Below are 56,735 nucleotides of genomic sequence, written 5' to 3'. Positions count from 1 at the left end.
AATTCTTTCAGCAGGGCTTTGGCATCCCTGCCGTAAGTTTTCAAATCTGACGGCAGAATGTCTATATCATAACCGGAACGGATTGCTTTTTTCTGCTCCTCAATGGTACTGCGATCCAGTTCCGTGATGGTGCGCTTGACCGTCTTGATGGCCTTGTTCTGGTCAACGGACTGGATGTGCATGGTGACGATCTGGCTGGAATCCATATCGAGGAAGTCTTTCAGCAGCTGGTCGCTGATGTCGGATGCCGTGATGCTCAGAAAGCTGGCAGCGCAAAAAATGCCGCCCATCTGGAACGTCCGGGAGTTTTTGAAGGCAAAGGCGGTGGGTGCAATGGCATCCTTCACCGAAAGCCCACTTTTTACGAGGTCTTTCCAGTCAAAGTGAAACTTGGATGCGCCGTCCATGTTGAACATATCGTGCATGAGCTTCAGCCGCTGGGCACCGTTCAAGGGCTTTGACTGCACCCCCAGCCGGTGGAAGTTGTTCAGCAGGTCATTCTGGATGTGGTCAAGCCGGGGCTTGACCTGTGCCATGCTTTCGCCCTCCACACCAAAGGTGATGAATTTGGTCTTGGTCAGACCATTATTGCCCTTGGCAAGCTGCTGGCGCAGCATCTGGGAATACTCCGCACGAACATCATCGAAACCATCTCGCTGGTACGGGATACGGATGCTTTTCTCAAACTCGGTGCTGTCGGTTGCCATGTTCACGAAGGACAGCTCAAATTTGATGGAGCTGTCGAAGAAGTTCAGAAAACTGCACCATTCCTCAAAAATGGCGGTCTTGTCCTCCTGCTGTGCCAACTGATAGTTGATGTCCTGATACTGGATGGTGCGGGTGTAGTAGTTGGGCTTCACCCGGCAGGTGCCATCTTCAAACATCCGCTGCATGGGGATGGACTGCTGGGCAGTCCGGGGCACAGCAGGCTTTGCGTTCTGCCTGCGCTTCTGCGCAGACTGCGGCTTACTGTGCTTACCGGTCTTTTTCCAAAACGGAATCATGGGTCACGCCTCCCTTCATAAGCAGTGCATAGTAGTTGTTGGTCTTGTAGGGGCGAATCTTCGGGCGGAGAAACCGGGACTGCACATAGTACGACAGCAGCTTTTCCATGGGCTGACCATTTTTCTCGTACATACCCAGAAAAAATGCAGGCAGCATAACGGCCATCATGCCAAGGGTGGCGGCAGTGTTGCCGCCGGAATCCCGGAGAACAAAAAACAGCGGCACTCCAATGAGAGCCGCTGTGCCGAAACAAAGCAGTTGCCGTTTGGTCAGGTTGAACGCCACTTTGGATTTGACCTTGGTCAAATCACGGGGAACGGAAATATACGCAGCCAAGTAAGCACCTCCTTTAATGCGCTCCGAGAACGGATTTTGTCACGGAGCTGGTCTTGAACAGGCTGAAACAGAGCAGAACGGTATAGCCTACGATGCTCCAGATGGAATTAATGGCATTCCCGGAAATTGCCACGCTCTGGATCAGCACCGCATAAATCGCCACGCAGATGAGGATGAGAAAGCCTTGAAAGCCCAATGCGAACAGGCATTTCAGGTAGTTCTGCCCCATGTGCGACTGCTCATGGTTGCCGAAGGTCGCCATGGGGATGGGCGCAAGGCTCACCATGCAATAGATCTCGATCATGCGTCCGTACACGATCACAAAAATGATGATACTCAAGATCCGCATGGTGATGCCGATGAAGAAACTTTGCAAAAACAGCCCGAACAGGGGGCCTACATCCATCTGCATCAGGCTGGCTTCCAGCATAGACAAACCAATGTCGTTGACACGGGTGTTTCCGGCGATGATGCCGCTGGAATCGGACACTACCTTCTGGGTGATGTCGAACACCGCCATCACAAGATCAAAAGTATTGCTGATGAGCCAGACCGACACCGCCGTTTTGAAGATCCAGCGCATGATGAGGGCAGGCTCGAACTGCGCCATATTGTTATGCTGAGTGATCATTTCAATCAACTCATAACAGGCGATGAAGGTCAGGATGATGCCTGCAATGGGCAGCACCACATTCCGGGAGAGGGCTTCGATCATTGCAAACACCCGTGGCTCAAAGCTGGAGGGCTTGGTGCCCACCTGCTGTGCGATGTTGCCAACCTGCGTGTTCACATCGTCGAACAGGCCGCTGAGATTTGACATGATGCCTGCCGTCAGGATGCCTTTGATCCAGTCGGCAATGGCTTTGAGAACGGTTTCCATTCAGCAGTCACCGTCCTTAGCTGAAGTGGTTGATAAGGGTCTTGAGAAGGTTCAGGAGGAAAATAATGTGGGTCAAAAACTGCATAAAAGAACACTTCCTTTCGTTGATGGGTGGATAAAAACACGGCTTGGGGCACGGACATTCAATAAAACTGCAAACCGCAGAGGGCTCCTTTGCTGCTCAAGCCGCCGTATGGAATAATCGACTCAGAAGCCGATGAAAACAAAAATGCCGACTGCTTTTCGGCAATCGGCATAGGACAATGATTCAGTTATGCAAGCATCTTGCCCTCCAGATAGGAGCAGCGGAGATAATCAGGATTGGTGTAGTACACGTTGGAATTGAAATCGGAGATCTCATCCGTGATAAACGACGAAAAAACATCCAGAATTGCCTGTGCAGCATCCTCATCCTTCATGGTGGACAGCACCAGCCCCTGATACAGCATTCCGATGGAGGTTGCAGCAGGGACCGTATAGCGGCACTCTGCGGCGGTATCAAAATCCCCATCCGGGATGTTGAGATCTTCGATCAGCTCATCCGAAACCTGCTCAAAGGACAGGCAATGGTTTACTTCTGCCAGCCGGAGCTGCCGTTCGATGTCGGCTTTTGTAAAGTGATGGATCACATCCTGCCGATGATTTTGGGTCTTGCGGGCAATGGTCTCGATCAGGCTGCAAACATAGAGAACATCATTTTTCTGCTTTTCGGTCATGGATGGGCTCACTCCTCTCAAAGGTCAGGCAGTGCAAAGCGTTTACGGTATGAAAGCTGATTTGATGCGTTGGATGCTTGAATTTCGCCAATGCCCAAAATGCTTCACGGCTGATCTGCCCGGACGTAAATCCGTTGACGTAATCCCAAATGGTGTCGTCTGCCATGGGTCCCTCAACAATATCGTAGGGATGGGTTTCACCTGCACGACATTTTGCAATAAAATCCAGCCATTCGTCCGACATTTCAGGGAAACGCAGGATCTTCAGGTCGGGATTTTCTACATAGCGATAGACGTTCACAAGGCCATCGGCAGAACGGCGGTCTGCCCAGCGGTAGGCTTGCTGATAGTTGTTCGTGCAGTAGAATCCCCAAGAAAAGTCCTTTGTATACCGTGTGATGCGGATTTCGGGATAGACAACTTCTTCTTTACTGCCATGATACAATAAAATCTCGCTCATCTGCTTCACCTTCTGTATGTGAGATCGTTACTATGGCTTTCCTTATTATAATATGTACCGGGCGGCAACCGCCGCCCGCCGTTCTTAACCGAACAGGCCGCTCAGCAGGGGAATCAGGGTAATGCCGACCAGAGCGACACCGCCGCCAGCCATGAGCTGCTTCATGCCCTGAGACTTGGAGCCGGGGTTGTCGTTACCATAACCTTCCAGCAGGTTGATGGCACCCCAAACGCCGAGACCGGCACCCAGAGCCACGACCAGAGTCTGAAGAACTTCGATAGCAGAGTTGAAGAATTCCATAGTCTTTTCTCCTTTATTATAAAGCGTTTTCGATCATTTGTACACACCCGAAATCTTATTGTTTTACACTGTATAACCGCAGCAAGGCTGATTTTCTGGTGCACTTTTCTGACCGGGACAAATTAAAACCGCCTACCGGATCAGGCAGACGGGAGCGAATCAGCATCAATCACAACAAATTCATCATTGGGATTGATTTTTTCTTTTCGGTTCAGATATTTTTCAATATCGAAGGTGTTTTTGGGGTCATAGTCCGAGGTCAGCTTGTAGTTGGGGTGCTGGGTCAGGTCGTACTTGTCGCTCAAAAACGGTCTGACGCCACGCAACTGCAAAATACACTTGCCGCCGTCCAGCACCGCAAGCTCGTCCCGGCTCAATAATTCGTGTCCCATCTTTTGGAACGTAGTGCCGTAACTGGGGCTGTTGCCACGGGTATCCGAGGTGTTGAAGGCGTCGATGGTCTCCTTGCCTAGCATTTCGGACAAGTCTTTCAGGGTGGTAGGTTCGCTGCCGCCGAGGAAAATCTGGCTATCCATGTTGCCCACGATGGTGTCCGCATTGTCCTTGTAGATGGCTTTCAACTGGCTTCTCGCCTGCAAAATAAGGCAAGCTGAGATCTCACGGCTGCGGATGGTGGCCACCAACTTTTCCAGATTGGGAATCTGCCCGATGTTGGCGCACTCGTCAATAAGGCATCGTACATGGATGGGCAGTTTGCCGCCGTACACATCATCTGCTTTATCGCAAAGCAGATTGAAAAGCTGCGTGTAGACCATGCTGATGAGGAAATTAAAGGTGGAATCCGTGTCCGACATGATGAGGAACAGAGCTGTTTTCTTATCGCCCAGCGTGTCCAGTTGCAGTTCATCGTACATGGTAAGGTCCCGCAACTCTTGGATGTCGAAGGGGGCTAATCTGGCACCACAGGAAATGAGGATGGATTTTGCGGTCTTTCCGGCAGCCAGCTTGTAAAGTTTGTACTGCCGTCCGGCAAAGCTGTTGGGCTTCTTTTTTGCCAGTTCTTCAAACAGCAGATCCACCGGATTTTGATATTCCTCGTCGTCCTCCAGCACCTGCATGGTGTTGAGCATTTCCAGCAGAGTAGCGAAGTTTTGCTCCTCGACAGGGGCTTCATAATGCAGATAGGCGATCAGGGCGGTGAGCAAAAGACGCTCGCTTTTCTCCCAGAAGGGGTCTCCGCCGGACCCTTCGCCCTTGGTGTTGGTCATCAGGGTCGTGACCAGTTTCAGAATGTCCTTTTCGCTGTGGACATAGGCGAAGGGATTGTAGTGCATACTCTTGGAAAAGTTAATGGTATTCAGGATCTTGACCTTATAGCCATTCTTCAACATTGCATTGCCACATTCAAGCACGATAGTTCCTTTCGGATCGGTGACAACATAGGAACTGTGGCATTGCAGGAGATTGGGCTTGAGCCAAAACCGGGTCTTGCCGCTGCCGGAACCGCCCACCACCAGCACATTTTTGTTTCGGGCGTTCTTGGGGTCAGGCGGACGGTTAGACATCATCAGCCGCTCCGTTTTGGTCAGGATGATATTGTCCTCGAACTTTGGAGCCATGAACGGTTCAATGTCCTTGGGCGTGCCCCACCGGGCAGAGCCGTATTCCATGCCGTGGCGGTACTTCTTAGCATTTTTTCCTTTCAGATAGACCGCCAGCCATAACCCTGCGCCGCAGCACAGACCCACCAGCAAATCAAGCGGATGCAGGCTGGGCAGAGGGTCCGCAAACGCCACCGGGATGGTGCCCATCATGGACATGATCTTATCGCCCAGCTCTTTGCCCTCCGCAAGCCGCCACGCCTCACCAAGGTTGGTTGCCACCAGCCCCAGCAGAAGATAGGGCAGGTACAGCGCCAGCAGCTTTGTCAGCTTTTTTGTGGTCACAGCCCACGCTCCTGTTCCTTGTGCCGGACTTTGCCGGGGAGTTCTGCCGCCGCCTGCACCAGCTCCTGCAATCGTGCCAGCACCGAGGGGCGTTTGTCCTTGTTCAGCAGGGATGCCGAATACTCCTTGAACGCCGATTGGAAGGCTTCTGCATCCGGGGCTTTGAAAAAGACCAGATACCGGGGCGGCACCTCGGAGGTGTCCTTTCGGATGGCGTAGTCGATGCCGTACTTTTTGGCGTAGCGTTCCAACCCACGGATGCCGGTCTTGCTGATCTCCACGCTGGAAACGCCCCGGTTTTGCCGCAGAAGGGTGCGGACGCTCTGCTTGCCTTGGGATGCCTTGGACTGGTACAACCGAATCGCCGCTTTTACCGCCCGGAGAACAGTCCGGGCAGACAGCTTGGTGGTGGAGATCATAATATTGAAGGTTTTCTGTTCGATTTCTTCCTGCACTGCCATCACCTCCCGTGCAGCAGGGGGATTTTAGCGGTCATGCTCTGCCGGAGGCTTGGTGCAGGGCTTTTCTGTCGGAGGTTCGTCGGGCACCGACAGCACCAGCAGACGATTGCCCAACTTCAGAAAGGCTTCCGGCTGATGAAAAAGCTGCTCGTACTTCTGCGCCAGTTCCGGGGTCAGGGATGCGAAATCCTTCTCGCCCAGCCCCACCACCAGAAAGGTCCCGGCAACGGCATCGTACATCTGCCCGTCCTCGTCCCGCAGGGCACGGTTCAGGGGCAGCCCCATGAGCTTTCCGTCATCGTTATAGACGATAGCAACCGGGTCATCAGCAAAGGGGTAGCTTGCGCCGATGGAGCCTCCCACAGCCTGCTGCAAATCTTCGAGTTCTGCGCCGATGCTGACGTTTCGGGGATGCTCATTGGGCTTCACGAGAAGAACGTCCAGCATCTTCTTTTCCGAAAGTTCGTGCTCACCGGTCGTTTTGAAATCGACCCCCACATAATCCTCATCGGTGAGGACGTAATCTCCATCGCGCCATCCACGGTCAACCATACGCTCCGCTTCTTCCTGCGAAGCGGCTTCTACGGTCACGGTGCGCTGAAGGGTCTCCGTGATCTCCACTTCAAATTTCTTCATGGTCATCCTCCTGCCCGGCATGGGCGGCGTTCAGCAGAGCCGCCACGAAGAAGCCGAAAATGGCACCTGCTTCAAAAAATGCGAAACCGATAAAAAAGTTCAGCATGGCACACCTCAGTCGATGCAGATGCAGGGCAGCTTCTGGTCGTCTGCCATCAGGGTGATGCTGTGGTTTGCCAGATACTTCTGGAACAGGTAGACCTCATCAATGGTCAGCGAGACGACCTCGCCATCCATGTTGGTGCGAGCCAGAATCACCGGGCCGGTCAGGTAGTGTTTGCCGCCCATCTTCAGCACCTGCGCCGGGTTGTAGCAGAGCAGCAGCGAGGTATTAGGAAGGTTCAGGCAGGCATCGTCCTCCTCAAAGCAGGGCAGAATGCCGGGAGCCTCGTCCAGCGTGATGATGGTCAACTCCATATCCGGGGCAATGGCTGCGAGGTAGACCTCGCCGCCCCGGTTTGCCGCCAGTGTAGCGCAGATACGCACGTCAATGGTGATCTCCTCGGAGCGGATGGTACGGGTAGTGTTGTTTTTCATAGGCATTTCTCCTTTTGATGCAAAAGAAAAAGACCCCATCGGGTCTTTCGTTACGGTATAAGTCAGCGTTCATTCTGCCGCTGCTGTTTGCGCTGCCACGCATCCAAAAGCTGGATGATCTTCTCCTCCATCTGTTTGGGAGTGTAGCTGCGTGGGAAATACTTCCGCAGGATCTCGTTTTTGATGGTCACGGTATCCAACTCGCTTTTCTTTTCTTCCCCCATAATATCAACTACGGCTTCTGATGTGAAATTGCCCTCCTGTGCCAACTTTTTTATGCGCTTTGCTTGTGAGAATGAGGGCGCATTTTGCGTATCGTCCATGGCATTTATCATCTCCTGCTGCTGTTCAGTAGAGAGATAAGACAGTTCCACCGCAGGATTAAATGATACTTTTTTCTCATCTACCATATTCAGCAGTTCAGGAATGAGGTTCGTCAAACGAATAAATCGTTGGACTTGTCTGCCACTTTCACCGCTTTCTTTACCAATAAGATCGGCTGTTTCAAAATTCCCGACAACTTGTCGGGAATTTTCTTTTGATGGCCTACCAGCAGTTCTTTTCATAGCATCCATCTTCATTTTGTACGCAAAAGCCCTTTCGCTAGGCGAAATGTGTTCTCGCTGTAAATTGGAATCGACCATCAAAATGGTGGCAGCATCATCGTCCATATTTCTTACAATGACAGGCAGCGTTTCCAGTCCGGCCATCTTTGCGGCGAACTGACGGCGGTGCCCGGAAATGATTTCATAACCATCACCATCTGGGCGCGGCCTTGCGATAAGCGGAGCCAGCACACCAAACTGAGCGATACTTTCTACCGTCCGGGTCATGGCTTCATCATCCACGACCTTGAAAGGATGGTTGGTGAACGGATGCAGTTCACCGATAGGGATTTGCTGCACCTGCTCACGCTGCTGCTCCTGCCGGGATTCCTCGGTGGAGAAAATGTCATCTGCCCCTTTCAGCGACATGTTTAAGCTGCCTTTCGGCATTCGCCATCACCTCCTTCGTCAGAGATTGGTAGGCTTCTGCCACCTTGCCTTTGGGGTCGTGCTGGAAAATGCTTTTGCCCACGGCACTGATCTCCGCAGCACGGACAGACCGGGGAATGGTCTGGTCGAACACTTTGATTTTGCTGCCGTAGGCACCTCGAATCAAATTGTCGATCTGCTGCCCGTAGTTGGTGCGGTTGTCCGTCATAGTCAGCAGAATGCCCTCAATTTTTAGTTTCGGGTTGATCTGCCGCCGGACTTTTTGGACGGTCTGCAAAAGCTGTTCCAAGCCCTTCGCAGACAGGTACTGCGCCTGCACCGGAATCAGGGTGGTGTCCGCTGCTGCCAAGGCATTGACGGTCAGCATCCCAAGGGAAGGGGTGCAGTCCAACAGAATGAAATCGTAGTCGTACTTCGCACCTTCCAGCACTTGTTTGAGCATCTTTTCCCGGTTCATGCAGTTGACGAGAGACACTTCCAGCCCTGCCAGTTCGATGTTCGCCGGAATCAGGTCAACGCCCTCTGCATGGTGCAGAACGCCCTCGCCGGGCTGGATGGGCTGGTCATTCATGGCTTTTGCCATCAGGGTAGAAAGGGTGGTGGGCAGTTCATCCGGCTGCTGCCAGCCCATGCTAATGGTCAGGCTGCCCTGCGGGTCGGCATCCACCAACAGAACTTTTTTGCCCTCCATTGCCAGCCCGATGCCCAGATTTTCACAGGTGGTGGTCTTGCCGGTGCCGCCTTTTTGATTGGTGACTGCAATAATCGTAGCTTTCTTTGCGATAACATCACCCCGCCTTCGGTGAACCACGCGCAAAGTCGTGGTTCGTCTTGTTCTGATAGTAGAGGTTCATGGTGGTGGGCGCATTGTAGAGCATCGCCAGCAGATACTGCTTCATGTTCCGAACCGGGGCAGTGTTTTCTGCCAGTGAATCCAGCACAAAGCGGATATGGTCGGCATTCAGTTTTTTCAGCCGACTGCGTACCACCTCGGTAGGCTTGTCATCTCCTGCGATCCGCAACATCTTGCGTTTGGTGGAACAGGTGTCCACAAGCATGTCTACGATCTGATAGATGGTGTCCTCATCATCCGGGCAGAGCCGGAGCAGGAGGTCTATCTCCAATGCCTGACAAAAATAATCCTCAAGCTGCTCCCGGATGCCCCCGGAATAGATAGGGTCAGGATCGTTCCACTCTGTTTTATTCTTATCAGTCTTATTTGCTTGCGGTTTTGGCTGTTCCAGAATTGTGCTTTCGGCAGCACCAGAATTGCTGTTTGGGCAATTCTGTACTTGCGCTTTGGGCAAGCCGGAGGAAAAATCCTTGACGTAGATCAGGCTTGGTCTGCCCAGCCCACGACGTTTGCGCTCGATGAGGTCGAGCTGCTCCAATTCCCGGAACAGCTTGACCGCCTTGTGTTCGGCGCAACAGAGGGATTCCTGTACTTCCCGGCCTGTGTAGATGATATACACTCGCCCCTGCTCGTCCAGCCAGCCGTTCTTGACTGACAGGCTCATGCGGTCCAGCAGGATGCCGTACAGTGTCCGGGCATCGGTAGAAAGCTGCCGGAAACGGCTGTCTTGGAACAGTGCCTTGGGGATGCGGAAGTAGGAGAACAATTCGCCCGACTGACCATAGAAATAATCCAGCGTCATTTGGTGTGTCCTCGGATTTTCAACTGTGAGTGCTCCTTCATGTGGAAAACTTCCCTCCTTCTGTTTCAAGTAGTTATTCTACTAAGAATAATTACCGAAAGAATAATCTTTGCATCTAAGCAAAAAGGACTGCCTCACATACATTTCGTTGTGGAGCAGTCCTGTCTGTTTAGTATGTAATGGTCATTGCACCCTCGTGGCAGTCCTGTGCATAAGTGCGGAGCAGGTCAAGGTGCTTTGAGGATTTTCGGACAATACCCGTTGCACGGTCGCCGGACATAAACTCAACGACTGCCAGCCGAGGAATCGTCAATGTACCACGAATTTTGAATCCTACAAGGATCTTCTGATTGCACCATCGCTGGATGCTTTGTGCAGAGTAGCCGGTCAGTTCCGAAACTTCCGGGGTGGTCAGCAGATCATCATATCCAACCGTGAGCTTTTCCCACATGGTATACAGCCCTGTTTTTTCCGGCTCTGTAAAATTGAAGCGTATAATCTCTGCGGCAGACTTGTCCGGGTGCCGTTTGGAGCAGCCGTTCTTTCCGATATAAAAGCCCGTTGGCACTTTATACTTTTCGGGATGATCTTCACGGTCACACAAGTAGGTGATCACATCGTGGGTCGCAATATGGTATTTGCGTGTTTTCTTTCCTGTATTGATACACGGAACGAGACCGAAATCCAGAAGGTACTTTGCGTGTTGCTTGTTGATGCGGGCAACACGGTAGAACTGGTCTTTCGTCATTCCGTTGGGGTATTCTTCGAGAATTTTATAGCACTCTAACAGCGTTCTCATATTCATCCATCCTTTGCTGCTTTGATTTGGTCAGCGTCAGAAGGCAACATATTGTATGGATGGATTTTGGCTCCCGGAATCTCTCTCGCCCGTTCTCTCCAACGGGCATAAAATCTCTCCCAATTCTCTCCAAACGGCTGATTTTTCTGCGTTTTGGAAAGTGGGTTCAAATCCGCACAGAGCCTAGTGATTTGGGATCTTGATGAAATTTTGAGCGTAAATTCGATGGTTCGTATCTTCTGGCAAAGTGGGCTAATTCCCTCTATCTTCCACCAAGTACCATGAAGCAGGAAAAACTCGAAATCGTTTTGTCCTTAACCGGGCACGTGGGTTCGAATCCCACCATCTCCGCCAATAAAAGGCACCGGCTCAGGCTGGTGCCTTTTTTGCGGCAAAGATGGTGTGGATGAGAACAGGGCGGCGGCCTGCAGGCCGCAAGCAATCAGCCCTGCGGGCTGTTGCTTAGCCCGCGGGAGAATGCCCACCATCTCCGCCAATAAAAGGCACCGGCTCAGGCTGGTGCCTTTTTTGCGGCAAAGATGGTGCGGATGAGAACAGGGCGGCCATCGGTATCAATTAGAACTTGTCGGGGCAAGACCCCTCCATTTGCTTCGCAAACGCGAATTGTCATGCGTGTTCCTCCATCACCCAGCGAAAAGCCTTTGCGGTACGCAAATCAGCGTCCTTAAAGTGTCCACCGCTGTTCCATTCAAGGGTGCAGTCTGCGCCACGCTCTGTAAGCCGACTGTGCAGCGTGCGGATATTATCCCCTACCGCAGCCATGATGGTGTTTTTCGTGCGCTCTTCCTTGTCGCCAAGGCTCAGATAAACGTGCTGTGCCTGTATCGGGTGCTGCTGTTCAAACTCCATCCAGCCCGGAAACCACACAGAGGGAGAAGCGGCGGCGATACCGTAGAACAAATCGGTCTGGGTGGATGCCCACAGCGCAAACAATCCCGCCAGCGAGTAGCCACCCAGAATGATTTTGACGTTTTCCGGGAGAGGAAACTGCTGCTCCAGTGTGGGAATGACCTGCTCCGTCAGAAAGCGCAGGGTGTCCCCAGCTTTGCCGCCGAAGCCTTGCTTTCCCCACACGGCAGGGACTTTCCACGGAGAAAGCGCATCGTTCCAGCTTTCCACCGGGATAGCTGCAAACAGAAAATTCTGGCTGCTTTGTGCGATCGCCGCCACTTCATAATCCATACTTTGCAGCTCGTGCTCACCTGTCATTTGGAGCAGCAAGTATTCTGCATTGGCCCCGCCGTAAATGCGGCAAGGTCTGTTCCCGATTTGCATTGTCTGTGTGGTCACTGCGGTATCCTCCCGAAAAAAATTGATAAGCCCAGTATAGCAATTGAAAAATCATTTTGCAATTCAAACGGTTTTCAGAGCAGGCGCAAGCGGCACAGAGGTACATTCCCCTCTGCTCTCTGGCAAATTACAGCACGGATGTGATATAATGGAGAAAAACCACCGGAGAACGGCACAAAAGAAGGAGGCTGGCATGATGGGGCAGAGGCAGCGAGAACAGGTTCAAAGAGGCTGTGCGGTGGGCACCGTGGTGCTGCTGGCATGGCTGTGCCGGGTGCTCCCGCTGGAGGGCCTGCCCTCCGGCCTGCAGGAAGCCTGCGGCATCCTCCGGAGCCTGCTGTATTTGAGTCTGTTCGCAGGGTGGGGGATCTCCCTGTACAACCGCACGGTGCATCCGCAGGTGCGGCGGCTGCTGCTGAACGTGGATCTGTTGATGCTGTTCTGGATCCTTGTGCGCACCCTGCGGTTCCAGCTGAACACTCCCCCGGGGATGGATCGGATGCTGGGGTACATCTACTATGCCCCCATGCTGGGGATACCGGTGCTCTGCGTTCAGCTGGTCCTGACGGTGGACAGATCCGAGCGCTACCGCCTGTCTGCCTGGGCCAGAATGCTGTGGCTGCCCTCGGCGGTGCTGCTGGAGCTGGTGCTGACCAACGACCTGCACCAGCAGGTGTTCCGGCTGCAGCAGCCCTGGAACGAAAACTACCAGTACGGCTGGCTTTTCGGTCTGGTGGTGGGGTGGATCGTGATCTGCATCCTGCTGGCCTTTGGGATCATCGCCCACAAGAGCCGGAACCCCCGGATCCTCCGGCGGCTGCCCCTGCCTGCCATTCCGCTGGTGCTGCTGGGGGTGTACGCGGTGCTTTACGGCCTCCATATCCCCCTGATCAAGCAGTTTCTGGGGGATATGACCATCGTTCACTGCCTGATGACGGCGGCTTCGCTGGAAGGCGGCCTGCGCTGCGGCCTGATCCAGTCCAACACCGGCTATGAGGAGCTGCTGCGTGTCACCTCTCTGGCGGTGCAGCTGGTGGACCGGCAGGGCAACGTGTACTGCTGCTCCGAGAACGGCCGCATGGTGGACCGCCGGGAGCTGCAGGCCGCCATGCATGGCACGGTGCAGCTGGACGAGCACACCCTGCTGCGCAGCGCACCGGTGCAGGGCGGCTATGTGATGTGGCAGACAGACATCACCGAACTGGTGGAAAACATGGAGCGCCTGAAGGAGAACCGCACGGAGCTGGCAGAGCGCAACTATCTGGAACAGCAGAACTACGAGGTGGAGCGCAAGATCAACGCCCTGCGGGAGAAGAACCGCCTGTACGATCTGCTGCAGCGCCAGCTGGCCCCCCAGATCATCCGGATGGATCAGCTTCTGACCCGGTACCGCGCGGCCCCGGAGGCGGATAAGCGGCAGTTGCTGGGGCAGGTGGCAGTGCTGGGCGCTTACCTGAAACGGGGTGCCAACCTGATGTTCCTGGCCCAGCAGCACCGGTATGTGCCCTCGGCGGAGCTGCGGTATGCGCTGGAGGAATCCATCAGCAGCCTGGAGCTGGCCGGGGTGGAGTGCGCCATGGAGGTGACCCACGGGGTCCGGCTTCCGGCAGAGGCGGCAGCGGCCTGTTACAGCCGGTTCGAGTCGGTGGTGGAGGGGGCGCTGGGGCAGCTGGATGCCCTGTTTGTGCGGGCCATCTGGAAGGACCACCGGTTGAACCTTTATCTTTCGGTGGAAACCGGGGCGGACCTGAAAGCCGCCTGCCCCGCCGCTGTGCAGGAGGCCCCGGGCAGCTGGGTGCTGAACGATCACTTTGAAGGAGGTGCCCCGGAATGTGGAACAAACTGAAGCAGTGGCTGCACCCGGACCACATCACCCGCAGCTCCATCAAGGAGGGCTTTGACGACCTGCCCGCGGCGGTGTGCTACTTTACCCCGGACGGCATCATCCGGCTGTGCAACCGGCAGATGTTCCGGGTCTACCGTGCCCTCTCCGGCCGGGATCTGCAATCGCTGGAGGAGCTGCACCAGCAGGTGTGGGCCCCCACCCATGGCCGAAGGGTGGACGGCAAAAATCCGTCCTTTGTGCTGCCGGACGGCACCTGCTGGCTCTACTCAGAGCAGACCGTGTTCGGGGAGGGGGTCCGCCCCCATGTGGAGTGCATCTTTTCGGAGGTGACAGACCTGCAGCGCCAGCGGCAGGAGCTGCTACGGCAAAATCAGGAGCTGCTGCGGATGAACCGGGAGCTGCGCCGGCTGTCGGAGAACGTGCAGGAGATGACCCGGGAAAAAGAGATCCTGGAGTTCAAGACCCGGCTCCACGATGAAATGGGCTACGGCCTTACGGCGGTGCGGCAGTGCCTGCTGCAGCGGAAGGACCCGGCGGAGCTGGAAGCCTCCCTTGAACAGATGAACAAGGCGGTGCAGCTGTTTCGGAAGGACAGTGAGACCCCGCCGGAGGAAAACGAATGGGACGTGTTTGTGGAGGACGCGGCCCAGCTGGGGGTCACGGTGGCCCTGCAGGGGCCCATGCCCCGGCAGCACCAGCAGCTGCTGCTGACCATTGCCCGGGAGTGCATCACCAACGCGGTGCGCTACGCCGGGGCCAACCGGTTGGAGATCACCATCACCCCGCAGGGCGGGGGCCAGCGCTGGCAGTTTGAAAACGACGGCCCGCCCCCCGCAGACCCCGCCATTACGCCGGGCGGGGGGCTTACCGCCATCCAGCGCCGGGTGATGCAGGCGGGCGGCACCATGGAGGTGCAGGCCCGGCCCCGCTACCGGCTGTGTGTGAACCTGCCAAAGGAGGAAACGATATGACCAGCGTTTTGATCGTGGAAGACCAGCGGATGCCCCGGGAGAACATGGAGCACCTTGTGGAGGACAGCGGCCGCTACCGCCGGGTGGCCTCCCTGAGCACAGCGGAAATGGCGCTGGCCCAGTGCGCCCGGCATGCCGTGGATCTGGTGCTGATGGATGTGTGCACCAAGGGCAGCCGGGACGGCATTGATGTGGCGGCAGAGATCAAGGCCCGGTACCCGGAGACCAAAGTCATCATCATCACTTCCATGGTGGAGGAAAGCTACCTGAAACGGGCAAAGGCCGCCGGGGCCGAGAGCTTCTGGTACAAGGATGTGTCCCCTGAGAGCCTGCTGGAGGTGATGGACCGCACTATGGCGGGGGAAAGCCTCTACCCGGACCGCACCCCGGAGACCCGCCTGGGGCAGGTCAGCAGCACCCAGCTCACCCCCCGGGAGATCGAGGTGCTGCGGCTGGTGTGTGAGGGGCTGGAATATGAGGAGATCGCCGCAGAGCTGGGCATCTCCTCCCGCACCGTAAAGCGCTTTGTCTCTTCCCTGCTGGAAAAAACCGGCTACTCCAACCGCACCCGCCTGGCCATTGCCGTCACCAAGAAAAACTTCATTCTCCCCCATCTGGAGGAGTGAGAAACCTCTCCGTCTCGCATTCGCTCGCCACCTCCCCTAATAGGGGAGGCAAGAAAGGCGCTGCTTTACGGCAAACTGTCGTGCAAAACCCCTCAGTCACGGCTTGCGCCGTGCCAGCCCCCCTAGTAGTGGGGCCTTTGGCAAAGAGGATAAGTTTCTGCTTTATGGTCAACACGCAGACGCTGCCGCCCTGCCAAGGCCTCCCCTACTAGGGGAGGTGGCTTTGCGCAGCAAAGACGGAAGGGTTGTACAAAGGCGAAGCCTGCCCGTGAGACAGACCCCCCTGCCAAGGGGGGCTTTTTTTATGCGCATTTTGCTCCCAAAAGTGCCAAATTGTGGAACACGCCGGAAATACTGGAAAAACTTTGGGCAGAACACCGAAAAATTTTCACAGTTTTGTCCCTTATGGCCCATGCGGAGCCGCGGGGCGGTGTGGTATCCTTGATACAGTAAAACGTTCTGCATCCATGTGGCGAGACACTGCCCGGAAAGGAGGCCGTGGACATGAAATGTGTCGTAGTCGATATGCGCAACAGGCTCTTCGGCGATGCGATATCGGGTTCCCTGCAGCACTTTGACTCAGGGTTCCGGGTCTACCAGACCGAAGGAACCGCTGCGGAGGATCTGTGTGTGGATACCCATGCCGATGTTCTTGTTGCAGAGGTCACGGCCTACCCGCCGTGGCGGCTGGAACAGCGGCTGGACCTGTGCCGGAGGCTGCGGCAAGGGTTGCCCGGTTGCCGGGTGGCGCTGGTGGTAGATGAGGTGTGCGAGCCTCAACTGGCGGACCAGGTGCGGCGGGCGAAAAAGGACGGTCTGATCGACGGGTTCTTTTACAGCTCTGTCTCCTCCGACTATCTCTCTGCTATGATCGATGCCCTGTGATCCCCTTGAAACAAACAGCATGATTCTGGAAAGGAGCAACTACCATGACGAACAAGAAACTGAAGATGGCGGCAATGTCCGTGGCCCTGACCGCCTGCGTGGCCGCAAGCCCTCTGGCAGCAAACGCAGATGCTCCGGAAGCAGCTCCGGGAGAACCGAAAAAGGAGCCTGTGGCGGAGGAAACCAAGAAAGAGGAAAACACCGCAGAACCTCAGGTCAATCAGGAAGCGAAAAACGCTCAGGAGACCCTGAAGGATGCGGAAGTCAAATACAATAAAAACCCCACGACCAACCCTGACGGCTCCCAGAAGCTGGATGGCGTGATCGTGACCAACCCCGAGGGCAGCGGTGAGACCGGCAGTGAGACCGGCGGCGAGACCGGTGGTGACCCCAACCCCAACCCCGACAGCAGCGAGACCAAGCCCGGCGGCGAAACTGGCTCCGGTGAGACTGGCTCTGGCGAAACTGGCTCTGGCGAAACTGGCTCCGGTGAGACTGGCTCCGGTGAGACTGGCTCCGGCGAGACCGGCTCTGGTGAGACTGGCTCCGGCGAGACTGGCTCCGGCGAAACTGGCTCTGGCGAAACTGGCTCCGGTGAGACTGGTTCCGGTGAAACTGGTTCCGGTGAGACCGGCTCCGGCGAGACTGGCAGCGGCGAAACTGGCTCCGGCGAGACTGGCTCCGGTGAGACTGGCTCCGGCGAAACCGGCTCTGGCGAAACCGGCTCCGGTGAGACTGGCTCCAGCGAGACTGGCAGCGGCGAGACTGACACCGGCGAGAAAAAGCCCGAGAAAGTGGAGATCGGCACCGCTGAAAAGACCGAGAAGTCCGAGACCACCGTGGAGACGAACCCCAAACCCGGCGCAAAACCCATTGAGGACACCACCACCCCGCCCACTGTGGAGAAGAACCCGGACGGCTCCTCCACCATCACCCAGACCACCGTGACCCCCGGCACTGAAACCACCACCACCACCGGCACCGGCACGGCCAAGGGCGATCTGGATACCGTTGTCACAGAGACCCCCAAGGAGAAAATCGACCTTGAGAAGGAACTGGGCAAGGTGAACCCGGACATCAGCTGGAATATTGAGAAGGGCGCTGACGCGGTCAACGGCTACAAGGTAGAGGAAGTGACCAACTCTCCCGACGGCAACCAGCAGACCCTCAAGCTGAGGAAAGAGGAAGAAACCACCGCCGAGATGACCGCCGAAGACATCGCCAAGCTGGTGGATGCCGAAAAGCCCACGGTGAACCCCGACGGTACCTATACCCTCACCCGGACCGAGACCATTCTGGACGCAGAGGGCAACCCCCAGACCCGCACCACCTACATCACCATTCAGGACAACAAGGTCACCACCAAAACCACCACCGAGCTGACCATCACCCGGGAAAAGGAAAAGCAGGAAGGACAGGCAGACATCCCCACCGATGTGGTGCTTCCGGAAGTCGAGCTTAGCAACGGCGAGTCCCTGCCCTACACCAAGCTGGACGAGATGCTGCAGGAAAAGGGCGGCAAGGACGCCAGCGGCGTAAAGGACGGCACGTACACCTACACCGAGACTGCCGAGGATGGCACCGTCCGGGAGTACACCATCAAGATCGACACCACCAGCACCGATCAGCTGACCAACGCTGAGATCGTTGCCAAGCTGAACAACGACCGCTACTCCGTTGAGGGCGGCGATATCTACTACCGTGCCGACAACGGTGAGCGGGTAAAGCTGACTGTGGACCAGAACACCGCACTCCGCCGGAACCTGTCCATTGATGTCAGCGTCACCGAGACCAAGAAGGGCACCACCGAGGCTCCCGACAAGGAAACCGCCGAGAACGAGGTCAAGGACAAGGCTCTGCGGGAAGCTCTGTACAAGGCTGCCGGCGGCATGACCACCGATGAAGCCACTCTGGCAGAACTGAAGAAGGCAATCGATGCAGGCACCTTTAACCGGGATGAAGGCGGCGTCTTTACTGCCACTGTAGGCGGCAAGACCTACAGCTTTGAGTATTACGGTGCAAAGGTCGAAACCACCGTCACCGACGCCGTTGACCCCACCGTCCCGGGCAAGGATCCGGATAAGATCACCGATGTGAAGGACAACACCCTCGCCGGTTCTGCTCTGGTCACCTACGGCAAGGTCAGCTGGACCGATACGGAGACCGGTAAGTACCACGAGGTCACCGGCGACGCCGGCACGGTCATTCCCACTCCGCCGGAAGGCACTGAGGGCAGGTACGATGAGCAGGGTCGCCTTATCGGCTTTGACGAGGTCACCACGGACAAGAACGGTCACAAGGTCACTACCACCTACTACATCGAATACAAAACCCTGACCGACGCCGAGAAGGAAGCCCTTGCATGGGACGCCCTGCTCAAGGAGCACCCCGGCAAGACCAAGGCAGACCTGATCGCCGAGGGCTACAAGAACGTCCGCTTTGAGGGCGATGTCACCAAGGCAGAGTGGACCGTCACCAAAAAGACCGAGGGCACGGACGTGACTACCGATACCCTCAACAAGGTGCTTGTTGCTGAGGGCAGCGACAACTGGACCTTCAACGAGGACAAGTCCACCCTGACTACCGCTGACGGCAAGGTTTACACCAAGGTTGCAGACAACAAGTACACCCTCATCGAAAAGGACGGCAACAAGACCACCACCTACACCGTCACCGTAACGGAAGGGGAGCTCAAAGACGAAGATACCATCAAGGCTATGCTCGCCAAGGAGTTCGGTATTGACGCAATTGAAGCAGACAAGATCATCCTGAATGACAAGGACGGCAAAAAGATCGCCACCTATACCAATGGCAAGACCACCGTTACCATCGACTACAGCAACCTGAAGAAGAACACCCTGACCATCGACAAGTCGGTGGACGAGTCCATGCAGACCACTGTGGACACCAAGGATCAGGCTGCTCTGAACCAGGCATATGAGAACTTCTGGAATGACATCCTCACGAAGTATAATAACCGTGACAAGGAAAAGGGCGAAGAGATTTGGGTCGGTAACATCCAGGTCAAGCCTGATGAGGAAACCAAGAATAAGGTCATCACCTACCTCAAGACCTCTGTCACCCAGGCTGACATGACCACCGAGCAGCTCATCAAGGCTCTGAACGACCAGAAGAATCTGGCAAAGAAAACCGATGTCAAGGTCAACGAAGGCACCTATTATGAGGAGACTCTGAAAAACTACTACTCCGGCAAGGGAGATTTCGAGCATGCATATACTCCCTGGTATGATTTCTTTGGCATCACGAAGGGCGACGACATCGGTCATCTGGACCTTGCTTCCGGCGCCAAGCTGGACCTGCTGCCCGGCGAGGACGGCAAGTCCCAGACCACGGACTGCGTGCTGGTGAACCCCAAGCTGGAGTGGAACTACAGTGCCGAACATCTGCTGGCAGACCAGAGCAAGCTGGATAAGAAGGACCGGAACCACGATGCCGGTCTGGACAGCAAGATCAGCTACGACAAAGCACCTGGCGAGAAGGACGGTCACTACGAGTACGACCGCGGCGACAACAACAACCCCACGTCCAGCGCCTTCTACAAGGTCACCGGCACCGTGGCTTACGATGCGGTCAAGGACGAGAAGGGTAATGTCAAACTGTTCAAAGGTTGGAACGCCGAAAGGGACGCTGTCAACGCCTACCTGACTGCTGTTGAAAGCAGCAAAACCTACGATACTCTCACCGAAGAAGAGAAGAAGGAGATCCTCAGCACCTATGTCGTAAAGCTTGGCTCCTCCGGCTCCAATCCCGGCTCCCCCAAGGGCTATCAGGTCTACAAAAAGAGCTCTACCATGACTGCCTACGGCTACATGACCCGGGACGCCAACGTCTGCACCAACGCCACCGCCTCCAAACAGAATGATTCCCTGCAGTACGTGGGCGGCTACGATCTGATGATCTCCAAGCTGGTCCAGGTGCGGGAAGGTCAGGTAGTGGGCGAGAACCAGTCCTCCATCAAGACCCTCTTTGCTCCTGTCAGCGTCCGCTCTTCTTCCACCAAGACCAACAGCAGCATGACGGTGGGTACCAAGACGACCAGCACTCCTGTTGAAGAGTGGGCTACTGCCGGCTACGGCACCCAGACCGACGGCGAGTACAAGTACGATGTGGACCGTGAAAAAGAGCGGAGCCTGTGGCAGTTTGGCTACAGCGACGGCAGCTACAAGAGCTTTACCAACCTGATCCGGAACATCTTTAACGGTGATGGCAAGGGCACCGTGGAAGGCGGCTCTATCAAGTACGAGTACCACACCGAGAAGAACAAGGACGGCACCCCCGTGAAGTTTGAGGCAGACCAGATGGTAGTGACCACCAAGCAGGATGCGGAAGTGCACTACACCTTTACCTCTCAGGAGAGCCGGGATGTGTGGATCAAGGGCTACACCCAGACCGTGGTGCCGCCCGTGAACCCGGGCCCCGATGCGCCCGAGCTGCCGCCGGTGGAGGACGCAAAGCCCGCCCCCGCCCCGGCTCCCGCCCCCGAGGCTCCGGTGCTGCCCGTGGTGCAGGATGCAAGACCTGACCCCGCCCCCACTCCGGCTCCCGCTCCTGAGACCCCGGTGCTCCCGGCGGTGCAGGATGCCAAGCTGATCCAGACCGGCACCAGCGGCTGGCTGGCAGACCTGATGCTGGGCGCAGGCATGGTGCTGTCTGCAGCGGGATATTGGATGGAGCGCAAGCGCAAGGCCATGTTCTACAAGTCCCAGCACTGAACCCCAACCCCCAAAGGCCCCGGGCAAACGCCCCGCTGCCCCTTTGGGCCATGCATCACATTCCTTAACGATTCCCCCAAAAAGTTACTCCCCCAGAATCTCCTGCCAATCGCTATTCCCTGAGGCAGCGGGCCCGCACGCCGCTGCCTCGCCCCGGAGGGTCCCGCAAGCCCTCCGGGGCTTTTTTGTTGGCCGCATGGCCCGCTCCGGCAGAAAAAAACAGGGCTGCTCCACATCTCTGTGGGGCAGTCCTGTCTGGCTGCGCGGGGCGGCGCATGGGCTTCCGGGGTTTCCGGAAGGGTGCGGCTCAGCGCGCGGTTTTCTTTTCCTCCGGAGCCTCCGGGTTGTTTTCCAGGTTCAGCTCGGGCATCAGCTCGTTGCTGATGATGGTCAGCATCTGTTCCAGCTTCTTCACGTCCTCTTTGGGGAAGCGCTTGTTCACCCGCTGGACCACCGTGCTCAGGTAGGAGTAGCTGATGTTGTAGTAGTCGATATACTTCTGGGTGGGCCGCAGGTGATACTCCCGGCGGTCGGTGGTGGACTGGATCTTTTCCACATAGCCCTTGCGCACCAGCGAGCCGATCTTATACGCCGCGTTGGGGGTGGAGATCTGCATCATCCGGGAAAACTCCGCAATGGTGGGCTCCCCCATGGCCATGATGCCCTCCATGCAAAAGGATTCCACTGTGGTCAGGGTCGCCTCACGGGTGGCAAAGCGCTGGAACACGTTCTGGTAGAAATGGAGCTTGAACTTGGTATAGACATCGTTGAATGCTTTTTCCAGCATGGTACGGTCTCCCTTCGAACACTCAATTTCCTTTAGTATATCACGCTTTGGTCTTTTTGCCCAGCTTTACGCGCAGAATGTTCAGCACCACCAGCTCCAGCACAATGGCAACGCCCAGCAGGATCAGCGAGGTCCACAGGCTGGCGCTGCTGCCCAGGAACATCTGGGTCAGGCCGGTGATCACATAGCACGCGGCGGAACAGGAAGCGGCGGTAATGGCGTAGGGCAGCTGGGTGGAAACATGGTTCACATGGCTGCAATGCGCACCGGCAGAGGCCATGATGGTGGTGTCGGAAATGGGAGAGCAGTGGTCACCGCACACAGCGCCGGACAGGCAGGCCGCAATGGAGACCACCAGCATCTCGCCCTGCGGGAAAGCGTGGCAGACAATGGGGATCAGGATGGAGAAGGTGCCCCAGGAGGTGCCGGTGGCAAAGGCCAGGAACACCGCCACCAGGAAGATGATGACTGGCAGCAGGTACTGCAGGGCGGCAGCGGAGCCGCCCAGCAGGTTGGCAACGTAATATTTTGCACCCAGCAGGTTGGTCATGCCGGAAAGCGTCCAGGCCAGGGTCAGGATCAGCATGGGGCTGACCATGGCCTTGAAGCCCTCGGGGATGCAGGCGGCAAAATCCTGGAACGTCATCACGCTGCGGACACGGTAGAACACAAAGGTGAACATCAGGGCAATGCTGCTGCCCAGCACCAGACCGGCGGAGGCGTTGCAGTCGGAGAAGGCGGTGATGAAGTCCACGCCCTCAAAGAAGCCGCCGGTGTAGATCAGGCCAAGGATGCAGGCCGCGATCAGCACCAGCACCGGGGCCACCAGATCAATGACATGGCCGTGGGCATCGTCCTCGGTATCCACATCGTCGCCGTAGGGGCGGTCGGCCGTGGTGAAAAGGTCGCCGGCCCGGGCGTTGTCCTCGTGCTGCTTCATGGAGCAGTAGTCCGTGCCCGTGAAGATGAGGAACAGGCTCATCACAATGGTCAGCAGGGCGTAATAGTTGTAGGGAATGGTGCGCAGGAACATGGTAAAGCCGTTGATGCCGGAGCCTTCGGGCACGCTGGAGGTAACGGCGGCGGCCCAGCTGGACACCGGCGCAATGATGCACACCGGGGCTGCGGTGGAATCAATGAGGTAGGCCAGCTTTGCGCGGGAGACCTTCTGCCGGTCGGTCACGGGACGCATCACGGAGCCCACGGTCAGGCAGTTGAAGTAGTCGTCCACAAAAATGAGCACGCCCAGAATCAGGGTGGCAAACTGCGCCCCGGCCCGGGTGTGGATGTGGGTGGAGGCCCAGCGGCCAAAGGCGGCGGAGCCGCCGGCCTTGTTCATCAGGGCCACCAGAATGCCCAGCATCACCAGAAAGACCAGAATGCCCACGTTGCTGCTGTCAGAGAGCTTGGCGACCATGCCGCCGTCCTCGTTGAAGAACAGGGTGGTGACCGCCAGCTCCAGGTTGCCGTTGGCAAAGAGCAGCGCGCCGGTGGCAATGCCCACCAGCAGGGAGGTGTAGACCTCCTTGGTGTTCAGGGCCAGCACAATGGCCACCACCGGCGGCAGCAGGGAAAGCATGGAGCTGTACACCGCGGGGGCGTAGCTGGCCGGGTCGGCAATGGTGCCGGGGGTGGCTGCGGTGCACCACAGCAGCAGGGCAAACACCAGCAGTGCCCCCACCCAGGAGAGATTTGTCTTTTTCATAAATGATTCCTCACTTGATTTTTTGTCCCGGCCCGGGGCAGACTATCCCTATTGCAAACGGAAAGGGGGCCGCCGCCACGCCGGATTATAAAACGCTGTATTTTGAGCTGTTCCGCGCCAACGAACAGGCCATCCGCCTGCTGACCGCCGCCCAGCAAAAGGCGGAAGCGCAGGTGATGGAAGAGGACAGAGAGCCGCTGTATATGCACGGTCAGCCTGCCCACAATGCCAAAGGCTCCCCCTTTGGGGGAGCTGGCAGCGCCAACGGCGCTGACTGAGAGGGCGAGGCCGTTACCCCTTTTTGCTCTCTGCCTTTGCGGCAAACTTGGCGTTGTTGATGATGAACCGCTCGTGCACGCCGCCGCCCACGGGGCCTTTCTCGTCGTGCAGGGAGACCTTGAACACCAGCTTGCGGCCCTCCACAGCGGTCAGCTCGCTCTCGCAGGTCACGGTCATGCCCACAGGGGTGGGGGCGCTGTGCTCCAGCTCCAGCCGGGTGCCCACGGTGCCGCAGCCCTCGTCCAGCGCGGCGGCAACGCTCATCCAGCAGGTTTTTTCGGCCAGTGCCACCAGCGCGGGGGTGGCAAACACGTCCAGCGTGCCGCTGCCCATGGTCTTTGCAGTGTTCTCGGAAGTAACGGCGACACTCTGCTCGCCGCGGATTCCAGCTTCCAACATAAAAATACGTCCTTTCCAGATGCCCGAAGGCGAAAATTTAGAAATACATTGTTAGAATACCACACTTTTGGCACAGATGCACCTGTTTGGGCGTTTTTTTCTGCAAATCTCTTTCTGTTTGGCGCAATTTGCGGTATCATTGGCCCGAAAGGGATGGAAAAAAACATGAACGACTTCTGGAAATCCTACGATATCACCCATGCGGAGCTTGGCCCGAACTTCCGGTGTTACCCGCTGTACGGTAAAATCCATTTGATCGAGCTTGCCCTCTCGTTGGTGTTCATTGTGGGGATGGCCCTGTGGTACCGCCGCAGCTCGGCCTCTGCCCGGCGGCGCATCCTCGTGGGCGTTACCATTGCCCTGCTGGCCGATGAAGCTGCCCTGCTGCTGGGCATGGCTCTGACCGGTCAGTGGAACTGGAGCTATCTGCCTCTCCATCTGTGCAGCATCAATGTGTTCGTCTGTCTGTACAATACCCTCACCGATCAGAACTGGTGCAAGGAGGAACTCTATGCCCTCTGCATCCCCGGTGCGGCGCTGGCTCTGCTCTGCCCCAGCTGGCTGGACGTGCCCTCCTGGTGGACGCTCATCAATCTGCACTCGATCAGCATCCATGCCCTGCTGGTGCTCTACCCGGTTCTGCTTGTGGTGAGAGGCTACCGCCCCAGCGCCCGCCGTGCCCCGCAAGTGCTGGCTTTTTTGTTTGGCTCTGCCCTGCCTATTTACTTCTTGAATAAACCACTGAATACCAATTTCTACTTTCTGAACAATCCCTACGGCAATGTCATCACCAGTGCGTTTACCCGCTTGCTGGGTGAAAAATACTATATTCTGGGCTTTCTGCCCGCCATTGCGGTGGCGCTGTGTCTGATGTATCTGCCGTGGGTGGTAGCGGATGCCCGGCACAAAAAGAGAAAATAAGTGCTTTCTGCAAGCTGCCTTGTCCCCACCGGGCAGGGCGGCTTTTTGTTTGCTCCAAAACGCCTGCTGTTTGCAAATTAAAACTGCAAATTTCTTGCGTTTTGCGGTTTGTTTTAACTTTTTTGAAAAGTGGACAGAAATCTTTGCAAAACCCCTTGACAGAAGTTCTTCTGCATGATAACATGAACACATGAACAAACGTTCATGTAAAACACGGCAAAAGGAGAACGGCCATGATCGGATTGGAGCAGATGACCCCGGCGGGGCAGGAAAACACGGAACCGGTGGTGATGCCGGATGACGAGGTGCTGTATGAGCTGGCCGACCTGTTCCGGGTGTTTGGCGACTCCACACGCATCAAGATCTTATATGCGCTGCATGACAATGAGCTTTGCGTGCAGGACATTGCCAATGCGGTGCAGCTGAGCCAGTCGGCAGTAAGCCACCAGCTCCGGGTGCTTAAGGACACCAAGCTCGTGCGCTTCCGCCGGGATGGCAAAACCGTTTACTATGCACTGGATGATGACCATGTGAGAAGCATCCTGTCGATGGGCATGGACCACATTGAGGAGTAAACGGAAAACGCAGTACAAAGCCTCCGGGTGCACAAGGCGTGCCTGAGAGGTCCACATAAAATAAAGAGAGGTACCTATGATGAAGAAGACCTACAAGATCGAAGTTGACTGCGCAAACTGCGCCCAGAAGATGGAGGATGCCGCCAACACCGTTGCAGGTGTGGCACAGGCTACCGTCAGCTTTATGACCCAGAAGATGAAGGTCGAGTTTGCTGAGGGTGCAGACCCCCACGATACCATGGTGAACGTTCTGGCTGCCTGCAAAAAGGTCGAGGACGACTGCGAGATCTTTGATATCTGAGGAAACAGGGGTTTGTAACTCCGGTGCGGCTCCCCTGCGGGGGAGCTTTTTGTGACGCATTTTTCGGGCAGAACGGCCCAAAAGCCGGTGTGGGAAACTGTGGAAAAGAAAACGGATTTTCAACAGTTTCCACCGGGTTTTCAACAGCTTCTGCGAAAAAGTGCAAAAAGAAACGCGAAAAAGCAGGTTTTCTCCGGGAAAAGTCCGTGGAAAACTCAGGGGAAAACGTGGAAAAGTCTACCCCGTGGGGAAAACCTGTTGAATCCACCCCGCCCGCCGCGGCGCATTGCGGCCCAGAACCCAGAAAAAAGGAGAGTACAGATATGAATAAAAAGCAGAAGAAGAACCTGTACCGGATCATTGCTGCTCTGGTGCTGGTGCTCATCCTCAAATTGCTGCCCCAGTTCCCCACGCCGGTGGAGCTGCTGCTCTACTGCATCCCCTATCTGGTGGTCGGCTGGGATGTGCTCCGCAAGGCACTGCTGGGCATCAAGAACCGCCAGCCCTTTGACGAGTGCTTCCTGATGGCTGTTGCCACCGTGGGCGCGTTTGCGCTGGGCGATTATGTGGAGGGCTGTGCCGTTATCATCTTCTACCAGATCGGCGAGCTGTTCCAGAGCGTGGCCGTGGGCAAGAGCCGCCAGAGCATTTCCAGCCTGATGGATATTCGCCCCGATTACGCCAACATTGAGGACGAGGACGGCAGGCTGGAGCAGGTGGACCCCGATGATGTGGAGGTGGGCACCGTGATCGTGGTCCAGCCCGGCGAGCGGGTGCCCATTGATGGCATCATCGTGGAGGGAACTTCTGCCCTGAACACTGCCGCCCTGACCGGCGAGAGCCTGCCCCGGGATGTCCGCTCCGGCGATGAGGTCATCAGCGGCTGTGTGAACATGACCGGCCTGCTGAAGGTGCGGACCACCAAGGAGTTCGGCGAGTCTACCGTTTCCAAGATCCTCGACCTTGTAGAAAATTCCAGCATGAAGAAGGCCCGCACCGAGAACTTCATCACCCGCTTTGCCCGGGTCTACACCCCCGCTGTCTGCTACGGCGCACTGGCGCTGGCCTTTGTTCCCCCCATCGTTCTGCTGCTGATGGGCCAGCCCGCCCGCTTCGGTGACTGGGTCTACCGCGCCCTGACCTTCCTGGTCATCAGCTGCCCCTGCGCTCTGGTCATCTCCATTCCGCTGAGCTTCTTCGGCGGCATCGGCGGCGCGTCTGCCTGCGGCATCCTGGTCAAGGGCTCCACCTATCTGGAGGAGCTGGCCCGCACCGGCATCGTGGTGTTTGATAAGACCGGCACCCTGACCCAGGGCACCTTCAAGGTGGTGGGCATCCACCCTGAAAACGGCGTGACCGGGGATGCCCTTGTGGAAGCCGCCGCTCTGGCCGAGAGCTGGTCCAAGCACCCCATCTCCCTGAGCATCAAGAACGCTTACGGTAAGGACATCGACCCCAACCGTGTGACCGATGTGCAGGAGCTGGGCGGCCACGGCGTGACCGCAAAGGTGGACGGCAAAACCGTCGCTGCCGGCAACGCCCGCCTGATGGCAAAGCTGGGCCTGACGGTTCCCGAGATCACCGAGCCGGGCACCATCGTCCATGTTGCCATGGAGAGCAGATACGCAGGCTATCTGCTCATCGCCGATGTGGTCAAACCTCACAGTGCCGCTGCCATCAAGGGCCTGAAACAGGCCGGTGTCCGCAAGACGGTCATGCTGACCGGCGACGCGGAGCCTGTGGCAAAGGCCGTTTCCGCCGAGCTGGGTCTGGATGAATACCATGCAGGTCTGCTGCCTGGCGACAAGGTGGACCAGATCGAAACGCTCCTCGCCGCAAAGCAGCCCAAAGAAAACCTCGCCTTCGTGGGCGACGGCATCAACGATGCCCCGGTTTTGTCCCGTGCCGATGTGGGCATCGCCATGGGTGCTCTGGGCTCCGATGCTGCCATCGAGGCCGCTGACGTTGTCCTGATGGACGATGACCCGGCCAAGATCGCGCTGGCCATGCGCATTGCCCGCCGCACCCTGCGCATCGTGTATCAGAACATCGTGTTTGCTCTGGCGATCAAGTTCGCCTGCCTGGTGCTGGGTGCGCTGGGTCTGGCCAGCATGTGGACCGCCATCTTCGCCGATGTGGGCGTGATGGTGCTGGCTGTGCTGAACGCCACCCGTGCCCTGTACACCAAAGATCTTGCAAAAAAGAATGTGCAGTGACCGTGCTTTCTGTCCCCGCCTGAGTGCTGATGCCCCGGCGGGGGCTTTTCGCTGCCGGTGAATTGCATTCTGCCCGGAGTGATGGTACAATAGAACACAATGACCCCCGCCGCCGGACGTTTTTCCGGCAGATAGATGATAGATGGAAGAAAGAAGGCTTTTTATTATGAGCATGAACACGGTTCCTGAGCGCCTGGCTGCCTTGCGGGCTGCCATGAAGGCCAACGGCGTGGACGTTTATCTGATCCCGGTGGGTGACCCGCATTCCAGCGAGTACCTGCCCGACCATTACACCTCCCTGACCTATTTCTCCGGCTTCCACGGCGAAAACTCCAACTTCGTCGTCACCCCCACCGAGAGCGCTGTCTGGGCAGACGGCCGCTACTTTGTGCAGGCCGAAAAGGAGATCGCCGGTACCGAGATCCAGCTGATGCGGATGGGTGAGCCGGGCGTGCCCACCGTGGAGGAATACTGCGGCAAGGTGCTGCCTGAGAACGGCGTGCTGGGCCTGTGCGGCCTGACCGCTTCCTGCGGGCTGGTGCGCGGTGTGCAGAAGAAGCTGGATGCCAAGAAGGGCACCATCAAGACCCTGAACCTTGAGGATGAGCTGTGGACCGAGGGCCGCCCCGCCCGGCCTGCCACCCCGGCATGGATCCTGCCCAAGGAGTATGCGGGCTTCTCCCCTGCCGAAAAGCTGGAGCGCCTGCGCGGCAAGCTCAAGGAGCTGGGCTGCACCGCACAGCTGGTGGGCAAGCTGGATAATCTGGCCTGGCTGCTGAACCTGCGCGCCATGGATATCCAGTGCACTCCCTATGCCATGTCTTACTGCTATGTGACCCCGGAGCGCGCGGTGCTCTTCATCAACACCGCACGTCTGGGCGCGGAAGCTGCCGCAGAGCTCAAGGCCAACGGCGTGGAGATCCAGGAGTACGATGACGTGCTCAAGTTCTTGGCCGCTGAGACCGAGCCCCAGACCGTGCTGGCTGACCCTGCATCCGTGAACTTTGCCGTTTACGAGACCCTGCAGAACAACGCCGCCCTGACCGTGAAGGATGAGGCCGACCCCCTGCTGCCCATGAAGGGTGTGAAGAATGAGGTCGAGCTGGCTCACGACCGCGAAGCCCATCTGCGGGATGCGGTTGCCATGGTGCGGTTCCAGAAGGAGCTGGAAGAGCGTCTGGCTGCCGGGGAAGAGCTGACCGAGCTGACTGTGGACGAGATCCTCCACAAATACCGCTCCGCACAGGATAAATTCATCGTGGAGAGCTTTGGCACCATTGCCGCCTACGGTGGAAACGCTGCCATGATGCACTACCACGCCACCGAGGAGGACCATGCCAAGCTGGAGCGCAAGGGCTTCCTGCTGGTGGACAGCGGTGCCACCTATCTGGACGGCACCACCGATATCACCCGTACCTACCCGCTGGGTGAGCTGACTGAGGACGAAAAGCTGTTCTACACCTGGACCCTGCAGTGCCACATCGACATTGCAAAGGCTGTCTGGCTGAACTACTGCGACGGCCACATGCTGGATACCATCGCCCGTGAGCCGCTGTGGCAGCACCTCATCAACTACCGCTGCGGCACCGGCCACAGCGTCAGCTTTGTGGGCAACGTCCACGAGGGTCCCCACGCCCTGAATGGCCGCAACACCACGGTGTTCCAGCCGGGCATGATCATCACCGATGAGCCGGGCGTGTACGAGGCCGGTCAGGTGGGCATCCGCATTGAGAACGAGCTGGAGTGCTACCACAAGGCCGACAACCAGTACGGCACCTTCCTGGCCTTCCGTCCGCTGACCTTTGTGCCCATTGCCACCTCTCCTGTGGTGCCCGGTGTCCTGACCCGGGACGAGCTGGATTGGCTGAACGCCTACCACCGCGAAGTGTTTGAGAAGCTGGCTCCCCGCCTGAATGAAGAAGAGCGGGATTGGCTGGCAAAGAAGTGCGCTGCCATCGGAGCATAACCACAAAAAAGGGAGACCCCGCAGGGGGTCTCCCGATTTTGGTTTATTCTTTCCGGTTTTTCCAATATTCCTTGGCTTCCTCAATGATCTTTTTGAAGGGGCCGGAGGGGTAGGTGCTCTCGGCGATATCCACCAGGAACTTGTACAGCTGGGGCCGCACCTCCTCGTACATCCCAAGGCGGGTGTAGAGGTCTTTATAATACCGGAACGTCTGGATCTTGTTCTGCACGATGGAGGCCGGGTTGATCTGGGTGTGGCAGATGCTCTGGGGATTCTGGACGTAGTAGTAACCGGCTTTGTCAATGGAGACAAAGGTCTCGGCATACTGGATATACTGCATGTTGAACACCAGATCCTCGGCCCATTTCAGCTCGCTGGTGAACTGGATGTCATTGCCGGTGAGCAGGATGCGGCGGTAGAGCTTGTTCCAGAGCACACTGTAAAAGTAGGAGGCAGGCTTGTCCATCAGCCGCAGGGCAAAGGTGTCCTTGTCGTAGACCCCGGCGGGCAGGAAACCGTATTCCCGCACCTCAGGGGGCCGGGCAACACTCATCACGCCCAGATTGTCCTCCAGCTTTTCCAGCACCTGCTCGGGCTTTGTGGCCCCGGCGGGGATCACCATCTTGTATGGCGCAATCACAAGGTCTGCGTGGTGCGCCTCGGCGGCTTCCACCAGATGCTGGGTGAAATCTGGGTCGATGTAGTCATCGCTGTCCACGAACTGGACATACTCGCCCCCGGCCAGCTTCAGGCCCAGGTTGCGGGTGTCGGACACGCCGGAGTTCTCCTTGTCCACCAGCACGATGCGGCTGTCCTTGGCGCGGAATTCCTCACACACGGGCAGGCTGTGATCCTTGGAGCCATCGTTCAGGATGATGAGTTCGATGTTTTTATAGGTCTGGTTCAGGATGCTGCCGATGCAGCGGGCCAGATGATTCTGAGCGTTGTATACGGGCAGGATGATGCTGACGAGCGGCTGATCCATGGCGGTGTCCCTCATTTCTTTTTTCGTCCATAATACTCCCTCACGGCGCAAAAATCAAGCGCTGTGCAGAGAGAAAGGAGGAGCGGATATGATCTTTCACATTGCGGTGTGCAGCCCGGACCCTGTGCTGCGGGGCCGGGTGCAGCGCCACTGCATGGAATATTATGCCCGCCGGGCCGATGCCTGCATCGTGGAGCAGCTGGAAAGCACGGCGGCCCTGCTGCAGCAGGAGGAAGTGGGCTCCCGGTACGAGCTCTACCTCATTGAGCTGCCTGCCGCCAACCCGTGCAGCGGCCTGCAGGCGGCTGCAGAGCTGCGCCGCCGGGGTGTGCGGGCCCCGCTGGCCTTTCTGGCCCACACCACGGCCTATGCCTACGAAGCGTTCCGGGTGGACGCGATGCAGTACCTGCATATCCCGTTCCGTCCGGAGCAGCTGACAGCCCTGCTGGACCGGGCCACCGAGCCGGAATACGGCCCGGTCATCCCGGTTGCCACGGCCATGGGTCTGCGGGCCCTGCCCTTTGCGGACATCGAGTATCTGGAGTGCACCCACCATGTGGTGCACTACCACCTTGCCAGCGGCGAGGACGTGGCCTCCCTCTCTCTGCGGGTCCCCTTTTCCGAGGTGGCAAAGCCCCTGCTGGCCGATGCCCGTTTTCTGCAGCCCCACCGCTCCTATGTGGTCAACCTTGCCGCCGCCGCCCAGCTCTCTTCCGGGGAGCTCTGGATGCGCAGCGGTGCCCGGGTGCCCATCCCCCGGGGGCGTGAGCCCGCCGTAAGGGCGGCGTTCCGGGCGTTTCTGGAAGGATAGGTCTATCATACAAAAAGAAAGCGGCCTGCTTCTGCGGGCCGCTTTCTGCATGGTGCAGGGGTCATACTTTGTCCCAGTCCAGCTCCGTCCAGTCGTTCAGGAACTGGTCGCTGACCTCCCGCAGGGCGGGTTCATCGGACTTGCTGGCGGCATCGGCGATGCCGATGACGTGGAAGCCTGCATCGTGGGCGGTGCGGGCGGCGTAGAGGGAATCCTCACAGACAACGCACCGGTCGGGGTCAGTGCCGCCCAGGCGTGTAAGGGTCTGGAAAAATACATCCGGCCTGCTCTTGTGGAGCGCCCCCTGTGCCTCCACATAGAAGTCGAAATATTCATCGATGCCCAAACGGGTGAGCACGGTGCGGCACTGGGCGCTCCAGGTGTTGGAGCAGATGCACATGCGGGCACCCTCGGCCTTCAGGCGGGCCAGCAGCTCCCGCACGCCGGGCTTGAGCTCCACGGTCTCGTAGAGCTTGGTGATAACATCCCACATCACATCGTTGTAGTCCTCCATTTTCAGGGGCAGGTCATACTCCCGGATGAGGTAGGCCGCGCCATCGGCCATGCCCATGGTCAGGAGCGTTTTGTGGAGGTCAGATTTTGGGGTGCGGCCATAGCGGGCCAGCAGGGCATCGGGCGCGCCCTCCCATACCACGGTCATGCTGTCGGTCAGGGTGCCGTCCATATCAAAGATCCAGTTGTTGCAGTGCATTGTTTTACCTCCACCATCGTTTCACACAAGTTAACAAAATTATACCATGGATTTTGTTCCAAAAACAGGGAGAATTTTTCCGGAAAATATGGTATACTTCTGACAGATTTCCAAAGAATGACTAGGAGGCGTTCCAGATGGCACAGAATGATACCCCGGTCAAGGCACTGGTGCTGGCAGGCGGTGGTGCGCGCGGCAGCTATCAGGTGGGTGTGTGGCGTGCCCTGACCGAGCTGGGCTGGCGGCCCCAGATCATCACCGGTACCAGTGTGGGCAGCCTGAACGGTGCCATGTTTGCGCTGGACCTGTACGAAACGGCCCGGGATATGTGGATGAGCATCCGCAGCCAGGACGTGATGGAGCTGCCGGAGGAAAACGCCGACCTCTCTGAGCTGCACGCCTTCCTGCGGGAAGTGGTGCGGGACGGCGGCATGGACGTGACCCCGCTGGAAGAGATCGTGGAGCGGGTGCTGGATGAGGATGCCCTGCGGGCTTCGCCCATCCGGTTCGGCCTTGTCACCGTGGAAAAGCGGGGGCTGAAGCCCCGGGAGCTGACGCTGGAGGATATCCCGGCGGGCAAGGTGAAGGATTACCTGCTGGCCTCGGCCGCCTGTTTCCCCGCCCTGCGGGCAAAGCAGATCGACGGGGTGCAGTTCCTGGATGGCGGCTACCGGGACAATATGCCCACCGCGCTGGCCCAGAAGATGGGCGCGGAGGAGCTGGTCTGTGTGGATCTGGAAGGGTTGGGCATCACCCTGCCCAACCGCACCGGCCTGCCCACCACCATGATCCGCAGCTACTGGGAGCTGGGGGACATCCTCCACTTTGACCCCGATACCGCCAGACGGAACATGGAGCTGGGCTACTACGATACCCGCCGCGCCATGGGATACCTGCGGGGCTGCGCCTATGCCGTTTCCACCAGCGCCGAGAGCTGTGAGGATGCCGCCGCTTTTGCGTGGAAATTCCAGCAGGTGCAGAAGGCGGTGCGGGAAAAATACCCCGTGACCCTGACAGCGGATGCGGCCCTGCTGCTGGCCAACATGAAGGATGCCCAGCTGGCCCCGCTGGAAGCTGCCGCCGAGGATGCGGGCGTGGACCCCACCGTGTTCTATACCACCCGGACACTGGCGGAAGCCTTTTTGGAAAAATGCGACCGGGAGCGCATCGAGAGCTTTGCGCCCCTGTTTGAGGGCAGCGGCAATGCGGCACAGGCTGCACGGGCCGCTCTGCTGCCCAATACGTTCTTACAGGCATTGGTCTGCCGTGCCCTTACCGGGCCGGTACTGCCGGAGGTGATCGAGGAATGAAGGTCTATCAGGGACACAGCGCCTCGCCGGGCCTTGTGATGGGACAGGTGAGCCGGTTGGAGCGCTGGCACGAAAATTTTGCCACCGGGCCGTTCAACGCGGAACGGGAACAGCGTCTGTTGGAAAACGCTGTCCGGACAGCCCAGCGTGAGCTGGACGGCATGGCAGACCGCAGCGGCCCCACGGAGCAGGCCATCTTCCTGTTCCAGAGCATGATGCTGGAAGATGAAGGCTTTATGAACGAGGTCAAATTCCAGATCAAGGCGGGCATCAGCGCTGCCGAAGCCATGTACCGTGCGGGCAACCGCTATGCAGAGCAGCTTGCGGCCATGGAGGACAACGCCTACATGCAGCTGCGCAGTGCGGATATTCTGGATGCCGCCCGCCGCGTGGTGAACGTGCTGACCAACCGTCCCCGGGTCTGGCTGGCGCTGGATCACCCGGTGATCCTGGCGGCAGAGATGCTGATGCCCAGCGATCTGTTCAGCGTTCCGGCGGGAATGATCCTGGGCATCATCACTTCGGAGGGCAATAAGCAGAGCCACGCGGCGATCATTGCGCGGGCCATGCACATTCCCTGCGTGGTGCAGGTGGGACGGGAGTTCCTGAACGACTGTGATGGCCGTACTGTGGTGCTGGATGCCAACAACGGCGAGTGCATCCTGGACCCGGATGCCAACACCCGCCAGCAGGCGGTCAGCCGCATCTGCGAGCTGCAGTGGGAGAGCGCGGAAGCCGCCCGCATCAGCGTCCTGCCCAACCGGACAAAGGATGATGTGCCGTTTGAGCTCCTGGCCAACTGCTACGGGCAGGAGGATATCGAATCGGCGCTGCAGGCAGGCGCTTCCGGCGTGGGCCTGCTGCGCAGCGGCTATATGATGCTGCCGGGCCGCCCGGTGGACGAGCAGGAGCAGTTCGTGTTCTATCAATCCTGCATTGCCGCCGCAAAGGGCGGTGTGGTAACAGTGCGCACCTTTGATTTTGGTGTGGACCGCGCCATGGCCGATATCCATAGGGGGCTGGAATCCTCCAAGCTGGGCCTGCGGGGCATCCGCAGCAGCCTGCGCCAGACCCACCAGTTTGAAACGCAGATCTGCGCCCTGCTCCGGGCGGCAGCCCACGGCCCCCTGCGGGTCATGTTCCCCATGGTGACCAACCTCGAGGATTGGGATGAGGCCATGCGGCTGGTAGCGCACTGCCGTCAGCTGCTGCGGGAGCGCGGGGAGGAGTTTGACCCGGATACGCCCTTTGGTGTGATGTTCGGGGTGCCCTCGGCCTGCCTGACGGCTGAGGAATTCGTGGAGCACGGGTGCAATTTCTTTGTCATCGAGACAAACGACCTGACCCAGTACACCCACGCGGTGGATCGGGATATCTCCATTGCCGAGCGCTACTACCGCCCGGCCAGCCACGCAATGAAAAAGCTCATCCGCATGGTGGTGGAGGCTGCCCGGGAGGGCGGGATCCCCGTGACCATCTGCGGCAGCGCGGTGGGCAATCCGGCCAACACCCTGCAATATCTGCAGCTGGGCCTGCGGAGCTTCTCGGTCAGCCCGCAAAACCTCATTGAGGTGAAAAAAGCGCTGATGAACGCGAAAATAAAGTAAACAAAAAGGACGGCATGCGCCGTCCTTTTTGTATATGTGGAAATAAAAATTACTCCAAGTTGCCCGTCAGGGTCATCACGGCAGAGAGCACCGCCAGCGGGGCGGTCTCGCACCGGAGGATGCGGGGGCCGAGGCCGACCGTTTTCACACCGGCATTGGCGGCCATTTCAGCCTCTTCCACGGCAAAGCCGCCCTCGGCACCGGTGATGAGGGCAATCTTCAGCCGCTGGCCGTCGGCAGGCTGTGCGTCTGCCAGCAGCTGGCGCAGGGGAGCGCCGCCCAGCTCGTAGCAGAAGAGCACGAGGTCGTACCCTTCCAGGCTGCGGCAGAGGGCCCCGAAGTTGGGCAGAGGCAGGGCGACATCCGGAAGCACGCCCCGGCCGCACTGTTTGGCGGCTTCAAAGGCGATGCGGTTGTAGCGCTCGTTTTTCTGCTCCTCCTTTTTGGGGGCGGCCACGCAGTACCGGCTGAAGAAGGGCACAAAGTGGGTGCAGCCCAGCTCCACGCCGTGGCGGATGACCTGTTCCAGCTTGTCCTGCTTGGGGTAACCCACGAACAGGGTCACTTCCACGCTGGGCTCGGCGGCGCTGGGATAGCCCGGCTCCACGCTGAACTCCACCGTCTCCGGCCCAAAGCCGGTGATGGTGGCGGTGTATTCCACGGCGTTGCCGTCACATAAGATGACAGTGTCCCCCAGCTTGCCCCGCATCACGCGGGAAAGATGATGGGCATCGGCCCCCCTCAGGGTGGCGGTGCCATTGGAGATTTCGGTTGTAAAATAACGGTGAGGCATAGTGGTTCTCCTTAAACGTCCTCGCCCTCTCAGTCTTTGCTTCGCAAATCCAGCTCCCCCAAAGTGGGAGCCTTTGGCAGTCCACGCAAACTTCATCTTTTTGCCAAGGCCTCTCCCTTTGGGAGAGGTGGCACCGAAGGTGACGGAGAGGGTAAGCCAGCTGAAAGAAATCATGAAAGCTTCTGCAATTACGCTTTTTTGCAGACGATGCACTCCCAGCCGCGCTTCTCCTTCACTTCCTGCACGGTCAGGCCAGCGGCTTCCAGAGCGGCGATCACCTCGTCCTTGCGGCTGTCGATGATGCCGCTGGCAATAAAGGTGGCGTTTTCGGCCATCAGGCCGGGCACGGCGGGGGCAAGGCTGATGATGGCGTTTGCCACGATGTTGGCGGTGATGATGTCGTACCTGCCGCTGGCCTTGTCGGACAGGTCGCCCACCAGAACGGTCAGCTTGTCAGCCACGCCGTTCAGGGCCGCATTCTCGCCTGCGGTGCGCACGGCCACGGGGTCGATGTCCACGCCCTCGGCACTGCCTGCGCCCAGCTTGAGGGCGGCAATGGCAAGGATGCCGCTGCCGGTGCCGATGTCCAGCACCCGCTCACCGCCCCTGACCCGCTCGTCCAGCGCTTCCAGGCAGAGGCTGGTGGTCTCGTGGCCGCCGGTGCCAAAGGCAAGGCCGGGGTCAAGGATCAGCTTGACGCGGTCGGTGTCGTACTCCTGCCAGGAGGGCACGATGGCCAGCCGTTTGCCAATGTCCATGGGGTGGTAGTATTTGCGCCAGCCGTTCTGCCAGTCTTCCTGCTCCACGCCCTCGGTCTCCACGGTGTAGGCGATGCCTGCCGCTTCCATCCGGGCCTGAATGAGGGCCAGCGTCTCCACGGGGGAAGCGCCCGGTTCCAGATACATGTGGATGATCACAGTGTCGCGGGGCTTGTCCAGCAGCTCCTGCTCGATCAGATCCACATGGGCGATCTCGGCCACCTGCTGCTCGATGTCGCTGTAATCCTCGATATAGATGCCGCCTTCGGCGATCATGGTGGCAACGGCCTCGGCGTTGTCGGCATCGGCCTTGGCCACGGTCAGGCGGATATCAGTCCATTCCATAAAAAGAACCTCCCTGGGTCTTGTGTTTTCTATTTATAAGTATAGTACCCGATTCCGGCGCGGGATGCAAGCGGTTTGGGGAGAAAGGGCAAAAGAAAAGTTTTTTCAAGATCCTGCTCTGAAATGCGCAATAATTCCAAAAAGTTTTTCACGAAAGATGCAAATTCAAGGATTTTTGGTGCAAAATTGCGAAAACGGGCGTGGACCCTATTTCTTTTTTTCGGAGGATGTGTTAAAATATTGTTACGCAATTATGGACAGCCTGCAACCAGAGGCCTCCATAACAACAACATTCTTTAAGGAGGAATGTGTCTTATGATGAAGTATCTCCAGAAACTGGGCAAAGCTTTGATGCTTCCCGTCGCTGTGCTGCCGATCTGCGGCATCCTGATGGGTCTCGGTTATGCCCTGGCCCCGGGTGTCATGGGCGTTCCCGGTGCTGCAACTTCCGGTGCAGCTTACACCGTTGGCTTCCTGCTGGTCAAGGCAGGCGGCGCTCTGATCGATAACATGGCATGGCTGTTCGCCATCGGCGCAGCCGTTGGCCTGGCTGATGACCACGACGGTACCGCTGGTCTGGCTGGCCTGGTCAGCTACCTGATGATGCAGCAGCTGCTGAGCCCCGGCGTGGTCAGCATGGTGCGCACCCTGGAAGAGGGCACCGCTACCTACATCGCTTTCCAGAAAGTGGCCGGCAACTCTTTCATCGGCATCCTGGCCGCTGTGGTGGGTGCAGCCTGCTACAACAAGTTCAAGAGCACTCAGATGCCTGACTGGCTGGCATTCTTCTCCGGCAAGCGCTTCGTTGCAATCGCCACCGGCCTGATCTCCATCGTTGTTTCTGTCGCTCTGCTGTTCGTCTGGCCCGTCATCTTCGATGCACTGGTCGCCATTGGCAGAGGCATCGCAGGCATGGACGGCATCGGCGCTGGCATCTACGCCTTCCTGAACCGTCTGCTGATCCCCACCGGCCTGCACCACGCTCTGAACAACGTGTTCTGGTTCGACACCATCGGCCTGGGCGACCTGTCCCACTTCTGGGCAGGCGAGACCTCTGCTGACGTGGGCTGGAGCCTGGGTATGTACATGTCCGGCTTCTTCCCCTGCATGATGTTCGGTATCGCCGGTGCTGCACTGGCCATGGTCCGTACCGCCAAGAACAAGAAGGCTGCCATCGGTCTGGTTCTGTCCGCTGCCATCTGCGCCTTCGTCTGCGGCGTTACCGAGCCCTTTGAGTTCGGCTTCATGTTCCTGTGCTTCCCGCTGTACGTTGTGTACTCCGCTCTGTACGGCATCTTCACCATCATCACCTACTACTCCGGTTTCCGTGCTGGCTTCTGCTTCTCCGCAGGTGCTACCGACCTGGTGTTCTCCGCTTCTCTGCCTGCAGCTGCTAAGACCTGGATGATCATTCCTCTGGGCATCGCAGCATTCCTGGTGTTCTACTTCGTGTTCTACTTCGCCATCACCAAGTTCGACCTGAAGACCCCCGGCCGTGAGGACGAGGATGCCGAAGAGGCTGAGAAGAAGGTCGTTCTGGCCAACAACAACTACACTGAGGTTGCTGCTGGCGTGCTGAAGGCCATCGGCGGCAAGGAGAACGTCTCCAGCGTGGACTACTGCGCTACCCGCCTGCGCTTCACCATTAAGGACTACACCGCTGTGGATGAAAAGGCTGTGAAGGCTGCCGGTGCTGCCGGTGTCATCCGCCCCGACAAGACCACCTGCCAGGTCATCATTGGCACCAAGGTGCAGTTCGTGTATGATGAGCTGAAGAAGATGCTGTAAGCATCCTTCTGAGCACGTTTCCGTGCGGAAGGCTGGTTGCTTCCGCAGCTATTCCCAAACTGTAAAAATGCCGCTGAGGGCGGGCGTTTACGCCCCGCTTTCGGCGGCATTTTGTTTTGTTCACAAACCGGCTACCCTTTTGGCCGGAAAATATGCTATACTGAAAACAACAAAGCAAAATAACAGGAGGTTTCCCATTATGAAGATCATTCGTGCAAAAGATTACAAGGACATGTCCCGCAAGGCTGCCAACATCATCTCCGCACAGGTCATTATGAAGCCCAACTGCGTGCTGGGTCTGGCGACCGGCGGCACCCCTGTTGGCGCATACGCTCAGCTGGTGGACTGGTACAACAAGGGCGACCTGGATTTCTCTGAGGTCACCACCGTCAATCTGGACGAGTACCGCGGCCTGCCCAAGGAGCATCCCGAAAGCTATTGGAGCTTTATGCACAAGAACCTGTTTGACAAAGTCAACATCCGCCCCGAGGCCATCCACCTGCCCGATGGCACCAACCCCGATGCTGCGGATGCCTGCAAAAAGTACAACGAGATCATCCACAGCGTGGGCGGCATCGACCTGCAGCTGCTGGGCCTTGGCCCCAACGGCCACATCGGTTTCAACGAGCCGGGCGAGGCCTTTGAGCTGGAGACCCACTGCGTGAATCTGACCCCTGCCACCATCGAGGCCAACAAGCGCTTCTTCGACGGCAACGAGGATCTGGTGCCCAAGCAGGCCTACACCATGGGCATCAAGACCATCATGCAGGCCCGCAAGGTTCTGGTGGTGGCCAACGGTCTGGCAAAGGCAAAGGCAGTCAAGGCGGTCGTCTCCGGCCCTGTGACCCCCGAGTGCCCGGGCTCAATCCTGCAGATGCACCCCGACTGCATCCTTGTGGCCGATGAGGAAGCACTGAGCCTGCTGTAATTAAACCTCTCCGTCATTGCTGCGCAATGCCACCTCCCCTAATGAGGGGAGGCCTTGGCAGCCGATTTCAGTGAATCTTTTTGCCAAAGGCTCCCCTACAAGGGGAGCTGGCGGGCGCAAGCCCGACTGAGAGGTTGCACGAAGGAAAGCGTGAGAATATGATCATCAAAAATGCTCTGATTTATACCCCCCGCCACACCTTTGAGGAGGGGAGCCTGACCATCCGGGAGGGGCGCATCGTGCCCTTTGCACAGCCGGAGGAAGGCGAAGAGATCGTGGATGCCAAGGGCGCTTACGCTCTGCCGGGCCTGGTGGATATCCACTTCCACGGTGCCATGGGCAAGGATTTCTGTGACGGCAATGAAGAAGCCATCCAGATCCTGGCCGATTTTGAGGCCGGTAAGGGCGTGCTGGCCATCTGCCCTGCCACCATGACTTTTTCGGAAGAGATCCTGAACGGCGTGATGGATGCTGCCGCCGCCCATCAAAACGGCAGAGGCGCAGACCTTGTGGGCATCAACATGGAGGGGCCCTTCATCAGCCCCAACAAGGTGGGTGCCCAGAACCCGGAGTATCTCCACAAGGCGGATGTTGCAATGTTCCGCCGCCTGCAGAAGCGGGCAAACGGCCTGATCAAGCTGGTGGATATCGCCCCGGAGGAGCCGGGTGCGCTGGAGTTCATTGCTGCCTGCCATGACGAGGTGCGCATCTCCATTGCCCACACCTGTACCAGCTACGACACCGCCAACGCTGCCTTTGACGCAGGCGCGACCCACATGACCCACCTGTACAACGCCATGCCCGGCATCACCCACCGGGAGCCCGGCCCCATCATTGCGGCGCTGGAACGGGGCGCGGAGGTGGAGCTCATCACCGACAACGTTCACATCCACCCGGCCATGGTGCGGTTCACCTTCAACACCTTCGGGGATGACCATGTCATCCTGATCGCCGACAGCATGATGGCCTGCGGCCTGCCCGACGGCCAGTACAGCCTGGGCGGTCAGGCGGTCACGGTCAGCGGCCCACGCGCCACCCTGACCGAGCACCCCGGCACCATTGCGGGCAGTGCCACCTGCCTGTACGACTGCATGAAGCGTGCCGTGCTGGAGATGAACGTTCCGCTGGAAAGCGCTGTCCGCGCCGCCAGCGAAAACCCCGCCAAGAGCATTGGCATCGACAATGATTACGGCAGTCTGGCTGCAGGCCGCTACGGCAATGTGATCCTGGCGGACAAGGAGCTGAATATTCAGGCTGTCTACCAGAAAGGAACCCGTATCGTATGAACCCCGAGAGCCTGACCTGGCGGCTGCTGACCGCCGAAGAGCTGACGAACGTTTACCTGAACGAGATGCGCCGGGATTTTCCTGCCGGAGAGCTGAAGCCCCTGAGCATGATCCTGAACAGCGAGGCCGCCGGTACCGCCCACACCTGGGGCGTGTACGAGGACGACGCGCTGGTGGCGTATCTGTTGATGGTGCGGCCCGTGGGCTGTGAGGTGAGCCAGCTGGATTACTTTGCCGTTCTGCCCCAGTATCGGGCCGGCGGCATCGGAGCCGCTCTGCTTGCCGCCCTGCCTGACCACGAGAAGGGCGCGCAGGCCATCCTCATTGAAGCGGAGTGCCCCGAAAAAGCGGAGGACGAGGCCATGGCCGTGCGCCGCCTGGGCTTTTACGCCCGGTGCGGGGCCAAGGACACCGGCTGGACAGAGCATCTCTTTGATGCCTGGTTCCGGGTGCTGGTGCTCCCCTGCTGCGGCGGAAAGGTGCGCAGCCCCGAGGAAGCCGTGCGGCAGCTGGCAGACTGCTATCGCCGCACCATGGGCGAGCCCCAGTGGCGCAGGAACGTCACCTTCTACCGCCCCGATGGCGTGGAGGTCGAGCTTTAACGACGGTGCTTTGTCCATCCGTGCAGACTTTCCCGATATGCCAAGGGCTCCCCTATTAGGGGAGCTGGCGAGCGTAGCGAGACTGAGGGGTTGAATTCTGTCCCTTGACAGTCTGGGTAAATATGGTACTATGATGATAGGAACAAACCAGATCTGAAATGGGAGGAATTTCTGATGCGCAATGTTTTTTCCCGCCGTGATTTTCTGAAAGCATCTGCCGCCGCTGTGCTGGCCGCTTCTGCCGCTGGTGTCCTCACCGGCTGTGATGGGGGCGGCAGCGAGATCCCGTCCGCGACCATCGGGCTGGGTGAGTTTGAAGTGACCATGACCGGCAACATGACCATCACTGGTGATGAGGTCGTGGGCAATGAGAACGCCAACGGCTACCTCTGCAAACCCAATGTGCGGATTCGGTACAATGGCGCAGCCAGTGAGATCAAATACAATTTTGCCGGTGTCTTTGCGGCAAAAATTGATAAGACCGCGCTGGAACTGACCAATGGAAAAGAGGAAATCTCCTCTAAACTGACAAAGACTTATGTGCCGCAGTTCAAGGCATCGGTCAGCGACTACGAGACCTTTAAGAAGGGCACGCCGTTCAAGCTGTATGTGACCTTGCAGGGCAAGAATGCTGAGTTTTCTCTGACGAGTGACGGCAAAGTGACAGTCTCCGCTGTCGATAAAGTCTAATATCCCCCAAAAGCCCGAGGTGCACCTGCACCCCGGGCTTTTTTGCGCCCAAATTTTACATTGGGGCAAAAACATATCCAAACAATTTACCTCGATTTTTCCCGCTTGTGGTCGAAGCGGTTCTCCGACTGGGATACAATAGTGCCGTACCCAAGGAAAACACGAAAACAAGAGCCGGGAACGGAAAGCCCGGATGTTTGGAGGACAAATATTATGAAAAAGATCACGCGTCGTTCGTTTCTCACTGTCTGCGGTGCTGTTGCTGCCGCTGCTGCTCTGACCGCCTGCGGCGGTTCTGCTTCCTCTGCTGCAGCTTCTTCTACCTCTGCCGCTGCAGGCTCCACCGCTGCGGCTCTGTCCGGCAACGTTGCTACCGGTGGTTCCACCTCCATGAAGAACGTTATCGCTGCCCTGACCGAAGGCTTTGCCGAGGTTGAGCCGGGTGTCACTGTCAGCTACGACCCCACCGGTTCCGGCGCAGGCATCACCAGTGCTACCGATAAGACCCTGGACATCGGCCTGTCCTCTCGTGCCCTGAAGGACGACGAGAAGGCTGACGTGGATGGCACCACCATCGCTCTGGACGGCATCGCCATCATCGTCAACAACGCAAGCAAGGTCGAGGACCTGACCGTTGACCAGCTCAAACAGATGTTCACCGGCGAGATCACCAACTGGTCTGAGGTTGGCGGCGACGACGGCGAGATCGTTCTGATCGGCCGTGAGGCTGGCTCCGGCACCCGTGATGGCTTTGAGAGCATCGTGGATGTCAAGGACAGCTGCAAGTACGCGCAGGAGCTGACCGCTACCGGCGCTGTCATCAGCGCTGTGGAGGCCAACCCTCTGGCCATCGGCTACGCTTCCCTGTCCGCTGTGGGCGACACCGTGAAGATGGTCACCGTTGGCGGTGTGGAGTGCAGCGAGGAGACCGTCAAGGACGGCAGCTACGAGGTGCAGCGCCCCTTCGTGTTCGTCACCAACAAGTCTGTCGCTCTGTCTGAGCAGGCACAGGCCTTCTTCGACTTTGCCACCAGTGCCGATGCTGCTGACCTGATCCGCACTGCCGGTGCTGTTCCTGTGAATGAGTAATTGCGGAAAGCAATGATGCTATGAACAACAAAAAGATTTCTCTTCCCAGAACCCCTGCTGAGTGGCTGGAAGCGGTGATGAACTTCATCTTCTTCCTCTGCGGCATCCTGGCGGTGGGCTGTGTACTCCTGATCTCGGTGTACATGGTCCTCTCCGGTGTGCCTGCCATCCAGAAGATCGGGCTGTTCCGGTTCCTGTTCGGCACCCGGTGGGCTTCCACCGCTGCCGACCCGGCCTACGGCATCCTGCCCTTCATCCTGTCCAGCGTTTACGGCACGCTGGGTGCCACCGTGATCGGTGTGCCCATTGGCCTGCTGACGGCGGTGTTCCTCTCCAAGGCCGCAGGCCCGAAGGTGCGCACCGTGGTCGTGACCGCCATTGAGCTGCTGAGCGGCATCCCCAGCGTGGTGTTCGGCCTGCTGGGTATGCAGGTGCTGGTGCCCGCCGTGGCCAGGACCTTTGGCAAGGCCTCCGGTGCCTGCCTGCTGAGCGCCATCGTGGTGCTGGCGGTGATGATCCTGCCCAGCATCGTGTCGGTGTCGGTCACGGCGCTCAACGCTGTGCCGCCGGAGTATGAGCAGGGCAGCCTGGCTCTGGGCGCAACGGATGTCGAGACCTGGTTCAAGGTCAGCGTCCCCGCTGCCAGGAGCGGCATTGCCGCCGGTATCGTGCTGGGCATCGGCCGCGCCATCGGCGAGGCCATGGCCGTGATGATGGTGGCTGGCAACAGCCCCAACATGCCGGACAGCCTGTTCCGCAGCGTCACCTTCCTGACCACCGCCATTGCCAAGGAGATGAGCTACGCCAGCGGCCTGCAGAAACAGGCGCTGTTCAGCATTGCGCTGGTGCTGTTCGTCTTTATCATGGGCATCAATATCCTGCTCAATGTGGTGCTGAAGGGAGGAAAGCGCGATGAATAACAGTGCTTCTGCCTCCCGCCGCACCTGGAACCGCGTGATGAACGCGCTGGTCTGGGCCTCGGCTGTGCTGGTCATCGTACTGGTGGCGGGCATTCTGGGCATGGTGCTGGTGCGCGGCATCCCGCACATCAGCTGGAAATTCCTGACCACCACCGCCAGTGTGCTGAAGGGCACAGACGGCATCCTGCCTGCGATCCTCAACACGCTGTATGTCATCCTGCTGACGCTTTTGATCGTACTGCCGCTGGGTGTGGGCGCGGCCGTTTACCTGACCGAGTACGCCCAGAACCGCAAGGTCATCTCGGTGATCGAGTTCACCAACGAGACGCTGGCGGGCATCCCCAGTATCATTTACGGTCTGGTGGGTATGCTGGTGTTCGCCCAGACACTGGGCTTCCAGACCTGCCTGCTCTCCGGCAGCCTGACGCTGGTGATCATGAACCTGCCCACCATCATCCGCACCACCCAGGAATCCCTGAAAACGGTGCCCCAGGGCTACCGTGAGGGTGCGCTGGGTCTGGGCGCGGGCAAGTGGCACATCATCCGCACCATCGTGCTGCCCTGCAGCATCGACGGCATCGTGACCGGCTGCATCCTGGCCGTGGGCCGCATCGTGGGCGAGAGCGCTGCGCTGCTCTTCACCGCCGGTGCTGCCGAGGTCATTGCCAACGGCGTGCTCAAGGCCTACACCTCCAACGGTGCCACCCTGTCGGTGCTGCTCTACCTCCGTGCCTTTGAGGACGGCGATTTCGACTCCGCCTGGGCCATTGGTGCAGTGCTGCTGGTGCTGGTGCTTGCCATCAATCTGGCAGCCCGGCTGGCCAAAACCAAACTGAAACAGAAGCAGTAGATAAACCCCACCGTCAATGCTTCGCATTGCCACCGCCCCTAATAGGGGCGGCCCTGGCGCTGCGTGAAGCACTGCAAGTTCCCCTCTATGCCAAGGGCCCCACTACTAGGGGGGCTGTCGAGCGTATGCGAGACTGAGGGGTTTAATACACGAGGAAATCTCGAGGAAAACTATGGAAAACGTATCACCCATTATCACAGCCAAAAACCTGAACCTCTGGTACGGGGATTTCAAGGCGCTGAAAGATATTTCGCTGGACATGGGCGAGCGGGAGATCACGGCCCTCATCGGCCCCTCCGGCTGCGGCAAGTCCACCTTCCTGAAGACCCTGAACCGGATGAACGACCTTGTGCCCGGGATCCGCATCGAGGGTGATGTCCGCCTGAAAGGGCAGGACATCTTTGCCCGCGAGATGCAGCCTACTGAGCTGCGCCGCCGGGTGGGCATGGTGTTCCAGAAGGCCAACCCCTTCCCCATGAGCATCTACGATAACATCACCTACGGCCCCAGGCTGCACGGTGTGCGCAATAAGGCAGAGCTGGACGAGCTGGTGGAAAGCTCCCTGAAGGGTGCCGCCCTCTGGAACGAGGTCAAGGACCGCCTGAAAAAGAGCGCTCTGGGCCTTTCCGGCGGCCAGCAGCAGCGCCTGTGCATTGCCCGCGCTCTGGCTGTCAAGCCCGAAGTCCTGCTGATGGATGAGCCCACCAGCGCCCTGGACCCCGGCTCCACCATGAAGGTGGAGGAGCTGATGAGCGAGCTGAAAAAGAACTACACCGTGGTCATCGTGACCCATAACATGCAGCAGGCAGCCCGTATCAGCGACCGCACCGCCTTCTTCCTGCTGGGCGAGCTGGTGGAAGCCGGCCCCACGGCGCAGATCTTCAGCACCCCGCAGGATAAGCGCACCGAGGATTACATTTCGGGCCGGTTCGGCTAAGGAGAAAAACGCAATGAGCAACCGTACACAATACGAAAACGACCTTGCCGCCCTGAAAACGGCCCTGACCGAGATGGGGCAGAGCGCTGCCGATGCCGTGGAAGCTGCAATGGAAGCGCTCTGCACCGCCGATGCCGAGGCTGCCGCCGCCGTGGCGCAGGGCGATGGCCGCATCAACAACATGGAGCGGGACATTGAGCACCGCTGCATGACCCTGCTGCTCCGCCAGCAGCCGGTGGCAGGCGACCTGCGCCGCATCTCCACCACCATGAAGGTGGTCACGGATGTGGAGCGCATCGGCGACCATGCCTCCGATATCGCGGAGATCATCCCCCATCTGGTCACTGTCCGCAAGGAGGGCGACCCTGCTGTGAGCCAGGCCATCAAGATGGGCCAGAAGGCGCACAAGATGATCCTGGATGCCCTGAATGCCCTGACCTCTGAGGACGAGCAGGTTGCCCTCAGGGTCATTGCCGCCGACGATGAGGTGGACTACGATTTCAACGCCATCAAGCATACGCTGGCACAGGAGATCGCCGCCGACCCCGGCAAGGTGGATGCCGCACTGGATCTGCTCATGGTCATCAAATATCTGGAGCGCATCGGCGACCACGCCGTGAACCTGGCCGAGTGGGTGGAGTTCGTCCGCAGCGGGCGTTATCATAACGAAAATATGTTCTGATCTTTTGTTTCTGTAAAAATTTGAGCTTCCTGCAATTATTTCTGTGACCCGCCCGTATTATAGGCAGAAAGGCTTCCCCAGAAAGCCTGATGAACTGGCTGCGGCGGGTGTCCGGCATCCCCCTGTCCCCGCCCGCCGCTGCCGCAACGGAGGGTTTTACGCTATGGTACAGACCAAGAATTTCCCGCTGGAAACGCGCGGCGAGGCGGTCAGCCGCGAAGCGCTGGTCCAGGCGGCATTGCAGGAGATCACCCAGAATTACCGCGAAGCAAGCCTTTCCAATGTGGCCCGCAGCTACGGCGTTTCGCTGGCGTATGTCAGCGAGTGCGTCCGGGCCCAGACCGGAAAGACCTATAAGGAGCTGCTGCAGAAGCACCGGATGGAGACCGCCGCCCGCCTGCTGCGCCGCAGCGACCTGAACATCCAGCAGATCATCACCCAGGTGGGCTACGAGAACACCAGCTACTTCTACCGCCTGTTCCATGAGCGGTATGGCCAGAGCCCCCGGGAGTACCGCCGGGCACGCAGCCAGCGCACATAAGCGCATCAGTGAACGACCCTCTCCGCCTTTGCAGCAGGCTTTGACGGAGAGGGCCGTTTTGTGTTATATTAAAGCAGAACGATCAGGGCGGGCAGCGGCCTGCCGGAAGAGAGGTTGGATGACGATGTTTCGTGGAGCAAGACGTGCAGATCTGGATGCGATCCTGAAAATTTATGCCCGCGCCCGGCAGGCAATGGCGGATTCCGGCAACCCCACCCAGTGGGGAGATCATTTCCCGCCGCAGGAGCTGCTGGAAGAGGACATTGATTCCAACCGGCTGTTCCTCTACCTTGTCAACGGCGAGCTGGAGGGCGTGTTTGCCTTTATCCTTGGCCCGGACCCCACCTATGCCCGGATCGAGGATGGCAAGTGGCTGAACGATACCCTGCCCTACGGCACCATCCACCGGCTGGCTTCGGCGGGCAGGCACCCCGGCGTTGCCGCCGCTGTGATCACCTGGTGTCTGGAGCACTGCGAGAGCCTGCGGGCCGACACCCACGCCGACAACAAGATCATGCAGCACCTGCTGGAAGAAAACGGCTTTACCAAGTGCGGCATCATCCATGTGGAGGATGGCACGCCCCGCATTGCCTACCAGAAAATGTCCCTTACCCTGCCTTTGCGCCGGGATTGAACCGCAAAAATGCGCCGCCCCACCGGAAACGATGGAGCGGCGCTGTTTTTATGCAGTTCTGTCAGCCGTGGAAGGGAGCGGGTGCGCCTGCGTTCAGGAAGCAGCTGCTGCCGGAGCTTCCGGGGCGGGCTGCTCTGCCGCAGTTTCTTCCGGCGTGGGCTGGAAATACTTCTCGTACAGCTCCATGCCGATGCGGTAGCCCTGCCACACGATGACTGCCGTGCCTGCACCGGCCACGCCGATGATGGCGGCAGTGCCCAGAATGCTGGGCTCGCTCTCGATGGTGGCATCCCGGTACTGGGCCTCCACGGTCACGGTGCTGCCCTTGGCCACGCTGCCCGCCGGGATGGTAAAGCTCTCCTCGTTGTAGGCGACCGCCGGGTTGCCCAGCAGGCTGGCTTCATCCATGGCCCACAGGTCGAACACCATGCCCTCGGGCACGGCGCTCTGGTTCAGCGTCACCTTGACCTCGGCATCCACCGGCACGTTGGCGCTGGTCATGGCTTCGCTGCCGTTGTAGGTGAACGTGCCGCCCTTCACCGTCAGGGTGTAGGTGGAGGCTTCGGGTTCGGGGTCAGGTTTGGGCTCGGGCTTCGGTTCGGGAACAACGATTTTGGTCGAGTTCAACTCCACATCGCTGTCGGGCATCTCAAAGCGTACCACTGTTTTGTCGGTTTCACCGTTCGGGTAAATGCTGCTGAATGCCTTGCCGATTTCCTGACCGTTGATATTCGTAATATCTACATTGGATTCTACGGTGAGGACGGTGCCTGCATAAGAATACAGATCCCATGCGGTGCCCTGCACCAAATCAGAGCCAGTTTCACCGGGGACGAGAGGATGCGTGTCGTTTACCTTCACGATGGCTCCACCATTCACGGTAACAGAGCGATAATTTCCACTCAGCACGGTTCCCTGGGTGAGAATGCTGTCTTTTCCGTTGAATGCACCGCCGGTTATCGTTCCGTCATTATAAAGCAAACCGGCCGCAAATGTGCCGCCCTCGATTTTATGCGTTTTAGTGGGATCGCCATTAGGCCAACCATTTGTTACTATCGTGTTGAAGATACCGTCCTCAATGATTCCATATTCGTTGGAGATGCCGCATTTCACTGCATCCAACTGGCCGGTTTTATTGACGGGGTCGGTAAATCGGAAGTTGTAGGTTTTTCCGCCGGTCAGATACAGTGTGCCGATGCCCTCAAATGATTTCTGGATGTGCCAACCGTCACCATAGTAGGTATAATATCCTCCATCGGCCTCAAAAGGAGCATTGACTATAACCGGTGTGCCATTACTGTCCATGATAAGGGGCAAACCATGGGAAGCCTGGTTCAGTATGATATCCGCTTCCGGATCAAGAGCACTCACAGAATTAAGAGATTTTATATTGATGCACACGGTGTTTTTGTTGGAAGAATCCGGATATACGCTTTCCAATAAAATGCGGTTGATATCAAGGATGGGTTTACTGGCGGTAATGGTATTATTCCCGGTCTTGACTGCATAAAGCGTGTTGCCCCAATCGCCGGACGCAAGACCATTGACCGCTGTGATAGGATCGGTTCCGTTCAGAGTGACTTTTTTGAATGTGCCTGCACCTTTGGGCTCTTTCGCAAATGCGCCGCCGGTCAGCTTGGCACCGGATTCAACCACCAACTGGACATTCGGGTTCAGGGGGCCCAGTGCGTTTTCCTCACCGGAAAAATCATAATCTCCGCTTTCCAGCGTCAGCGTTTTATTGCTCTTCTCAAACCTCCAGCCGTTGCCGCTGTAATCCTGGGTGCCGCCCTTGGTGCCAACGGGGTAGCCGTCTTTATCGATCACCAGCCGGGTCAGCATGCTCAGGGTAACGGTGTCCGCAGTGGCGGGTGGTGCGGTGAAAGTGACAGAAAAATAACCATTACCATCATCGTAATAACTTGCACTTGGTGCCCAATCTTCTAACAAACAATGTGTGTCGTTTGTGTTCCCGAATGTAACATCAATAGGAAATAATATTGCTTGACGGTTACGGAAAAAAATATGGATGGTGATGCTGGTATTATGGTCGGAATTGGGAATGACATAACCGCTGTTGCCGAAATAATTGATTCCTGCATCGTAACACTCATAGCTGCCATTCTCCGGGAAATTCACATTCAAGGTATAGCCGCTAGCGACAGTGTCACCCGCTGGTTTTTTATCAAAAATGCCGCCCTTTATGGTGCCGTTGTTGGTAACGGTAGATCTAAACGTGCCATTTTCAATCTTGCCGTCAGATTCATTGGAAACGGAAGAAAAAAGGCCGCCGGTAATAGTACCATGATTTGTGAGAGAAGAGGAAGAAGAAAATTGACCGCCACTGATTTTTCCGTTATTTATCACAGTGTTGTCGAAAATTCCCCTAACAATGATTGCATCTCCTCCAATCGTGAGTTTACATTTGGTGATAGGTCCATTGCCGGAACTAATTGATAAAAAATCATATTCTGTCGAGCTGGCAGGATGCAGGTCAAGAGTGGTGCCATCATAGCTCCAGCCCTCACCGCCGGAACCGACAGGATAGCCATCTACAATTCTTAATTGGTCGCCTCCCTCCGCCCACGCTGTGATTGCCGACACAGGCAGGAGCGTTACCGCCATGCACAGCGCCACCAGAAGGCTGATAAGTCGTTTCTTCATAGGGGGTCCCTCACTTTCTTTGGGCCGGAAGTGGAGCTCCGGCAAAATGGATGCTCTTACTTCCTTAAATACACGCCGCGCGGAATCCTTTCACCCTTTTTCAAAAAAATTTGAAAAAAAAAAAGAAAAAACAGAATGCTGAGGTGGTGGCATCTCCTGACAATGGAGTGCAATCCCTTGACAAAGCGTTTAAAATTGACTATACTACAAATAGAAAAGGTGCTGACGAGCAATGTTTGGTCAGCTTCCCGTTTCTAGTGGATCAAAAAAGATTGACCGTTTGAGTTGGGGAACTGTGGCGGTCAATCTTCTTTGTTTTTATCGCTCTTCTCGTGAGAAATCTTCCAGCCAGCATCAAATGCGGCTTTCGCGACCGTGACAAGCAGAGCCAGCAAACTGATCACTACCGTCAACAGAGCACAAACTTCTGTCAGAGACATTCGACATCCCTCCCTTCGCCTGAAAGGCTCCGGGAAAGGGTACAAAATCAAAAAAGTTCCGTTTCCCGGAGCAACATTGCCGCTTGCGCGGCGTTGTAAGCACACCAGGAGCGAGAAGCATGACCACCTGCATTGCAGACAGCACCTTTTTTCCTGCTGTTACCAGCATTAAAAACAGTATATCATAGGATTTGACAATTTTCAATTGAAACCGAGCGCTCCCGGATACTTCTGATGAAGTGTGCGGGGGCGTTTTTTTCGTGGAACTGGGGGCTTGTGGAGCGGGGGCAATCGTTCTATAATACAAGCTGTGAAATGAATCACAAAAGGGGTGGAACGTATGGACAAAAAACTGAACGAGGCCGTGGCGGCGCTGCGGCCCCAGATGGTGGCGGCGCTCCAGCGGCTGGTGCACAGGCGCAGTGTGGAGGCCGACCCGCTGCCGGGCAAGCCCTTTGGCGAGGAGGTGGATGCCTGCTTTGCCGAGGCGCTGACCCTCTGCCATGAGCTGGGCTTTGAGACCACCGACATGGATCGGTACATCGGCTGGTGCGAGATCGGCACCGGGGACGAGATGGTGGCGGTGCTGGGGCATCTGGACGTGGTGCCCGAGGGCGAGGGCTGGCATCACCCGCCCTACGCCGCCGAGATCGAGGGCGGCAGGCTGTATGGCCGGGGTTCCGTTGATGACAAAGGCCCGGTGGTGGCCAGCCTGTTCGCGCTGAAGGCCATCCGGGATCTGGGCATTCCGCTCAACCGCCGTGTCCGGCTGCTGTTCGGCCTGAACGAGGAGACCAACGACCGGGACGTGCTGTACTACAAGGCCCACGGCGGGGAGATCCCGGTGCTGGGCTTCACCCCGGACGGCGAGTATCCGCTCATCAACGGCGAAAAGGGCATCCTGAACGAGAGCTATGCTGTGCAGCTGCACCAGACCGGGGCCTGGCAGCTGAGCAGGGTGCAGGGCGGCGTGGCCGGCAATGTGGTGCCGGACTACGCCTGTGCTGTGCTGACCGCCCCGGCGGGGGCCGCCCTGCCGGATGCGGAGCACATCACCGTGACAGCCGTCCCCGGCGGCTATCAGGTGGAAGCGGTGGGCGTTTCGGCCCATGGCAGCCACCCGGAGCAGGGCGAAAACGCCATCGGGCGGCTGGTGTGCTACCTCGACCGGCTGCCGCTGGAGGGGGATGCAAAACAGGCCGTGCACTTTCTGGCCGAGAAGCTGGGTACCGATCCCTACGGCGAGCGCCTGCTGGGCCACCGGCTGGAGGATGCGCTCTCCGGCCCCATGAGCTGCAACTGGGGGCTGATCGAGGGCGACGCGCAGCATCTGTGGGTCAAGCTGAACTACCGCTATCCTGTGACCATGGAACGGGCGGATTGCCAGCCCGCTGTGCAGGCCGCCTTTGAGGCCGCAGGCTGGGCGCTGGATGGGCAGGTGCACAAGGAAAAGCTCTACTACCCGGCCGAGACCCCGCTGGTCAGCGCCCTGCTGGAGGTTTACCGGGATGCCACCGGCGACAATGCCCCGCCCAAGTGCATCGGCGGCGGCACCTACGCCAAGATGCTGCCCAATGTGGTGGCTTTTGGCCCCCTGTTCGCGGGGGACCCGGTCACAGAGCATCAGCCCGATGAATGCATCGATCTGGAACGTCTGGTGCAGAACGCCCAGATCATTGCAAACGCCATTGTCAAGCTGGCAAACCTGCCGCTGGAATAAGAAGGAGGACGGGACTATGAAGATCACACAGGTGCGGCTGGGCCGCATTTCCACCCCGCTGCGGGTGCCGTTCAAAACGGCACTGCGCACTGTGAACAGCGTTGAGGATGTTATCGTGGAGCTCCACACCGATACCGGTGCGGTGGGCTACGGCGAAGCACCCCCGACCGGTGTCATCACCGGCGACACCACCGGGGCCATCCTCGGTGCCATTCAGGATCATATCGCCCCTGCCCTGCTGGGCCGCGACCTCGATGAATTTGAGGATCTGACCGCCGCTGTGCAGAAGGCGCTTGTCCACAACACCAGCGCCAAGGCCGCTGTGGACATGGCCCTGTGGGATCTGCTGGGCCAGAAGTACAACGCCCCTGTCTACCGGATGCTGGGCGGTGCCCGCAAAAACATCGTGACCGATATCACCATCAGCGTCAACCCGCCCGAGGAGATGGCCCGGGATGCCCGCACCGCCGTCCAGCGCGGCTACGACTGCCTGAAGGTCAAGGTAGGCATCGACCCGGAGCTGGATGTGGCCCGCCTTGCCGCGGTGCGGCAGGCCGTGGGCCGGGACATCAAGCTCCGCATCGATGCCAATCAGGCCTGGAACGCCAAGCAGGCGGTCCGCATCCTGAACCAGATGCAGGAGAAGGGGCTGGACATTGAGTTCGTGGAGCAGCCCGTGCCCGCCGCAGACCTTGAGGGGATGCAGTATGTCACCCGCCATGCCGATGTGCCCGTGCTGGCCGACGAGAGCGTGTTCAGCCCGGCAGATGCCCTGCGGATCATGCAGACCGGCGCGGCCGACCTTGTGAACATCAAGCTGATGAAGTGCGGCGGCATCACCAATGCCCTGCGCATTGCCGCCGCCGCTGAGGTGTACGGTGTGGAGTGCATGATCGGCTGTATGCTGGAAGCAAAGATCTCGGTCAACGCCGCTGTGGAGCTGGCCTGCGCCAAGAAGATCATCACCAAGATCGACCTCGACGGCCCGGTGCTCTGCAGCGAGGATCACATCCTCGGCGGTGCCGTGTTCAACGAAAAGAACATCACCGTCTCCGACGCGCCCGGCATGGGCATTCAGGGCTTTGTGCCCGGCAAGGTGTCCTATCTCGACTAAAACAGGAACAGACCGCATCCCGAAACACACGGGGTGCGGTCTCTTTTTGTGAATCTGTATTTCATATACGGACAGTGAAAAAAGCTCGTGTCTGTATATGTTGAAATGAAAAACAAAAAAAGCGAGTAAAATCTTTGACTTTTCGGCCTGCGAGGCGTATAATCGTACTTGTTCCGTGTAGAGGAATGGGAAAACTGTGCGCAATGGGCGCACAATCTGGATAGGGGAGTAGAAAAGTTATGAAAACGTTGAAAGCGGTTGCGGCAAGGTACAACGCCACCAGCCTGATCCTGCGCATCGTCATCGGCCTTGCGGTCGGTGCGGTGCTGGCACTGGCGGTGCCCGGTGCGGGCTGGGTGGAAGAGTTCGGCAGCCTGTTCGTGGGTGCCCTGAAGGGCATTGCCCCGGTGCTGGTGTTCGTTATCGTGGGCAGTGCGCTGGCGCAGGGCACGTCCAGGCTGGACCGGCGCTTTGGCACGGTCATCTGGCTGTACATGCTCACCACCTTCCTGGCCGCCGCCATTGCGGCGGCGACCAGCTTCCTGTTCCCTCAGACTGTCGTTCTGGCTGAGGCGGCAGAATCCGAGGTGGTGCCCCAGGGTCTGGGCGAGGTGATGAACACCCTGCTCACCAACTTTGTGGCAAACCCCGTCAGTGCCCTGCTGAACGGCAATTACATCGGCATCCTGTTCTGGGCCTGCCTGTTCGGTCTGGCTATGAAGAAGTACGGCGCGGACAGCACCAAGCTGTTCCTGGCGAACACAGCGGATGCAGTCTCCCAGATCGTCCGCTGGATCATCAATCTGGCACCCTTCGGCATCATGGGCCTTGTGTACACCAACGTGTCCAGCAACGGCCTGTCCATCTTTACCCAGTACGGCAGGCTGCTGCTCCTGCTGGTGGGCACCATGCTCTTTATGGCACTGGTCGTCTCGCCCTTTATCATCTTTATGTATCTGCACTGCAACCCGTATCCGCTGGTGTTCCGCTGCCTGCGTGAATCCGGCCTGACCGCCTTCTTCACCCGCAGCTCTGCCGCCAACATCCCGGTCAATATGGATCTGTGCGAAAAGCTGGGGCTGGATAAGGATATGTATTCCGTCTCCATCCCGCTGGGCGCTACCATCAATATGGATGGTGCCGCCATCACCATTACCATTATGACGCTGGCTGCGGCCAATACGCTGGGCATTCAGGTGTCCCTGCCCGCCGCCATCCTTCTTTCGGTGATGAGCGCTCTGGGTGCCTGCGGTGCTTCCGGCGTGGCTGGCGGCTCCCTGCTGCTGATCCCCATGGCCTGCTCCCTGTTTGGCATCTCCAATGATATCGCCATGCAGGTGGTCGGTGTCGGCTTTATCATCGGCGTGGTGCAGGATTCCGTGGAAACTGCCCTGAACTCCGCCGGTGACGTGGAATTTGCCGCCACTGCGGAATATCACCAGTGGCGCAAGGAGGGCAAGCCCCTGCCGGCGTTCCTGTGCAAGTGATGCAAAACTGAAATGGCTTTTCAAAGGCTGCTGTGCTGCTGGCACGGCGGCCTTTTTGTTTGGAACTTTTTTCTGGGCATTTTGCACAGGAAAGCCCTCGCCCTGTTGGAAGTTGACGGATTCTGACGGATTTTGCATGAGAGTATCCCCTTTTGCAGAAGAAATTCTGGGCAAAACGGAGAGAAAATCTGAAAAAACTTTCCAAACAAGGTTTCAATCGTCCATGTATACAAGAACTTTATTTTTCATAAAAAACGTTTTGTGCTAGTTGCGCAAAGAACGAAAGAACGTTAAAAATGTATCACTAAATTCATAGTTTATTCATAGAATTTATAAAACGATTTCATAATTGGGTGGCATAATATGGCCATCCTCAGAGAGGGGAACAAAAGAACGAAGGGTTCTGAACGGTTCCGCTTTGAGGATGTAGGGAGATAGAGGCCCTGCCAAAAAACACAATGACATTTACCGATATACGGAGGATATTTATTATGATGAACAAGAACACTGCTATTCTGGACAACACTATGATGGACGCTTACCTGACTGTCACCGAGGGCGTGTCCGATAACTGCGGCATTGGCCTGGCTTTTGCAAGCCTGCTCGAGAGCGCAAAGAAGAACTTTGTCAACCAGAGCAACCGCCGCGCTGTCAATGCAAGCTTTGCCGGCTGATCTTCTCCAATTTGCCGGTTGAAGATTCTCCTTCTTTTTTTGTTACAGCTGCTGCCACACTGTAATATGAACTGAAAAGCCCGGAACCACCTGCCGCCATAGCAGGTACGGTTCCGGGCTTTTTTGCTGTGCGGGTTCGGTCAGCGCAGGGGGTTTAAGC

Annotated in this window: 56 protein-coding genes (2 of these 56 cut by a window edge); 31 read left to right on the top strand and 25 right to left on the bottom strand. The window is 58.0% G+C overall.

Going from position 1 to position 56,735, the window contains the following annotated elements; genetic code table 11:
- From P0G09_RS10755 to P0G09_RS10685, 15 genes are all read right to left on the bottom strand, one after another.
- Positions 1-1,004 carry the 5' portion of a DUF87 domain-containing protein gene (locus P0G09_RS10755; RefSeq protein WP_217210635.1) on the bottom strand. Its footprint begins 1,390 nt before the window's first position, so only the first 1,004 of its 2,394 coding nucleotides appear in the window; it begins with the start codon at positions 1,002-1,004; its stop codon lies off the left edge, out of view.
- Positions 976-1,341 (bottom strand): PrgI family protein, encoded by a 366-nt coding sequence (locus tag P0G09_RS10750; protein ID WP_217210637.1) that lies wholly within the window; start codon positions 1,339-1,341, stop codon positions 976-978. The genes P0G09_RS10755 and P0G09_RS10750 overlap by 29 nt, the downstream gene beginning before the upstream one ends.
- A 13-nt stretch (positions 1,342-1,354) precedes the next feature.
- On the bottom strand, positions 1,355-2,221 hold the full coding sequence (locus tag P0G09_RS10745) for a CD0415/CD1112 family protein (RefSeq protein ID WP_217210638.1): 867 nt from the start codon (positions 2,219-2,221) through the stop codon (positions 1,355-1,357).
- Positions 2,222-2,493: 272 nt separating this feature from the next.
- Positions 2,494-2,937, bottom strand: a complete 444-nt coding sequence (locus P0G09_RS10740; RefSeq protein ID WP_275252649.1) for a hypothetical protein — start codon at positions 2,935-2,937, stop codon at positions 2,494-2,496.
- Complete coding sequence (locus P0G09_RS10735; protein ID WP_005943070.1) at positions 2,915-3,397, bottom strand: DUF3990 domain-containing protein; 483 nt, start codon at positions 3,395-3,397, stop codon at positions 2,915-2,917. Before P0G09_RS10735 ends, P0G09_RS10740 begins: the two co-directional genes overlap by 23 nt.
- An 84-nt stretch (positions 3,398-3,481) precedes the next feature.
- Complete coding sequence (locus P0G09_RS10730; protein ID WP_055186938.1) at positions 3,482-3,697, bottom strand: Maff2 family protein; 216 nt, start codon at positions 3,695-3,697, stop codon at positions 3,482-3,484.
- A 140-nt stretch (positions 3,698-3,837) separates the two neighbouring features.
- Positions 3,838-5,604 (bottom strand): type IV secretory system conjugative DNA transfer family protein, encoded by a 1,767-nt coding sequence (locus P0G09_RS10725; RefSeq protein WP_217210640.1) that lies wholly within the window; start codon positions 5,602-5,604, stop codon positions 3,838-3,840.
- Positions 5,601-6,065, bottom strand: a complete 465-nt coding sequence (locus P0G09_RS10720; RefSeq protein ID WP_217210641.1) for a PcfB family protein — start codon at positions 6,063-6,065, stop codon at positions 5,601-5,603. The genes P0G09_RS10725 and P0G09_RS10720 overlap by 4 nt, the downstream gene beginning before the upstream one ends.
- Before the next feature lie 24 nt (positions 6,066-6,089).
- On the bottom strand, positions 6,090-6,701 hold the full coding sequence (locus tag P0G09_RS10715; protein ID WP_217210642.1) for a DUF3846 domain-containing protein: 612 nt from the start codon (positions 6,699-6,701) through the stop codon (positions 6,090-6,092).
- 114 nt (positions 6,702-6,815) lie between these two features.
- Complete coding sequence (locus tag P0G09_RS10710) at positions 6,816-7,238, bottom strand: hypothetical protein (RefSeq protein WP_217210643.1); 423 nt, start codon at positions 7,236-7,238, stop codon at positions 6,816-6,818.
- A 62-nt stretch (positions 7,239-7,300) separates the two neighbouring features.
- Positions 7,301-8,233: a ParB/RepB/Spo0J family partition protein gene (locus P0G09_RS10705; protein ID WP_158388136.1), complete on the bottom strand. Its 933-nt coding sequence runs from the start codon at positions 8,231-8,233 to the stop codon at positions 7,301-7,303.
- Positions 8,190-9,017, bottom strand: coding sequence for a ParA family protein (locus P0G09_RS10700; protein ID WP_217210776.1), 828 nt, complete (start codon positions 9,015-9,017; stop codon positions 8,190-8,192). Before P0G09_RS10700 ends, P0G09_RS10705 begins: the two co-directional genes overlap by 44 nt.
- A 4-nt stretch (positions 9,018-9,021) precedes the next feature.
- Positions 9,022-9,888 carry a DUF6017 domain-containing protein gene (locus P0G09_RS10695; RefSeq protein ID WP_154276794.1) on the bottom strand — a complete coding sequence of 289 codons (867 nt, stop codon included), beginning with the start codon at positions 9,886-9,888 and terminating at the stop codon, positions 9,022-9,024.
- Between the two features lie 169 nt (positions 9,889-10,057).
- Positions 10,058-10,687, bottom strand: coding sequence for a helix-turn-helix domain-containing protein (locus tag P0G09_RS10690; protein WP_156070813.1), 630 nt, complete (start codon positions 10,685-10,687; stop codon positions 10,058-10,060).
- A gap of 627 nt (positions 10,688-11,314) precedes the next feature.
- Positions 11,315-11,983 (bottom strand): alpha/beta hydrolase-fold protein, encoded by a 669-nt coding sequence (locus P0G09_RS10685; protein WP_275252652.1) that lies wholly within the window; start codon positions 11,981-11,983, stop codon positions 11,315-11,317.
- A gap of 208 nt (positions 11,984-12,191) precedes the next feature.
- Between P0G09_RS10685 and P0G09_RS10680 the strand changes: the two genes are divergently transcribed.
- From P0G09_RS10680 to P0G09_RS10660, 5 genes are all read left to right on the top strand, one after another.
- Positions 12,192-13,844 carry a histidine kinase N-terminal 7TM domain-containing protein gene (locus P0G09_RS10680; RefSeq protein ID WP_275252647.1) on the top strand — a complete coding sequence of 551 codons (1,653 nt, stop codon included), beginning with the start codon at positions 12,192-12,194 and terminating at the stop codon, positions 13,842-13,844.
- Positions 13,829-14,815, top strand: coding sequence for a hypothetical protein (locus P0G09_RS10675; RefSeq protein ID WP_275252646.1), 987 nt, complete (start codon positions 13,829-13,831; stop codon positions 14,813-14,815). The genes P0G09_RS10680 and P0G09_RS10675 overlap by 16 nt, the downstream gene beginning before the upstream one ends.
- A complete protein-coding gene (locus P0G09_RS10670; RefSeq protein ID WP_156067890.1) occupies positions 14,812-15,441 on the top strand; it encodes a response regulator transcription factor in 630 nt (209 codons plus the stop codon). Before P0G09_RS10675 ends, P0G09_RS10670 begins: the two co-directional genes overlap by 4 nt.
- Positions 15,442-15,945: 504 nt before the next feature.
- Positions 15,946-16,326: a hypothetical protein gene (locus P0G09_RS10665; RefSeq protein WP_005928763.1), complete on the top strand. Its 381-nt coding sequence runs from the start codon at positions 15,946-15,948 to the stop codon at positions 16,324-16,326.
- Between the two features lie 44 nt (positions 16,327-16,370).
- Positions 16,371-21,059 carry a hypothetical protein gene (locus tag P0G09_RS10660; protein ID WP_275252645.1) on the top strand — a complete coding sequence of 1,563 codons (4,689 nt, stop codon included), beginning with the start codon at positions 16,371-16,373 and terminating at the stop codon, positions 21,057-21,059.
- Between the two features lie 307 nt (positions 21,060-21,366).
- Here P0G09_RS10660 and P0G09_RS10655 read toward each other — a convergent pair whose 3' ends face one another.
- Positions 21,367-21,846, bottom strand: a complete 480-nt coding sequence (locus tag P0G09_RS10655) for a MarR family transcriptional regulator (RefSeq protein ID WP_005928757.1) — start codon at positions 21,844-21,846, stop codon at positions 21,367-21,369.
- Positions 21,847-21,886: 40 nt separating this feature from the next.
- Entirely contained in the window at positions 21,887-23,551 is a 1,665-nt protein-coding gene (locus P0G09_RS10650; RefSeq protein WP_156059530.1) for a Na+/H+ antiporter NhaC family protein, read from the bottom strand.
- Positions 23,552-23,565: 14 nt separating this feature from the next.
- On the opposite strand from P0G09_RS10650, the gene P0G09_RS10645 reads away from it, so the two are divergent.
- Entirely contained in the window at positions 23,566-23,829 is a 264-nt protein-coding gene (locus P0G09_RS10645) for a hypothetical protein (RefSeq protein WP_275252644.1), read from the top strand.
- A gap of 13 nt (positions 23,830-23,842) precedes the next feature.
- Here the strand turns inward: P0G09_RS10645 and P0G09_RS10640 are convergent, their stop codons facing one another.
- Positions 23,843-24,229: a thioesterase family protein gene (locus P0G09_RS10640; RefSeq protein ID WP_005928748.1), complete on the bottom strand. Its 387-nt coding sequence runs from the start codon at positions 24,227-24,229 to the stop codon at positions 23,843-23,845.
- A gap of 165 nt (positions 24,230-24,394) precedes the next feature.
- Here P0G09_RS10640 and P0G09_RS10635 point away from each other — a divergent pair, with 165 nt between their 5' ends.
- The 5 genes from P0G09_RS10635 (at position 24,395) to P0G09_RS10615 (ending at position 30,208) form a co-directional block, all read left to right on the top strand.
- Positions 24,395-25,150 carry a TIGR02206 family membrane protein gene (locus tag P0G09_RS10635; RefSeq protein ID WP_099357262.1) on the top strand — a complete coding sequence of 252 codons (756 nt, stop codon included), beginning with the start codon at positions 24,395-24,397 and terminating at the stop codon, positions 25,148-25,150.
- A 233-nt stretch (positions 25,151-25,383) separates the two neighbouring features.
- Complete coding sequence (locus P0G09_RS10630; protein ID WP_005928738.1) at positions 25,384-25,725, top strand: metalloregulator ArsR/SmtB family transcription factor; 342 nt, start codon at positions 25,384-25,386, stop codon at positions 25,723-25,725.
- A gap of 79 nt (positions 25,726-25,804) precedes the next feature.
- Positions 25,805-26,026 (top strand): cation transporter, encoded by a 222-nt coding sequence (locus tag P0G09_RS10625; RefSeq protein ID WP_117505659.1) that lies wholly within the window; start codon positions 25,805-25,807, stop codon positions 26,024-26,026.
- Positions 26,027-26,349: 323 nt separating this feature from the next.
- Positions 26,350-28,242 (top strand): heavy metal translocating P-type ATPase, encoded by a 1,893-nt coding sequence (locus P0G09_RS10620; RefSeq protein WP_275252643.1) that lies wholly within the window; start codon positions 26,350-26,352, stop codon positions 28,240-28,242.
- Positions 28,243-28,408: 166 nt separating this feature from the next.
- On the top strand, positions 28,409-30,208 hold the full coding sequence (locus P0G09_RS10615; protein WP_275252642.1) for an aminopeptidase P family N-terminal domain-containing protein: 1,800 nt from the start codon (positions 28,409-28,411) through the stop codon (positions 30,206-30,208).
- Positions 30,209-30,251: 43 nt separating this feature from the next.
- On the opposite strand, the gene P0G09_RS10610 is transcribed toward P0G09_RS10615, so the two are convergent.
- Complete coding sequence (locus tag P0G09_RS10610; protein WP_242995001.1) at positions 30,252-31,193, bottom strand: glycosyltransferase; 942 nt, start codon at positions 31,191-31,193, stop codon at positions 30,252-30,254.
- An 88-nt stretch (positions 31,194-31,281) separates the two neighbouring features.
- Here P0G09_RS10610 and P0G09_RS10605 point away from each other — a divergent pair, with 88 nt between their 5' ends.
- Positions 31,282-32,004 (top strand): LytTR family DNA-binding domain-containing protein, encoded by a 723-nt coding sequence (locus P0G09_RS10605; RefSeq protein ID WP_275252641.1) that lies wholly within the window; start codon positions 31,282-31,284, stop codon positions 32,002-32,004.
- A 61-nt stretch (positions 32,005-32,065) separates the two neighbouring features.
- Here the strand turns inward: P0G09_RS10605 and P0G09_RS10600 are convergent, their stop codons facing one another.
- The gene (locus P0G09_RS10600) at positions 32,066-32,716 is read right to left on the bottom strand and encodes an HAD family phosphatase (RefSeq protein WP_275252640.1); all 651 of its coding nucleotides are present in this window, start codon (positions 32,714-32,716) and stop codon (positions 32,066-32,068) included.
- 137 nt (positions 32,717-32,853) lie between these two features.
- Here P0G09_RS10600 and P0G09_RS10595 point away from each other — a divergent pair, with 137 nt between their 5' ends.
- Together P0G09_RS10595 and P0G09_RS10590 are read left to right on the top strand one after the other, a co-directional pair.
- Positions 32,854-34,026, top strand: a complete 1,173-nt coding sequence (locus P0G09_RS10595) for a patatin-like phospholipase family protein (RefSeq protein WP_275252639.1) — start codon at positions 32,854-32,856, stop codon at positions 34,024-34,026.
- Entirely contained in the window at positions 34,023-35,633 is a 1,611-nt protein-coding gene (locus P0G09_RS10590) for a putative PEP-binding protein (protein ID WP_275252638.1), read from the top strand. Before P0G09_RS10595 ends, P0G09_RS10590 begins: the two co-directional genes overlap by 4 nt.
- A gap of 49 nt (positions 35,634-35,682) precedes the next feature.
- On the opposite strand, the gene P0G09_RS10585 is transcribed toward P0G09_RS10590, so the two are convergent.
- Together P0G09_RS10585 and prmA are read right to left on the bottom strand one after the other, a co-directional pair.
- Positions 35,683-36,426: an RsmE family RNA methyltransferase gene (locus tag P0G09_RS10585; RefSeq protein WP_097769788.1), complete on the bottom strand. Its 744-nt coding sequence runs from the start codon at positions 36,424-36,426 to the stop codon at positions 35,683-35,685.
- 188 nt (positions 36,427-36,614) lie between these two features.
- Positions 36,615-37,529, bottom strand: coding sequence for a 50S ribosomal protein L11 methyltransferase (prmA, locus tag P0G09_RS10580; protein ID WP_154276821.1), 915 nt, complete (start codon positions 37,527-37,529; stop codon positions 36,615-36,617).
- Positions 37,530-37,844: 315 nt separating this feature from the next.
- Here prmA and P0G09_RS10575 point away from each other — a divergent pair, with 315 nt between their 5' ends.
- From P0G09_RS10575 to P0G09_RS10520, 12 genes are all read left to right on the top strand, one after another.
- Positions 37,845-39,317, top strand: coding sequence for a PTS transporter subunit EIIC (locus tag P0G09_RS10575; RefSeq protein WP_275252637.1), 1,473 nt, complete (start codon positions 37,845-37,847; stop codon positions 39,315-39,317).
- Between the two features lie 199 nt (positions 39,318-39,516).
- Positions 39,517-40,245, top strand: coding sequence for a glucosamine-6-phosphate deaminase (nagB, locus tag P0G09_RS10570; RefSeq protein ID WP_117476559.1), 729 nt, complete (start codon positions 39,517-39,519; stop codon positions 40,243-40,245).
- A 158-nt stretch (positions 40,246-40,403) separates the two neighbouring features.
- Entirely contained in the window at positions 40,404-41,531 is a 1,128-nt protein-coding gene (gene nagA, locus P0G09_RS10565) for an N-acetylglucosamine-6-phosphate deacetylase (protein ID WP_275252636.1), read from the top strand.
- On the top strand, positions 41,528-42,133 hold the full coding sequence (locus P0G09_RS10560; RefSeq protein ID WP_097773011.1) for a GNAT family N-acetyltransferase: 606 nt from the start codon (positions 41,528-41,530) through the stop codon (positions 42,131-42,133). The genes nagA and P0G09_RS10560 overlap by 4 nt, the downstream gene beginning before the upstream one ends.
- Before the next feature lie 174 nt (positions 42,134-42,307).
- Positions 42,308-42,823 carry a twin-arginine translocation signal domain-containing protein gene (locus P0G09_RS10555; protein WP_275252635.1) on the top strand — a complete coding sequence of 172 codons (516 nt, stop codon included), beginning with the start codon at positions 42,308-42,310 and terminating at the stop codon, positions 42,821-42,823.
- Between the two features lie 213 nt (positions 42,824-43,036).
- Positions 43,037-43,912, top strand: a complete 876-nt coding sequence (locus tag P0G09_RS10550) for a phosphate ABC transporter substrate-binding protein (protein ID WP_275252634.1) — start codon at positions 43,037-43,039, stop codon at positions 43,910-43,912.
- A 20-nt stretch (positions 43,913-43,932) separates the two neighbouring features.
- Entirely contained in the window at positions 43,933-44,832 is a 900-nt protein-coding gene (gene pstC, locus P0G09_RS10545) for a phosphate ABC transporter permease subunit PstC (RefSeq protein ID WP_275252633.1), read from the top strand.
- Positions 44,825-45,682, top strand: a complete 858-nt coding sequence (gene pstA / locus P0G09_RS10540) for a phosphate ABC transporter permease PstA (protein ID WP_156059515.1) — start codon at positions 44,825-44,827, stop codon at positions 45,680-45,682. Before pstC ends, pstA begins: the two co-directional genes overlap by 8 nt.
- 172 nt (positions 45,683-45,854) lie before the next feature.
- Positions 45,855-46,619: a phosphate ABC transporter ATP-binding protein PstB gene (pstB, locus tag P0G09_RS10535; protein WP_117505674.1), complete on the top strand. Its 765-nt coding sequence runs from the start codon at positions 45,855-45,857 to the stop codon at positions 46,617-46,619.
- 13 nt (positions 46,620-46,632) lie between these two features.
- A complete protein-coding gene (phoU, locus tag P0G09_RS10530) occupies positions 46,633-47,301 on the top strand; it encodes a phosphate signaling complex protein PhoU (RefSeq protein WP_275252632.1) in 669 nt (222 codons plus the stop codon).
- A gap of 163 nt (positions 47,302-47,464) precedes the next feature.
- Positions 47,465-47,842 (top strand): helix-turn-helix transcriptional regulator, encoded by a 378-nt coding sequence (locus P0G09_RS10525; RefSeq protein ID WP_035393429.1) that lies wholly within the window; start codon positions 47,465-47,467, stop codon positions 47,840-47,842.
- Between the two features lie 124 nt (positions 47,843-47,966).
- Positions 47,967-48,476: an N-acetyltransferase gene (locus tag P0G09_RS10520; protein WP_097769844.1), complete on the top strand. Its 510-nt coding sequence runs from the start codon at positions 47,967-47,969 to the stop codon at positions 48,474-48,476.
- Between the two features lie 93 nt (positions 48,477-48,569).
- On the opposite strand, the gene P0G09_RS10515 is transcribed toward P0G09_RS10520, so the two are convergent.
- Positions 48,570-50,426 carry a hypothetical protein gene (locus P0G09_RS10515; RefSeq protein WP_275252631.1) on the bottom strand — a complete coding sequence of 619 codons (1,857 nt, stop codon included), beginning with the start codon at positions 50,424-50,426 and terminating at the stop codon, positions 48,570-48,572.
- 54 nt (positions 50,427-50,480) lie between these two features.
- On the opposite strand from P0G09_RS10515, the gene P0G09_RS10510 reads away from it, so the two are divergent.
- Positions 50,481-50,933: a hypothetical protein gene (locus P0G09_RS10510; protein WP_275252630.1), complete on the top strand. Its 453-nt coding sequence runs from the start codon at positions 50,481-50,483 to the stop codon at positions 50,931-50,933.
- A 509-nt stretch (positions 50,934-51,442) separates the two neighbouring features.
- Here the strand turns inward: P0G09_RS10510 and P0G09_RS10505 are convergent.
- On the bottom strand, positions 51,443-51,580 hold the full coding sequence (locus P0G09_RS10505; RefSeq protein WP_181967273.1) for a hypothetical protein: 138 nt from the start codon (positions 51,578-51,580) through the stop codon (positions 51,443-51,445).
- A gap of 340 nt (positions 51,581-51,920) precedes the next feature.
- On the opposite strand from P0G09_RS10505, the gene P0G09_RS10500 reads away from it, so the two are divergent.
- From P0G09_RS10500 to P0G09_RS10485, 4 genes are all read left to right on the top strand, one after another.
- Positions 51,921-53,300 carry a Sapep family Mn(2+)-dependent dipeptidase gene (locus P0G09_RS10500; protein ID WP_275252629.1) on the top strand — a complete coding sequence of 460 codons (1,380 nt, stop codon included), beginning with the start codon at positions 51,921-51,923 and terminating at the stop codon, positions 53,298-53,300.
- Positions 53,301-53,316: 16 nt separating this feature from the next.
- Positions 53,317-54,414: a dipeptide epimerase gene (locus P0G09_RS10495; protein ID WP_275252628.1), complete on the top strand. Its 1,098-nt coding sequence runs from the start codon at positions 53,317-53,319 to the stop codon at positions 54,412-54,414.
- A 248-nt stretch (positions 54,415-54,662) separates the two neighbouring features.
- Positions 54,663-55,901 (top strand): serine/threonine transporter SstT, encoded by a 1,239-nt coding sequence (gene sstT, locus P0G09_RS10490; RefSeq protein ID WP_275252651.1) that lies wholly within the window; start codon positions 54,663-54,665, stop codon positions 55,899-55,901.
- Between the two features lie 491 nt (positions 55,902-56,392).
- Entirely contained in the window at positions 56,393-56,575 is a 183-nt protein-coding gene (locus tag P0G09_RS10485) for a hypothetical protein (protein WP_035393180.1), read from the top strand.
- 154 nt (positions 56,576-56,729) lie between these two features.
- Here P0G09_RS10485 and P0G09_RS10480 read toward each other — a convergent pair whose 3' ends face one another.
- Positions 56,730-56,735 carry the final stretch of an ECF transporter S component gene (locus P0G09_RS10480; RefSeq protein ID WP_275252627.1) on the bottom strand. 531 nt of this gene lie beyond the right edge of the window, so only the last 6 of its 537 coding nucleotides appear in the window; its start codon lies beyond the right edge, outside the window — the gene reads right to left on this strand; the stop codon is at positions 56,730-56,732.

This window comes from Faecalibacterium sp. DFI.5.82, from assembly GCF_029076575.1.
In the GTDB taxonomy this organism is placed as follows: Bacteria; Bacillota; Clostridia; order Oscillospirales; family Ruminococcaceae; genus Faecalibacterium; species Faecalibacterium duncaniae.
This window is presented reverse-complemented; position numbering and strand designations above follow the sequence as displayed.

Bases quoted from the DNA above. Each gene is read 5' to 3' on its own strand.
- P0G09_RS10720 (WP_217210641.1), bottom strand. From the start codon at position 6,065: ATGGCAGTGCAGGAAGAAATCGAACAGAAAACCTTCAATATTATGATC.
- P0G09_RS10745 (WP_217210638.1), bottom strand. From the start codon at position 2,221: ATGGAAACCGTTCTCAAAGCCATTGCCGACTGGATCAAAGGCATCCTG.
- P0G09_RS10615 (WP_275252642.1), top strand. From the start codon at position 28,409: ATGAGCATGAACACGGTTCCTGAGCGCCTGGCTGCCTTGCGGGCTGCC.
- P0G09_RS10590 (WP_275252638.1), top strand. From the start codon at position 34,023: ATGAAGGTCTATCAGGGACACAGCGCCTCGCCGGGCCTTGTGATGGGA.
- P0G09_RS10730 (WP_055186938.1), bottom strand. From the start codon at position 3,697: ATGGAATTCTTCAACTCTGCTATCGAAGTTCTTCAGACTCTGGTCGTG.
- P0G09_RS10670 (WP_156067890.1), top strand. From the start codon at position 14,812: ATGACCAGCGTTTTGATCGTGGAAGACCAGCGGATGCCCCGGGAGAAC.
- P0G09_RS10525 (WP_035393429.1), top strand. From the start codon at position 47,465: ATGGTACAGACCAAGAATTTCCCGCTGGAAACGCGCGGCGAGGCGGTC.
- pstA (WP_156059515.1), top strand. From the start codon at position 44,825: ATGAATAACAGTGCTTCTGCCTCCCGCCGCACCTGGAACCGCGTGATG.
- P0G09_RS10600 (WP_275252640.1), bottom strand. From the start codon at position 32,716: ATGCACTGCAACAACTGGATCTTTGATATGGACGGCACCCTGACCGAC.
- P0G09_RS10625 (WP_117505659.1), top strand. From the start codon at position 25,805: ATGAAGAAGACCTACAAGATCGAAGTTGACTGCGCAAACTGCGCCCAG.
- P0G09_RS10595 (WP_275252639.1), top strand. From the start codon at position 32,854: ATGGCACAGAATGATACCCCGGTCAAGGCACTGGTGCTGGCAGGCGGT.
- P0G09_RS10665 (WP_005928763.1), top strand. From the start codon at position 15,946: ATGAAATGTGTCGTAGTCGATATGCGCAACAGGCTCTTCGGCGATGCG.
- phoU (WP_275252632.1), top strand. From the start codon at position 46,633: ATGAGCAACCGTACACAATACGAAAACGACCTTGCCGCCCTGAAAACG.
- P0G09_RS10660 (WP_275252645.1), top strand. From the start codon at position 16,371: ATGACGAACAAGAAACTGAAGATGGCGGCAATGTCCGTGGCCCTGACC.
- nagA (WP_275252636.1), top strand. From the start codon at position 40,404: ATGATCATCAAAAATGCTCTGATTTATACCCCCCGCCACACCTTTGAG.
- P0G09_RS10740 (WP_275252649.1), bottom strand. From the start codon at position 2,937: ATGACCGAAAAGCAGAAAAATGATGTTCTCTATGTTTGCAGCCTGATC.
- P0G09_RS10495 (WP_275252628.1), top strand. From the start codon at position 53,317: ATGAAGATCACACAGGTGCGGCTGGGCCGCATTTCCACCCCGCTGCGG.
- P0G09_RS10650 (WP_156059530.1), bottom strand. From the start codon at position 23,551: ATGAAAAAGACAAATCTCTCCTGGGTGGGGGCACTGCTGGTGTTTGCC.
- P0G09_RS10505 (WP_181967273.1), bottom strand. From the start codon at position 51,580: ATGTCTCTGACAGAAGTTTGTGCTCTGTTGACGGTAGTGATCAGTTTG.
- P0G09_RS10675 (WP_275252646.1), top strand. From the start codon at position 13,829: ATGTGGAACAAACTGAAGCAGTGGCTGCACCCGGACCACATCACCCGC.
- P0G09_RS10635 (WP_099357262.1), top strand. From the start codon at position 24,395: ATGAACGACTTCTGGAAATCCTACGATATCACCCATGCGGAGCTTGGC.
- P0G09_RS10485 (WP_035393180.1), top strand. From the start codon at position 56,393: ATGATGAACAAGAACACTGCTATTCTGGACAACACTATGATGGACGCT.
- P0G09_RS10610 (WP_242995001.1), bottom strand. From the start codon at position 31,193: ATGGATCAGCCGCTCGTCAGCATCATCCTGCCCGTATACAACGCTCAG.
- P0G09_RS10710 (WP_217210643.1), bottom strand. From the start codon at position 7,238: ATGAAAAACAACACTACCCGTACCATCCGCTCCGAGGAGATCACCATT.
- P0G09_RS10555 (WP_275252635.1), top strand. From the start codon at position 42,308: ATGCGCAATGTTTTTTCCCGCCGTGATTTTCTGAAAGCATCTGCCGCC.
- P0G09_RS10705 (WP_158388136.1), bottom strand. From the start codon at position 8,233: ATGCCGAAAGGCAGCTTAAACATGTCGCTGAAAGGGGCAGATGACATT.
- P0G09_RS10640 (WP_005928748.1), bottom strand. From the start codon at position 24,229: ATGTTGGAAGCTGGAATCCGCGGCGAGCAGAGTGTCGCCGTTACTTCC.
- P0G09_RS10585 (WP_097769788.1), bottom strand. From the start codon at position 36,426: ATGCCTCACCGTTATTTTACAACCGAAATCTCCAATGGCACCGCCACC.
- P0G09_RS10695 (WP_154276794.1), bottom strand. From the start codon at position 9,888: ATGACGCTGGATTATTTCTATGGTCAGTCGGGCGAATTGTTCTCCTAC.
- P0G09_RS10605 (WP_275252641.1), top strand. From the start codon at position 31,282: ATGATCTTTCACATTGCGGTGTGCAGCCCGGACCCTGTGCTGCGGGGC.
- P0G09_RS10690 (WP_156070813.1), bottom strand. From the start codon at position 10,687: ATGAGAACGCTGTTAGAGTGCTATAAAATTCTCGAAGAATACCCCAAC.
- P0G09_RS10560 (WP_097773011.1), top strand. From the start codon at position 41,528: ATGAACCCCGAGAGCCTGACCTGGCGGCTGCTGACCGCCGAAGAGCTG.
- P0G09_RS10680 (WP_275252647.1), top strand. From the start codon at position 12,192: ATGATGGGGCAGAGGCAGCGAGAACAGGTTCAAAGAGGCTGTGCGGTG.
- P0G09_RS10715 (WP_217210642.1), bottom strand. From the start codon at position 6,701: ATGAAGAAATTTGAAGTGGAGATCACGGAGACCCTTCAGCGCACCGTG.
- P0G09_RS10500 (WP_275252629.1), top strand. From the start codon at position 51,921: ATGGACAAAAAACTGAACGAGGCCGTGGCGGCGCTGCGGCCCCAGATG.
- P0G09_RS10520 (WP_097769844.1), top strand. From the start codon at position 47,967: ATGTTTCGTGGAGCAAGACGTGCAGATCTGGATGCGATCCTGAAAATT.
- prmA (WP_154276821.1), bottom strand. From the start codon at position 37,529: ATGGAATGGACTGATATCCGCCTGACCGTGGCCAAGGCCGATGCCGAC.
- P0G09_RS10550 (WP_275252634.1), top strand. From the start codon at position 43,037: ATGAAAAAGATCACGCGTCGTTCGTTTCTCACTGTCTGCGGTGCTGTT.
- P0G09_RS10575 (WP_275252637.1), top strand. From the start codon at position 37,845: ATGATGAAGTATCTCCAGAAACTGGGCAAAGCTTTGATGCTTCCCGTC.
- nagB (WP_117476559.1), top strand. From the start codon at position 39,517: ATGAAGATCATTCGTGCAAAAGATTACAAGGACATGTCCCGCAAGGCT.
- pstB (WP_117505674.1), top strand. From the start codon at position 45,855: ATGGAAAACGTATCACCCATTATCACAGCCAAAAACCTGAACCTCTGG.
- P0G09_RS10630 (WP_005928738.1), top strand. From the start codon at position 25,384: ATGATCGGATTGGAGCAGATGACCCCGGCGGGGCAGGAAAACACGGAA.
- P0G09_RS10620 (WP_275252643.1), top strand. From the start codon at position 26,350: ATGAATAAAAAGCAGAAGAAGAACCTGTACCGGATCATTGCTGCTCTG.
- P0G09_RS10685 (WP_275252652.1), bottom strand. From the start codon at position 11,983: ATGCAAATCGGGAACAGACCTTGCCGCATTTACGGCGGGGCCAATGCA.
- pstC (WP_275252633.1), top strand. From the start codon at position 43,933: ATGAACAACAAAAAGATTTCTCTTCCCAGAACCCCTGCTGAGTGGCTG.
- P0G09_RS10655 (WP_005928757.1), bottom strand. From the start codon at position 21,846: ATGCTGGAAAAAGCATTCAACGATGTCTATACCAAGTTCAAGCTCCAT.
- P0G09_RS10735 (WP_005943070.1), bottom strand. From the start codon at position 3,397: ATGAGCGAGATTTTATTGTATCATGGCAGTAAAGAAGAAGTTGTCTAT.